The sequence below is a fragment of the Alkalihalobacillus pseudalcaliphilus genome, assembly GCF_028610675.1.
Lineage (GTDB): Bacteria > Bacillota > Bacilli > Bacillales > Bacillaceae_D > Alkalihalobacillus > Alkalihalobacillus pseudalcaliphilus.
This window is the reverse complement of record NZ_JAQQWS010000001.1, coordinates 327,630-385,300: the sequence shown is the minus strand read 5'-3', so window position 1 is coordinate 385,300 and position 57,671 is coordinate 327,630. Positions and strand designations below refer to the sequence as shown.

Annotated in this window: 58 protein-coding genes (2 of these 58 cut by a window edge); 5 read left to right on the top strand and 53 right to left on the bottom strand. The window is 38.4% G+C overall.

The annotated features are described in order from the left end of the window. Positions 1-211: the 5' portion of a threonine ammonia-lyase IlvA gene (ilvA, locus tag PQ479_RS01890; protein ID WP_047989272.1), read on the bottom strand. 1,037 nt of this gene lie to the left of the window's left edge; the window shows 211 of its 1,248 coding nt (coding positions 1-211); the start codon lies at positions 209-211; its stop codon lies beyond the left edge, outside the window. 303 nt (positions 212-514) lie between these two features. Here ilvA and PQ479_RS01885 point away from each other — a divergent pair, with 303 nt between their 5' ends. Then, complete coding sequence (locus PQ479_RS01885; protein ID WP_047989273.1) at positions 515-721, top strand: hypothetical protein; 207 nt, start codon at positions 515-517, stop codon at positions 719-721. Between the two features lie 44 nt (positions 722-765). Here PQ479_RS01885 and PQ479_RS01880 read toward each other — a convergent pair whose 3' ends face one another. From PQ479_RS01880 to PQ479_RS01870, 3 genes are all read right to left on the bottom strand, one after another. Then, on the bottom strand, positions 766-1,149 hold the full coding sequence (locus PQ479_RS01880) for a YppE family protein (RefSeq protein ID WP_047989274.1): 384 nt from the start codon (positions 1,147-1,149) through the stop codon (positions 766-768). Between the two features lie 59 nt (positions 1,150-1,208). After that, positions 1,209-1,742 (bottom strand): chromosome-anchoring protein RacA, encoded by a 534-nt coding sequence (gene racA / locus PQ479_RS01875; protein ID WP_047989275.1) that lies wholly within the window; start codon positions 1,740-1,742, stop codon positions 1,209-1,211. Positions 1,743-2,560: 818 nt separating this feature from the next. After that, a complete protein-coding gene (locus PQ479_RS01870) occupies positions 2,561-3,529 on the bottom strand; it encodes a DUF2515 family protein (RefSeq protein ID WP_047989276.1) in 969 nt (322 codons plus the stop codon). Between the two features lie 156 nt (positions 3,530-3,685). Here PQ479_RS01870 and recU point away from each other — a divergent pair, with 156 nt between their 5' ends. Continuing rightward, complete coding sequence (recU, locus tag PQ479_RS01865; protein ID WP_047989277.1) at positions 3,686-4,309, top strand: Holliday junction resolvase RecU; 624 nt, start codon at positions 3,686-3,688, stop codon at positions 4,307-4,309. 31 nt (positions 4,310-4,340) lie between these two features. Further along, a complete protein-coding gene (locus PQ479_RS01860) occupies positions 4,341-6,977 on the top strand; it encodes a penicillin-binding protein 1A (RefSeq protein ID WP_047989278.1) in 2,637 nt (878 codons plus the stop codon). 105 nt (positions 6,978-7,082) lie between these two features. Here PQ479_RS01860 and PQ479_RS01855 read toward each other — a convergent pair whose 3' ends face one another. The 7 genes from PQ479_RS01855 to PQ479_RS01825 all read right to left on the bottom strand — a co-directional run bounded on the left by PQ479_RS01855 (position 7,083) and on the right by PQ479_RS01825 (position 15,043). Then, positions 7,083-10,679 carry a dynamin family protein gene (locus PQ479_RS01855; protein WP_047989279.1) on the bottom strand — a complete coding sequence of 1,199 codons (3,597 nt, stop codon included), beginning with the start codon at positions 10,677-10,679 and terminating at the stop codon, positions 7,083-7,085. A gap of 17 nt (positions 10,680-10,696) precedes the next feature. Next, on the bottom strand, positions 10,697-11,197 hold the full coding sequence (locus PQ479_RS01850; RefSeq protein WP_047989280.1) for a YpoC family protein: 501 nt from the start codon (positions 11,195-11,197) through the stop codon (positions 10,697-10,699). Continuing rightward, entirely contained in the window at positions 11,194-11,850 is a 657-nt protein-coding gene (gene nth / locus PQ479_RS01845; RefSeq protein ID WP_047989281.1) for an endonuclease III, read from the bottom strand. Before nth ends, PQ479_RS01850 begins: the two co-directional genes overlap by 4 nt. Positions 11,851-11,868: 18 nt before the next feature. Next, positions 11,869-12,573 (bottom strand): DnaD domain-containing protein, encoded by a 705-nt coding sequence (locus PQ479_RS01840; RefSeq protein WP_047989613.1) that lies wholly within the window; start codon positions 12,571-12,573, stop codon positions 11,869-11,871. A 416-nt stretch (positions 12,574-12,989) separates the two neighbouring features. After that, entirely contained in the window at positions 12,990-14,282 is a 1,293-nt protein-coding gene (asnS, locus tag PQ479_RS01835) for an asparagine--tRNA ligase (protein ID WP_083991272.1), read from the bottom strand. A gap of 94 nt (positions 14,283-14,376) precedes the next feature. After that, positions 14,377-14,859 (bottom strand): cell wall elongation regulator TseB-like domain-containing protein, encoded by a 483-nt coding sequence (locus PQ479_RS01830; protein ID WP_047989283.1) that lies wholly within the window; start codon positions 14,857-14,859, stop codon positions 14,377-14,379. 13 nt (positions 14,860-14,872) lie between these two features. Further along, positions 14,873-15,043: a YpmA family protein gene (locus PQ479_RS01825; RefSeq protein ID WP_069187723.1), complete on the bottom strand. Its 171-nt coding sequence runs from the start codon at positions 15,041-15,043 to the stop codon at positions 14,873-14,875. Between the two features lie 157 nt (positions 15,044-15,200). Here PQ479_RS01825 and PQ479_RS01820 point away from each other — a divergent pair, with 157 nt between their 5' ends. Then, positions 15,201-15,359 (top strand): hypothetical protein, encoded by a 159-nt coding sequence (locus tag PQ479_RS01820; protein WP_273716724.1) that lies wholly within the window; start codon positions 15,201-15,203, stop codon positions 15,357-15,359. Between the two features lie 49 nt (positions 15,360-15,408). Here PQ479_RS01820 and PQ479_RS01815 read toward each other — a convergent pair whose 3' ends face one another. From PQ479_RS01815 to PQ479_RS01755, 13 genes are all read right to left on the bottom strand, one after another. Further along, positions 15,409-16,713, bottom strand: coding sequence for an amidohydrolase (locus tag PQ479_RS01815; protein ID WP_047989284.1), 1,305 nt, complete (start codon positions 16,711-16,713; stop codon positions 15,409-15,411). Positions 16,714-16,715: 2 nt separating this feature from the next. Further along, on the bottom strand, positions 16,716-19,538 hold the full coding sequence (gene dinG, locus PQ479_RS01810; RefSeq protein ID WP_047989285.1) for an ATP-dependent DNA helicase DinG: 2,823 nt from the start codon (positions 19,536-19,538) through the stop codon (positions 16,716-16,718). A gap of 41 nt (positions 19,539-19,579) precedes the next feature. Continuing rightward, positions 19,580-20,542, bottom strand: a complete 963-nt coding sequence (locus PQ479_RS01805) for a tetratricopeptide repeat protein (RefSeq protein WP_047989286.1) — start codon at positions 20,540-20,542, stop codon at positions 19,580-19,582. Between the two features lie 67 nt (positions 20,543-20,609). Continuing rightward, the gene (gene panD / locus PQ479_RS01800) at positions 20,610-20,993 is read right to left on the bottom strand and encodes an aspartate 1-decarboxylase (RefSeq protein ID WP_047989287.1); all 384 of its coding nucleotides are present in this window, start codon (positions 20,991-20,993) and stop codon (positions 20,610-20,612) included. Further along, positions 20,959-21,861 (bottom strand): pantoate--beta-alanine ligase, encoded by a 903-nt coding sequence (gene panC / locus PQ479_RS01795; RefSeq protein WP_047989288.1) that lies wholly within the window; start codon positions 21,859-21,861, stop codon positions 20,959-20,961. The genes panD and panC overlap by 35 nt, the downstream gene beginning before the upstream one ends. A gap of 6 nt (positions 21,862-21,867) precedes the next feature. Continuing rightward, positions 21,868-22,698, bottom strand: a complete 831-nt coding sequence (gene panB / locus PQ479_RS01790) for a 3-methyl-2-oxobutanoate hydroxymethyltransferase (RefSeq protein WP_047989289.1) — start codon at positions 22,696-22,698, stop codon at positions 21,868-21,870. A gap of 247 nt (positions 22,699-22,945) precedes the next feature. After that, positions 22,946-23,929 (bottom strand): biotin--[acetyl-CoA-carboxylase] ligase, encoded by a 984-nt coding sequence (locus PQ479_RS01785; RefSeq protein ID WP_047989290.1) that lies wholly within the window; start codon positions 23,927-23,929, stop codon positions 22,946-22,948. After that, a complete protein-coding gene (locus PQ479_RS01780) occupies positions 23,926-25,062 on the bottom strand; it encodes a CCA tRNA nucleotidyltransferase (RefSeq protein ID WP_047989291.1) in 1,137 nt (378 codons plus the stop codon). The genes PQ479_RS01785 and PQ479_RS01780 overlap by 4 nt, the downstream gene beginning before the upstream one ends. 13 nt (positions 25,063-25,075) lie before the next feature. Beyond that, positions 25,076-26,206 (bottom strand): N-acetyl-alpha-D-glucosaminyl L-malate synthase BshA, encoded by a 1,131-nt coding sequence (gene bshA / locus PQ479_RS01775; RefSeq protein ID WP_047989292.1) that lies wholly within the window; start codon positions 26,204-26,206, stop codon positions 25,076-25,078. A 13-nt stretch (positions 26,207-26,219) separates the two neighbouring features. Next, positions 26,220-26,918 carry a bacillithiol biosynthesis deacetylase BshB1 gene (gene bshB1, locus PQ479_RS01770; protein ID WP_047989293.1) on the bottom strand — a complete coding sequence of 233 codons (699 nt, stop codon included), beginning with the start codon at positions 26,916-26,918 and terminating at the stop codon, positions 26,220-26,222. Further along, entirely contained in the window at positions 26,911-27,327 is a 417-nt protein-coding gene (gene mgsA / locus PQ479_RS01765) for a methylglyoxal synthase (protein WP_047989294.1), read from the bottom strand. Before mgsA ends, bshB1 begins: the two co-directional genes overlap by 8 nt. A 23-nt stretch (positions 27,328-27,350) precedes the next feature. Continuing rightward, the gene (gene dapB / locus PQ479_RS01760; protein ID WP_047989295.1) at positions 27,351-28,148 is read right to left on the bottom strand and encodes a 4-hydroxy-tetrahydrodipicolinate reductase; all 798 of its coding nucleotides are present in this window, start codon (positions 28,146-28,148) and stop codon (positions 27,351-27,353) included. After that, a complete protein-coding gene (locus tag PQ479_RS01755; protein ID WP_083991301.1) occupies positions 28,138-28,473 on the bottom strand; it encodes a nucleotide pyrophosphohydrolase in 336 nt (111 codons plus the stop codon). The genes dapB and PQ479_RS01755 overlap by 11 nt, the downstream gene beginning before the upstream one ends. Before the next feature lie 241 nt (positions 28,474-28,714). Here PQ479_RS01755 and PQ479_RS01750 point away from each other — a divergent pair, with 241 nt between their 5' ends. Continuing rightward, the gene (locus PQ479_RS01750) at positions 28,715-29,557 is read left to right on the top strand and encodes a YitT family protein (protein ID WP_047989614.1); all 843 of its coding nucleotides are present in this window, start codon (positions 28,715-28,717) and stop codon (positions 29,555-29,557) included. 328 nt (positions 29,558-29,885) lie between these two features. Here the strand turns inward: PQ479_RS01750 and PQ479_RS01745 are convergent, their stop codons facing one another. From PQ479_RS01745 to menG, 29 genes are all read right to left on the bottom strand, one after another. Further along, positions 29,886-30,563, bottom strand: coding sequence for a zinc metallopeptidase (locus PQ479_RS01745; protein WP_047989615.1), 678 nt, complete (start codon positions 30,561-30,563; stop codon positions 29,886-29,888). 129 nt (positions 30,564-30,692) lie between these two features. Continuing rightward, positions 30,693-31,487 (bottom strand): sporulation protein YpjB, encoded by a 795-nt coding sequence (locus PQ479_RS01740; protein ID WP_047989297.1) that lies wholly within the window; start codon positions 31,485-31,487, stop codon positions 30,693-30,695. Positions 31,488-31,559: 72 nt separating this feature from the next. Continuing rightward, positions 31,560-32,162 carry a DUF1405 domain-containing protein gene (locus PQ479_RS01735; protein ID WP_047989298.1) on the bottom strand — a complete coding sequence of 201 codons (603 nt, stop codon included), beginning with the start codon at positions 32,160-32,162 and terminating at the stop codon, positions 31,560-31,562. Positions 32,163-32,237: 75 nt separating this feature from the next. After that, complete coding sequence (locus tag PQ479_RS01730; RefSeq protein ID WP_047989299.1) at positions 32,238-33,011, bottom strand: menaquinol-cytochrome c reductase cytochrome b/c subunit; 774 nt, start codon at positions 33,009-33,011, stop codon at positions 32,238-32,240. Positions 33,012-33,053: 42 nt separating this feature from the next. Beyond that, complete coding sequence (qcrB, locus tag PQ479_RS01725; RefSeq protein WP_047989300.1) at positions 33,054-33,725, bottom strand: menaquinol-cytochrome c reductase cytochrome b subunit; 672 nt, start codon at positions 33,723-33,725, stop codon at positions 33,054-33,056. A gap of 3 nt (positions 33,726-33,728) precedes the next feature. Beyond that, positions 33,729-34,238, bottom strand: a complete 510-nt coding sequence (locus tag PQ479_RS01720) for a QcrA and Rieske domain-containing protein (protein ID WP_047989301.1) — start codon at positions 34,236-34,238, stop codon at positions 33,729-33,731. Positions 34,239-34,379: 141 nt separating this feature from the next. Beyond that, complete coding sequence (locus PQ479_RS01715; RefSeq protein ID WP_047989302.1) at positions 34,380-34,844, bottom strand: YpiF family protein; 465 nt, start codon at positions 34,842-34,844, stop codon at positions 34,380-34,382. A 237-nt stretch (positions 34,845-35,081) separates the two neighbouring features. Next, entirely contained in the window at positions 35,082-35,624 is a 543-nt protein-coding gene (locus PQ479_RS01710) for a ReoY family proteolytic degradation factor (protein ID WP_047989303.1), read from the bottom strand. Between the two features lie 123 nt (positions 35,625-35,747). Continuing rightward, the gene (locus PQ479_RS01705) at positions 35,748-37,019 is read right to left on the bottom strand and encodes a tetratricopeptide repeat protein (protein ID WP_047989304.1); all 1,272 of its coding nucleotides are present in this window, start codon (positions 37,017-37,019) and stop codon (positions 35,748-35,750) included. 25 nt (positions 37,020-37,044) lie between these two features. Beyond that, entirely contained in the window at positions 37,045-37,935 is an 891-nt protein-coding gene (locus PQ479_RS01700) for a hypothetical protein (protein ID WP_047989305.1), read from the bottom strand. Between the two features lie 430 nt (positions 37,936-38,365). Further along, positions 38,366-39,658, bottom strand: coding sequence for a 3-phosphoshikimate 1-carboxyvinyltransferase (aroA, locus tag PQ479_RS01695; protein WP_047989306.1), 1,293 nt, complete (start codon positions 39,656-39,658; stop codon positions 38,366-38,368). A gap of 18 nt (positions 39,659-39,676) precedes the next feature. After that, positions 39,677-40,774, bottom strand: a complete 1,098-nt coding sequence (locus PQ479_RS01690) for a prephenate dehydrogenase (protein ID WP_047989307.1) — start codon at positions 40,772-40,774, stop codon at positions 39,677-39,679. Between the two features lie 123 nt (positions 40,775-40,897). Then, on the bottom strand, positions 40,898-42,007 hold the full coding sequence (hisC, locus tag PQ479_RS01685) for a histidinol-phosphate transaminase (RefSeq protein ID WP_047989308.1): 1,110 nt from the start codon (positions 42,005-42,007) through the stop codon (positions 40,898-40,900). 44 nt (positions 42,008-42,051) lie between these two features. Next, on the bottom strand, positions 42,052-42,864 hold the full coding sequence (gene trpA, locus PQ479_RS01680; RefSeq protein WP_047989309.1) for a tryptophan synthase subunit alpha: 813 nt from the start codon (positions 42,862-42,864) through the stop codon (positions 42,052-42,054). A 1-nt stretch (position 42,865) separates the two neighbouring features. Then, positions 42,866-44,056, bottom strand: a complete 1,191-nt coding sequence (gene trpB / locus PQ479_RS01675; protein ID WP_047989310.1) for a tryptophan synthase subunit beta — start codon at positions 44,054-44,056, stop codon at positions 42,866-42,868. Then, entirely contained in the window at positions 44,016-44,696 is a 681-nt protein-coding gene (locus PQ479_RS01670; protein ID WP_047989311.1) for a phosphoribosylanthranilate isomerase, read from the bottom strand. Before PQ479_RS01670 ends, trpB begins: the two co-directional genes overlap by 41 nt. Further along, positions 44,680-45,453 carry an indole-3-glycerol phosphate synthase TrpC gene (gene trpC / locus PQ479_RS01665; protein WP_047989312.1) on the bottom strand — a complete coding sequence of 258 codons (774 nt, stop codon included), beginning with the start codon at positions 45,451-45,453 and terminating at the stop codon, positions 44,680-44,682. The genes PQ479_RS01670 and trpC overlap by 17 nt, the downstream gene beginning before the upstream one ends. Further along, positions 45,446-46,471, bottom strand: coding sequence for an anthranilate phosphoribosyltransferase (gene trpD, locus PQ479_RS01660; RefSeq protein ID WP_047989313.1), 1,026 nt, complete (start codon positions 46,469-46,471; stop codon positions 45,446-45,448). Before trpD ends, trpC begins: the two co-directional genes overlap by 8 nt. Before the next feature lies 1 nt (position 46,472). Then, positions 46,473-47,975: an anthranilate synthase component I gene (gene trpE / locus PQ479_RS01655; protein WP_047989314.1), complete on the bottom strand. Its 1,503-nt coding sequence runs from the start codon at positions 47,973-47,975 to the stop codon at positions 46,473-46,475. 249 nt (positions 47,976-48,224) lie between these two features. Further along, positions 48,225-48,608, bottom strand: coding sequence for a chorismate mutase (aroH, locus tag PQ479_RS01650; RefSeq protein WP_047989315.1), 384 nt, complete (start codon positions 48,606-48,608; stop codon positions 48,225-48,227). Between the two features lie 5 nt (positions 48,609-48,613). Beyond that, positions 48,614-49,696: a 3-dehydroquinate synthase gene (gene aroB, locus PQ479_RS01645; protein ID WP_047989316.1), complete on the bottom strand. Its 1,083-nt coding sequence runs from the start codon at positions 49,694-49,696 to the stop codon at positions 48,614-48,616. After that, positions 49,696-50,868 (bottom strand): chorismate synthase, encoded by a 1,173-nt coding sequence (gene aroC / locus PQ479_RS01640; RefSeq protein WP_047989317.1) that lies wholly within the window; start codon positions 50,866-50,868, stop codon positions 49,696-49,698. The genes aroB and aroC overlap by 1 nt, the downstream gene beginning before the upstream one ends. A gap of 172 nt (positions 50,869-51,040) precedes the next feature. Beyond that, positions 51,041-51,814 (bottom strand): CheR family methyltransferase, encoded by a 774-nt coding sequence (locus PQ479_RS01635; RefSeq protein WP_047989318.1) that lies wholly within the window; start codon positions 51,812-51,814, stop codon positions 51,041-51,043. Positions 51,815-52,526: 712 nt separating this feature from the next. Beyond that, on the bottom strand, positions 52,527-52,970 hold the full coding sequence (gene ndk / locus PQ479_RS01630; protein WP_047989319.1) for a nucleoside-diphosphate kinase: 444 nt from the start codon (positions 52,968-52,970) through the stop codon (positions 52,527-52,529). Between the two features lie 843 nt (positions 52,971-53,813). Next, positions 53,814-54,785 carry a heptaprenyl diphosphate synthase component II gene (hepT, locus tag PQ479_RS01625; protein WP_047989321.1) on the bottom strand — a complete coding sequence of 324 codons (972 nt, stop codon included), beginning with the start codon at positions 54,783-54,785 and terminating at the stop codon, positions 53,814-53,816. A 10-nt stretch (positions 54,786-54,795) separates the two neighbouring features. After that, positions 54,796-55,653 carry a menaquinone biosynthesis protein gene (locus PQ479_RS01620; RefSeq protein ID WP_047989322.1) on the bottom strand — a complete coding sequence of 286 codons (858 nt, stop codon included), beginning with the start codon at positions 55,651-55,653 and terminating at the stop codon, positions 54,796-54,798. Continuing rightward, positions 55,650-56,255 (bottom strand): UbiX family flavin prenyltransferase, encoded by a 606-nt coding sequence (locus PQ479_RS01615; RefSeq protein ID WP_047989323.1) that lies wholly within the window; start codon positions 56,253-56,255, stop codon positions 55,650-55,652. Before PQ479_RS01615 ends, PQ479_RS01620 begins: the two co-directional genes overlap by 4 nt. Continuing rightward, positions 56,252-57,118 carry a UbiA-like polyprenyltransferase gene (locus PQ479_RS01610; RefSeq protein WP_083991273.1) on the bottom strand — a complete coding sequence of 289 codons (867 nt, stop codon included), beginning with the start codon at positions 57,116-57,118 and terminating at the stop codon, positions 56,252-56,254. The genes PQ479_RS01615 and PQ479_RS01610 overlap by 4 nt, the downstream gene beginning before the upstream one ends. 21 nt (positions 57,119-57,139) lie before the next feature. Continuing rightward, positions 57,140-57,671 carry the 3' portion of a demethylmenaquinone methyltransferase gene (menG, locus tag PQ479_RS01605; RefSeq protein ID WP_047989324.1) on the bottom strand. Its footprint extends 179 nt past the window's final position, so the window shows 532 of its 711 coding nt (coding positions 180-711); its start codon lies beyond the right edge, outside the window — the gene reads right to left on this strand; it ends in the stop codon at positions 57,140-57,142.

Here is a 57,671-nt window from a genome sequence, read left to right as displayed (position 1 = left end):
GCTCCCTCTCCTCTTCATTTAAACAACTAATTTGATAATAGGCCCCACGTATTTTAAAAGAACGTACGACTTGCAAGTCTTCTCGCTTCAAATAAACACGACATTGATAACGTTCTGATAAAACTTGATCATATTGTAGCGGTGTATGGGTTACAATATCTTTTAAGCGTTGATTGGCGATAATGACATCTTCTAATTGTACAAATTCCATATCAGCTATCCTTTCAATATCCCTTTATTTTGTATATTCAGAATTTAAGAATAGTATCATCTTACCATAATGATCTGGATTTGATAAGGTATTACCACTAATTCATTGTTTCGCTTTAACGTTTAAAAGGGTTAATTGAAGACTGTTCTTCCTATTTACACCCAGAATGACATCATAACTATTATACGAAGGGCTCAGAGTCTTTTCTGTTTCGTGAATATGTCTGATATTTGTTGATTATTTATGTATTCGACACTATAATAGGATCGATACATATAGGAGGATTTTAAAGGAGGGTTGATCATGACTAAAAAAGTATTAGCAGCTATAACAGCTATTTTTGGCATGTTATTTATTCCATTTCATACAGTACTAGCCGCGGGTGGAGATTCTGGAGCAGGCGATGCTGCTGCTTCAGGAGATTGGGGAATGACGACAATTCTACTGTTAATCTTATCAGTAGCAACACTCGTTACGATGGCCTACTTACTTATTACTGATAACGGATAACAAGTTAAAATGCAAAACGTGTGGCAACATTTGCCACACGTTTTTTAGTTCCCTTTTGTTTTTAGGGCATCTGATAATTGATTAAGTACGTAAGCAACGGATTTATACGTTTCTAGCTGAATTTTTAGGCTCGTTTTAGGATAAAACGTTTTGATCGCTACATTCTCAAAGTTGTCCACTGTTTGGTCAATTTGATTGGGGAAAATTTGATTCGGTTTATATTCATGTATGAAAGTAAGGGCCAATCCCTTCCATATTGAAGTCAAAGAAGTAATTTCATCTGTAAATGGTTTCACTGTTTCGTAAAAATTAGGCTCATAGCTTTCATCTTTCTTAACAGTCTCCACAAAAAACTGATGGGCATATTGATTCTTTTTCATTAATTGCTCATTAATGGTCATAAGTTGTTCGAGCTTTTTTTCTTGCATACGACACCTCCAAGTCTGATCTTATCAAACTTGGCAACTGCTGAAAAGGTTAGAAGTGTTTATCCTGGTATAAACATTTGCACAAATGACTTCCACCGCTTTTTCGGTTCCGCACCTGCCGCTACTGCTAGATGTTGCTCAGAGCTAGCACGAACCTTATCTTCCATACTATCCAATCGAGATTCAAGACGTTTTAACATACTAACCATATCTTCGATCTCGGCTCGATGTTTTAACAATTGATAGCTAACAACCTCATCCGCCTTTTGAGACAGTCTATGTTCTAAATCCATCACTCTTTCTAGGACATCCTCCAGCTTTTGTTCATACTCACTTTTACTAACCATCTGTTTCTGTGGTTTCATTTGAATCATCTTGCCATTGGATTGTATCTTCACTTCACGCAGTATTTTCCCTTGATTTAGTTGGTCCTTAATCGACTTTAGCACCATAAACTGTTCTTCTGTGAAAAAGTAATGACCATGCTCATTCGTTTCACAGCCAATCGCAAAATATTTAACCCACCTTTGCACAGTTGTTGGGTTGACAGAAAGTCTTTCAGATACTTCTCTCGTTTTTAATAATTCGTTCATCATACATCCCTCCGTTTATTTTATTGTTCTACTTCATTTCAACCGCCATAAAAAAAAACCTTCATACGTGACAAAACTAGAATTGTTTCGGCAAAGAAAGTTGAAATCTAACAGATTCCTTCAATGGAGTTGCAAAAGCTGACGATTTGAATCATGTGTTTAGTTTTTTGTATGAAAGTTACTTATTGGCGATAGTTTGTGCAGTGAAGTTAGCTCGTCATCCATCTTGCGATCAATGACCTTAGTAGGACAGTGCTCCCTGTTTGTTCAGGCCGACTCCTGATGGTGATCGAGTTGTAAACGTGCCAATAGTTTGAACAGTCGCCACTACTTTCATCTTTGTTGGTGGCGGAGTGAATGGGGCTCCGCCATGCGGGTTTTGTATGAAAGTTACCCTAAAGGCAATGTGCTCTTCTTCAAAAATCGCTCCAGGAATGGGAGCACGCTTTCCGCAGGTGGGCGCTGATCTAACTTGCTAACGCAAGTGAATCTCAGCCTGTCCTCTTCTCCTGCAGGAGTCTGCTCCCATTCCCTCCGCTAAAGGTTAAGCTTACTCATTGATTAGAGCATTTCTCATACATAAAATAATATGAAAAGTAATGAAGAACTAATAAAGAAAGAAGCAAAACCAAATTGAGAATATCGTTCCAGTAATTCGGAAGACAAAACATCAAATTGCCTGAAGAGCTGAGTAATTAAGGGCTAATAGCTAATCATCACTTTCATTTTTGTTGGTGGAGAAGTGAATCGGACTTCGCCATGGGTGTTTTGTATATAAGTTATCCTAAAGGCGATGTGCTCTTCTTTGAAGTGTGTAATCATCGTCTATTTTTGGCTTTGAGTGCTATTTGAATAGGAGCCCATTCTTTTTGTTTCCACTTTAACCATGTTGTTCGTTCTTTTGGTACTTGATCATGATGAGGCTTCGTGTACTTTTTGATTTGTTTTCTAGTTAAATCCCAACTTACATAAGATTGTTGCTCATGTGTAAAGCTCGGTAAAGCAAGCCTTAACAAAGGGGTCTGCTGTTCGCTTTTCCATTTTTCACACAAGCGTTCATAATCATTTCTCGAACCGGTATGAGTTGTTTTCCTTAAAAAGGCGTAAATATCTCCGTAACAAAGTGGATGAAATAAAATATGAGCTAATTCCTGGCCTATTTTTATTCGTTGTTCAACCTTTTTGAAGTCACTCACTGTCACTCCATATATCCGTTTTTTTAATGTCGGCAATAAGACATAACTTAGATGAGCGTGATCTTCTAATATAAAAGGGGCCGAATTTAATATGTACGCTTGTGCAAAATTAGTTTGAATGAGCTGATGTTCAAGATGGGTTTGTTCATTGATAATCTGAGCAACCATCAAGCGCCCTTCATCTTTTTTTTCCCAAAAGTGAAACCATTCTTGCCTGATATAGCTTGAAACCTGAAAATTGGTCAATAATGAAAACAAAGGAGCATCATATTTTTTCGATAATTGATATAGTAATAACTGAGGATATGCATCTTCAAATATTAACCAATTAGCTCTTTCAAAAAATAAAGTGAAATTAACGCGTATCTGTGTTGAAAGCAGTGATTGAAACATTGTACTTTGCAGCAGCGTTATATGGTAGCCAGCATTCCTTGAAACGGCAGAAGCTAATAAAGCCCATTTAATCTCTGGGTTCTGTTGATAAAATTTCAAATAGGCTTCCGTTCGACTTATATTATCATGATTATGTTTTTTTGTTTGCTGTCGTAACCATGTGACCATTTTATTTATTTGGCTATCATTTAATGCCATAGGGCTTTACACCTTCTTTCACAAAACTTTATAATCTTAAGATGTTTCTTCCGTTAATTTATTTGGTATTTATGGTAATATAGTTTGATGGGGAAAATATATGGTATGTATAGATTCCCTTAAATCTTACATTTTATGAAGGGTGGTTACGCAGTAATGACAATCCGCTACCCAAACGGCAAACGATATGAGCAAAAACCATTACAAAAAAAAACGGCTACTCAACGAAAATTAAGCTTTAGTAATCGCGGTATGTCATTAGAAGATGATATTAATGAGACAAATGAATATTATCGAATTTCTCAAATAGCTGTTATTCATAAAAAACCGACCCCCGTACAAATTGTCCAGGTCGATTATCCAAAAAGAAGTGCAGCAGTGATTAAAGAAGCTTATTTTAAACAAGCTTCAACGACAGATTATAATGGGGTTTATAAAGGTCGTTATATTGACTTTGAAGCGAAGGAAACGAGAAATAAAACCTCCTTCCCCCTTCAGAATTTTCATGAACATCAAATTGAGCATATGAAAGCGATCCTTCAACAAAATGGAATTGCCTTTATACTTATTCGTTTTGCATTAACAGATGAGGTGTTTTACTTAGATGCCCACTACTTAATAAGTTGTTATGAAGCACAAGAGTCAGGTCGAAAATCAATACCAAAAACGGAGATCGAAAAGTATGGTCATTTAATTCAACTAGGCTACCAACCACGCATTGACTATTTAAAAATGGTTGAGCACTTATATTTCTCTACACCGACTGAAACACCTAACTGAATGATGATTTTTACTTGAAAGGAAGAATGGAATGTCAGATCAAAATCATACAAATCCACCTAATTCAAAATCTAGAGTGGAGAAAAGAAAACAACAAAATAATAATGAGAAGAAATCAAAGAGTAAAAAAGGTTTATGGAAAAAGATATTTTTAACCTTAGTCGCCCTATTTATGCTAGCAGTTGTTGTGGGTGGTATTACAGTATTTACGATTGTTCAACAATCACCAGATTTAGACCCTGATCGCCTCGTCTTAACACAAGGTAGTGAAATCTTTGACCAAAATGATGCTCAAGTTTCCATGTTAAATTCTAGCGAGGCTCGAATAAATGTCAATTATTCTGATGTTCCTCAAGTTTTAGAGGATGCCTTCTTATCCGTTGAAGATGTCCGTTTTAGAGAACATTGGGGTATGGATATGCGCCGCTTCTTTGGAGCTGTTTGGGCAAACATTACAGAAGGCTTTGGAGCCGAAGGTGCTAGTACGATTACCCAGCAACTTGTAAAGAACTTATTCTTATCAGAAGAGAAGCGAATCTCAAGAAAAATTCAAGAAGCGTATTTAGCGATTCAATTAGAACAGCAATATTCAAAAGACCAAATATTAACGATGTATTTAAACCAAATCTATTTAGGTAGTGGCGTCTATGGAGTTGAAATGGCTTCCCAACGCTATTTTGGTAAATCAATCGCTGATTTAAATGTCGAGGATGCTGCATTACTGGCAGCAATTCCAAGAAGGCCGAGTTATTATGACCCGCTACACAATCCAGAGAACGCGGAAAGTCGTCGAAATGTCGTGCTTTCTTTAATGGAACAGCACGGTAAACTTTCAAGTGAAGAGGCAACAGCGGCCAAAGAAGTACCGATTGAAGATCAATTAAATCCAACTGTACAAGAGAGTTACCCACACGAGTCTTTTTATAACTACGTGATGAAAGAAATTGAACAAATTGATGGTATAACCATTAATGACGTCTATAATTCAGGATTAAAAATTTATACTACCTTAGATGTTGATGCTCAGGAGCACTTAGAAGAAGTGCTTGCGTCCGATGAATATATTACTAACTTTCCTGATAATGAAGATTTTCAAGCCGGTGTAACGGTTTTAGATACTCAAACGGGAGCAATCAAAGCATTAGGAAGTGGTCGTGAAGCGACTGGTCACCAACGTGGCCTCAACTATGCAACAGATGTTCAAAGACAGCCAGGTTCAACGATTAAACCGATCTTAGATTATGGACCTGCAATTGAACATTTACAATGGTCAACGGCACGGATTATGAATGATAAACCGACTACCTATGAATTTGAAGATATACCTGTCAATAATTTTGACCGAAGGCATTTAGGAGAAATGTCGATGCGCGAGGCACTTGCCCGCTCACGTAATACAACAGCGATTCAAGCCTTACAAGAGGTTGGCGTGGAAAAAGCAGCTGAATTTGCTAATAATATTGGTGTCGATACCGAAAATGGCGATGACCCCATGCATGAATCATTTGGTTTAGGTGGGTTCACAAATGGTGTGACCACATTAGAACTAGCTGGTGCTTATGCTGCGTTTGGTAATGGTGGTACGTATACAAAACCATATGCGATTCGTAAAATTGTTTTTCCAGATGGCCGTGAATTACATCTTGAGCCTGAATCACATAAAGGCATGGAAGATTATACAGCATATATGATTACAGATATGTTAAAATCCGCTGTTTCATCTAGTTATGGTACCGGTAGTACGGCCAATGTTTCAGGTGTACCAGTTGCAGGTAAAACTGGTACGACAAACTTCCCAGAAAATATAAGAGATGATTACCCAAGAGATGCAGTCCCTGATTCTTGGTTTGCTGGATATTCAACAAGGTACACAATTACTGCATGGATTGGTTTTGCTGAACGTGGTGAAAACAATTATATAGGTAATACCGAAGAAAGACGAATCCCACAGCATATCTTTAGAGAAATGATGACGTATCTATCGGCCAATATTGAAACACCAGATTTTACGATGCCAGATTCTGTTGTTCGAGTTCCTGTAGAGCGTTCAACTGGTTTACGACCAAGTCCATTTACACCGAGTAGTGAAATTCGTGAGGAGTTATTCGTGAAAGGAACAGAAACAAATCAGGTATCTGACCGTTACGTCGATATAGACGCACCAACTGGTTTATCTGCTTCTTATCAAGAAGACCAAGATCAAATTATTGTGACGTGGAATTATCCAGAAAATTTACGTGATGATGTCAGCTTTGAAGTAAGCGTGTCCGTTGATGGTGGTAGTAGTGAAACCGTTCAAGACTCTAGTGACATGCAATTCATCCTTAATGCACCTGAACGTGGTTCAACCTATTCGTTCTCTGTTGTAGCTGAATATGATGGTGAGACAAGTGACCCTGCTACTACTTCAGTGGCTGTCCCTGAAGCTACGGAAGAAGAGGAAGAGCCAGATGAGGAAGAAACCCCACCAGATGAAGAACAGCCAGGTAATGGTGATGATGATCAAAATGGTGACAATACTAATGGTGGTAATGATGACGAAAATGGCGATGGCAATAATGATTCTAACCCTGATGACGGAGAAGAAGATAACCCTGATGAAGACGAGAATCAAGGCCAATCTCCCCCAGATGAACAAGATGATGATGAACAACCTGACGAAGAGTAATCAAGTAGTTTTATCAGGTCAGTCTTTTTTATAACCATAAGATCAATAAAGAAACCTTTCATTCTCATGAAAGGTTTCTTTTATGCATGGAGTAACGAAAAAACCTTATAAACGTAACGATTGTAAACTAATAGCTTGAAGCTGTTTTAATTCCTTCACTAATTGCCCTTGCTCTACCTCCGAAAACAGCAGATCAAAATTGTCTCGTTCAGCAGCAATCTGTTTTAGTATATGCTCACTCGCTCGTTTGTCTAACACTTGAACTACGTCCTGCAATTGAGCAGCTATGACCATTTCTGTTTGCTTTAAGGCATCTTTACCTTTACTACTTGCGATTTGAACAAGCTTTTCTTTTAAGGCTTTTGTTCCACCTTCTTCAAAGAAATGTTTTGGTGATTTAAAATCGTCCAAAAAATCACTAGGGTTCATGTCAATAAAGCTTTCATTAAAATCAAACTTAAAGTCAAACTGAAAATCATCTTTTTCTATCATGAAATGCGGGAACGATTCTTTTATCTTTTCTGCGATTCGATTTTGCCAGTTATCATAAGCTCTGCTAACGGTTAGTTCGATTCTAACAAAGGTTGCCTCAAGCTCCTTTTGTAAAAATAATTCCGCTTCTCCCTTCCACTCTCTAATTCCTTCCATTAAACTCGCCTGCTGTTGTCTCTTCGTTTTACCTGTCAAAGTGGTGACATTGATAGCACTAATATAACCATCGGATAAAACGTAAGATAATCGCTCACGCAAATAGACCAATAATTGTTCTAATTCATGTTGGACTTGAGCCGATTCAATCGATAATGCATTCTTTTTCATAAAATCTTGAAGCTGAGCGACTTGATTTTTCATTTCTTCAAGCTTCCGCTGTCTAAAGCCTTCATCACTTTGGATGTAAGCTAGATTTGCCTCCACCTTCTTTTGATAAGTGGCAACATCTTCAATTAACAATCTGATATTAAGCTTCTTTAAATCCTCTATCGTATGCTGGTAAAACTGTTGCTCAAACTGGACAAATTCCATCCCCGCTTGTGATGGCTGTCCTTTTTTATAAAGCAATCCTTGTTTACTTGAAAGATGATATAATCTAGGTTCTTGTAACCCATTTCGTGTTAACTCATCATATACATGCTTTTTTACACCATTAAGTTCACGTTCATTACCCGCTAAGTCTGCCGCATTCAACACAAAGTATAATTTATCTTCGTGAAAACCTTCATTCACTTTGGCTACCTGCTGTAAAAACCACTCATCAGCTTTAGAAAAAGCATGGTTATAATAGGTTAAATAAAACACGGCATCTGAATGTTTAATTTGCGTAAATGCCACATTTGTATGACGACCAAAAATCGAATTTACTCCTGGTGTATCAACAAGCTCAATTCCATTTAGTGTCAGATGACAATCATAATAGACATCAACCGCGTAGATCAGACAGGCTTTGCTTTCTTCTGCAATAAATGCTTGGGCACCTTCAACCGTGACAACTTCTTTTGTATTTAATTTCGAACGGTCTTGATTCAGACTTTTCTTTAACGTTAATAAATACTCAGCAAGCGTTTTTTGTGAACTTTTTGTATAACTAGAAAGCTGTGGTCGCCATGACAAGAGCTGATCGAGATTGAGTTCCTCCCCCAATTGCTTACCGACATAACGAATTTCTTGCTCCAGATTCTCCGTTGATTTGAAAAATAAAACTGCTTGATTATGAGCATATTCCGCGGTTGAACGCTTAATTGTATTGATCGTTGCTGTCGTTGGATGAGGGGATACTGGCAATACTTGTGCTCCTAATAAGGCATTAGCAAAGCTTGACTTTCCTGCACTAAATGCACCAAATAACGAGATTCTAAACGTTTGATTCTGTTCACGTCTAAGTCGTTCTTGTAAATGTTTTCTTTCTTTTTCGAGCGATCGAGATCCGTGGTTAGATTGAATCCAAGATTTTAATTGCTCCATTTTTTCCGTTGAAAGTTCAAAAGGTACTTCTTCCTCACTAGATGTGAGATCTTGTTGCCAATTGGTTTCAATGACACTTTCACTTGGTAAGCTTAGATCGATAAATGGCGTCAGGTCTAGATTTTCTGGAAAGCTTTTATTGGATATAAGATCAATCGTTTTAAGAAAATCTTGATCTTCATATTGTTCCGCTTCCAACGCGATCCGCTTATGAAACAATGCAAACATTTCTTTCGCTTCCTCTATTTCACCAAAAATAGCACGAACAGACTGGAATTTCGCTTGCTTTTCTGTAAGCTCAGCGATTTCCTCTTCGCGAACTGGCTGTAATTGCTCCATTGCAAAGCGCAAAACACCTCTTGCTTTTTCAACTAATATTTTTTTGATTTTTGCTTCTCTATCCTTTGTAAAAACAAACACATAATCCCGATTAATATGTTTTGGAATATCAACCTCCTCAAAAAAGTCTTTCGTTAATTGTATATCGATCTGAGCTATCTCTTGTTCTAATTGCTCTTTTTCAACAATTTGGTCACGCTCAATCATTTCAAAGGTTTTCTTTAAATGAAAAACGAGTTGACTTTTGATCTTGTCGTCTAATTCTTTGATGAGTGCTTCCAACCTAGAATTTCTTTCTAACTCAGTTTTCTTTTTCGAAGCAAATAAACCCACTTTAAAAGATTGGTCTTTACTTTCTAACCATTTCCTAGTTAAATCCGTTGTTGCAAAAGGAAAAATGGTAACTTGTTCAAATAAATGACGCCATTCTTGCTCGAATTGCTGCTCCCATACATCTACCTGTAACGTTAATTGCTCGAGCCTCTCTTCCATCACTTCTTTATCTGTGATTGCATCTTCACCAAAACCTTTCTCTGCTAGATGCTCACGAGCTTGCTCGATCAGTTCATCTAAATCAAACTCCAGACGGGATTTTGCACTTAATAATAAGCTTTGCTTCATGCGATCATTAGATAAATATGTTAATTGTTCCCCATGATATAAAATCGCCTTCATCTTTCGCTCAAACTCAAAGTACTCATTGTTGATATCCTGGGGTTTCTTCATACTCGTATAAAAGAGCTGTAAATATTGGATATTCCAGGCACGGAATCCTTCGATTACGCGACGATTGAACTGTTCAAACGAAATTTCCTTTTCATCATGTTTATCTACTTGATTAACAATGAGAATCAAAGGTTTGCGCTCTTCTGAAAGCTTTCTTAAAAAATGTAAATTCGTTTCTGATTGAACATGATTATACTCCATCACATAAACAATTAAATCCGTTGTATAAAGTGCTTCTACCGTCATTTTCTGATGACTAGGGTCCGTGGAGTCAATACCAGGTGTATCGTAAATAATACTTGTTCCTAAGAAAGGGAGAGGTGCATACATGCTCATTTCTGAGATTTTTTCACCGTCCATCCCCCACTCGCGTATTTTCTCCCAAGGAATATCCCCTGTCCAAGATTGCGTCTCTCCATCACTACCACCTACCGTAACACCAAGCTCACCTTGTTCGATCGAGACTAAGTTTGCACTAGTTGGAATTGGACTCGTCGGTAAAATCTCAGCTCCTAATAATGTGTTCATGATTGTCGATTTACCAGCAGAAAAGTGTCCACAAAACGCCACTTCAAAAAAAGGTTTTTCTTTTTTTTCATCAATAATATGTAATCGCTTTAATTCTTGCTCATTTAATAAACCTGTTATAGGTTGATTGTGTAACTCTTCTGATAACATTCTAACCCGCTCCTTGGTCATTCTTTCTTTTTCTCTTTTTTCTCGAGTAGTGATACACGTATAAGTAATTTCTTCAATTCAGAAAATAACATCTCTAGTTGTTTAAATGATTGAAAGTGATCGAGATGTTCAAGTATATAAGGGATTCTTTCTTCGGCATTGACCGGACGATTCGGTAGCTTATTTATTTGAGACCCTAAATCCTTCAAACTTGTGACGCGTTGTCGATTCAGCCAAAAAACACCTTGAATGATTAAAGCACTCATCGAAAGCATTAACTGCTTGGCTTGTTCATTTTCCCTTTTATTAAAATATTCTTTCATTAAATAATGGTTCTTCTCCCAATAAGAAAAAATCTTCTCTAATGATTGAGTAGGGTTTTGCCATGGCTTTTGTTGCTCTTGTAAATCCCAATAAAAATAAACGTCCAGCCATTGCTGCTCTTCATGAGTCGGTTCAAAAATTGAGCTCTTTTCATAGTAAAAAGGACGAACTTGAAAAGAAAGTGGAAGCTTCATGAAATAAGCTTCCCCTTCATTCGTTTCTTTCCTTCTCGACACTTGTCTAATAATGGGCACTCTAAACATTTTGGTGACTGGGCCCTGCAATGATAACGTCCAAAAAAGATCAGCTGATGATGGGTATCTGACCAGCGCTCTTCTGGAATTTTTCTCATCAACGTTTCCTCTACTTCACGAACATTGTCTTTCCAACGACAAATCCCTAGACGTTTACTCACACGCTCAACATGAGTATCAACGGCAATGGCAGGTCTTCCAAAAGCCACAGAGGTCACAACGTTGGCCGTTTTCCGTCCAACTCCAGCTAATTGCACAAGTTGTTCCCTTTCTTTTGGTACTTCTCCACCAAAATCGTCGATTAAAGAACGAGCTAGCTTTTGAATATTTTTCGCTTTACTTCGAAATAAACCAATGCGACGAATATCTTCCTCTAATTCCTCTTGTGGGACCATCAAATAATCTGTTGGCGTTTGGTATTTCTTAAATAGATCAGGTGTCACTTTATTAACAAGTGCATCTGTACATTGAGCAGATAGTACAACCGCAATGAGCAACTCAAATGGATTAGAATGAGTCAGTTCACATTCTGCTTCTGGAAAAAGTTTGGCTATTTCATCTATCGCTTCCATGGTCTGTTTTTTACTTAACACCGTATTAAATCCCCTTTTCTAGCTTTCTAACCAATTAAAACTCGGATATGCATTCGATTTTAATCGTTCTTGATCTGTTGATTTTGTTTTCGTTTGATGCTTACGGAATTTCTCCCCGTACGCTTTAGCTTGTTGTAGCGTTTGTACGCCATTCCGTTTCCATTCAAATAAAATCCGGTCAATATATCTAAAGTTGAGCTTACCAGACACAACGGCTTCTCGTAATGCTGCTATGATTAACTCTGTCTTATGACCATCCTCATCCAACCACATCGATAACGTTTCCGCTTCGATTGGAGACAACGGTCTTGAGAATTCCGCTTCAAATCGTTGATATAATTGGCCATCATCTGTTTCTTTTTGCTGCTCATCTTGTTGTTGTTCTTCATATTTAATCAGTTGATATAGTTTGAGCCAAAGCGGTTCCATGGAATAAAACTCGTACATTATTCCGTGTTCATCCCAATGATTCTCTAATGATAGAAACCCACGTTGACATAGGTTTCCTAACAAGCTTGAGCACTCCTCTACTAGTGCGGTCATACGCGTTGCCAGTAACTCAGGAGTTGGAAACCTTTCCCCTTGCTCTATAAAAGACTGTACATGTAAAAGAACGATTAACTCTTTTTCGTTTAGCCCTATTTTTGTATATTTTTCTAAAAGGATTTTTGGCACAGAAACGGTTCCATGCTGCATCCACTTTACCCAAATGTTTTGTTCCACCATCTTCAAACACCTCTAACTAACAGTATAACACGATTTAGCTATAAAACGATTCCGTTCGACCAAGGTTCCATAATCTTTCTTAACATACACTTGACGTATTATTGTATGAAAGTTAGTGCGAACATGGAGCGTTACTCATCGCTACCGAAAATTATGCTGCGCTAGGTAGTGCTAATTCTCAAGTTAAAATCATTCTTACAAAAATGATTAAAATGAATAAGAAGAAAAAAAGAGAGAGTAGTTACTCATCAGGACTTGTATCCAACATCCAAGTGTTTTTGGTTCGTTAGTCAAGCACAAGTTATCTCGAGAAATGAGCACCATCCATCCATTTAACTTTCATACAAAACCATTTCTTCAAATGAAAAAACGAATGAATTCAAGATTCATTCGCTTCCCCTCTTGTCCACCTATTACGGATATAAACGATTTAATAAACGCGGGAATGGAATCGACTCACGCACATGCTCAACGCCAGAAATCCATGCCACAGTTCTTTCTAATCCTAATCCAAAGCCAGAATGCGGGATGGAACCATATTTCCTTAGTTCTAAATACCACTGGTACGCAGATAAATCAAGATTATGTTCATCAAGACGTTGCTTTAACAACTCCATATCATGAATTCGCTCTGAACCACCAATAATTTCGCCATAACCTTCAGGAGCAATCAAATCCGCACATAAAACAACATCATCACGTTCTGGATGTGGTTGCATATAAAATGGCTTTAATGACGTTGGATAATTAATAATAAACACCGGTGTGTCATAATGATTAGCAATAGCCGTCTCATGTGGAGCACCAAAATCATCGCCCCATTTAATATCATCAAACCCTTCCTTATGAAGGAATTTGACTGCATCATCATACGTAATACGAGGGAATGGTGCTTTAATTTTTTCCAAATTCTCTAAGTTTCTTCCTAATGTTTTTAATTCCAACGGACAATTCTTTAATACAGATTGAACGATGTAGGCTACATATTGTTCTTGGATTTCAAGACTTTCATCATGTTCAACAAAAGCCATTTCCGGTTCGATCATCCAAAACTCAATTAAATGACGACGCGTTTTTGACTTTTCTGCACGGAATGTTGGTCCGAATGAAAAAACTCGACCGAGTGCCATCGCTGCCGCTTCCATATAAAGCTGTCCACTTTGTGAAAGATAAGCATCTTCATCAAAATATTTAGTAGCAAATAGCTCACTCGTACCTTCTGGAGCACTACCAGTTAAAATCGGTGGGTCAATTTTAACAAAATCATTTTGATTAAAAAATTCATATGTAGAACGAATAATTTCATTACGGATTTTCATCACGGCATGTTGACGCTTTGAACGTAACCACAAATGACGGTGATCCATTAAAAATTCTGTCCCATGTTCTTTTGGTGTAATCGGATAATCAACCGCTTCATGTATGACGTCTATATCTGTAACCGTTAATTCATAACCAGATGGTGAACGCTCATCCTCACGAACAGTACCCGTTACATAAAGTGAAGACTCTTGAGTAATTGATTTCGCTTTTGCGAATATATCTTCTCCAACTTCCGCCTTCACGACAACACCTTGGATAAAACCTGTTCCATCTCGTAATTGTAAAAATGCAATCTTACCGCTTGACCGTTTGTTCGCAATCCATGCACCAATTTTTACTGATCGATCCACAAATTGACCAACTTTTGCTATTGTAGTTTTCAACAAAATACCCTCCATTACTTCGACAATTCCTTTAATCGCTTTTCATTATACCTTTGTACAAAACATCAAGCAATTAAAACCTTCACTTCTAACGTTAATCTCGATTTAAATGATACCTTTTCATAAATGTACCATCATCAAACGTCACATAATAATAGCTTTGACGATCTTCATCATCAATAAACAGTACTTCATAAGCTGGCACATTTCTTTCAAAACCTAATCGTGCCTCAATTATTTCCTTGGTCCCGTAATCAGCCTCAACAATCGATAGCGCAGCATCAACAGAAATACCATCTTCTCTTTTTTCAACGTGATAGCTCTCATAATCATCCTTAATCCAAGCATAAGCCGGATCGCCATCCTCATCCAAACCCGTTAACACAAAATAAGTATCCGTGCCGTGATAATAATCAATATCTTCCACTTCTGTTATCAATTGTTCTTCATGAGCAAATGCCAATGCCTGTTCATAACCACTAACTAAAGGTTTCCTTATTTCATTATAAAAATAAATAAAACATACAGCACTCAAAATCAATACAGCAGCCATTCCAATTACAAACCATTTTTTCATCTCAAAATGACCTTTATGTACGATAAATGGTGAATACCATTTGCTCTTGATCTTCTTGATCCAATGCTAGACCGAACATAAGATCTTGTTCTTTTAACGTTCGATTTAAGGAGTCCACGATTTTATATAAATCATGAGACTTATCCACACGTACCGTAGATAATACTTCGACCTTACTATTCATAAAAAATCCACCTTTTCTTTCCTATTTTCAAAAAAGCGTGTCCCTCAGTTCGTTCTGATTACTGTTTAAATATATCCTGTTTCAGAAACTATTGCTAGTCATAGTTCGTTAATGAAAAACCATACTAATATTATAACTCAATAAGGGAGGCGAAACCATGTTAAACAATAAACAAAAGAGCTTGGAACTGTTGTTCCAATTAGAAAAACAACATATTTCGCTTCTAAGCCGCCACGGATACGACCAAAATAGTGTCTTTCCTTTATCAATAAGGCAAACCCGATTTCCTTGGCGCTTTGAGCAAAATACAAAATAAATACCTAAACCACACCTCAATGATTCCTGCAATTTTTGCAGGAATTTATTCATTTAGCTGCAATTCGTTTAAATTCTTGACTTGCATCAGCTATAATTTTATCTTCGTCTAACGTTGATAATTCACGATTTTTCATAAGTTGTTTCCCTTTAACGAATATATCACGTATGTCTTGACTATTTAAGGCATAAACCAAATGCGATAAAATTTGCTGATTTGGTTGCAAGTGAGCTTGATGAGCATCAATTAATAGAAAATCAGCATCAAAACCAGGCTTTAATCCTTGAACCGTCTTAAATTGCAAGGCGTCACTTCCTGATAATGTCGCCATCTTTAATGCATCGATACCTGTTACGACCGTTGGGTCATGTTGGTAACCCTTATGAATGAGGGCGGCCATTCTCATTTCCTCAACCATATCTAATGTATTATTAGAAGCGACACTATCAGTCCCTAAACAAACCTTAAGGTCATATTTTTGCCACTTCGTTACTTGAGCAATTCCTGACCCTAGTTTCAAATTACTTATGGGGTTATGACTTATAGCTACATTTTTTCCTTGGCTTAATAACTCAAGCTGTTCCTCCTCTAGAAATACCCCATGTGCGAACAACCAGTCAACAGACTCTAGAAAGCCTAAATCATAAAAATGGTTAGCAGGATGAACACCATATTTTTCGATATGATCATTCACTTCTTTGGCCGTTTCAGCTAAATGCGTATGAACAGGTAACTGAAGCTTTATGGCTTCCTCAATAATTCGCTCAATAAAAGCTGGCGGGCATGTATAGGGAGCATGGGGTGCAAGCATGGTTTGAATTCGGCCATCTGCTTGTTGATGCCAACGTTTAGCAAAATGAACCGCTTCCTGTAGCTTAGCCTCTTGTTCTTCTTTTGAGCATAATCCGATCATCGAACGCATTAAGCTAGCTCGCATGCCTGATGATTCAACATCTGTCGCTAAATCATCCATAAATAAGTGATACATCTCTAAAAATGTCGTAGTACCTGACTTCAACATCTCAACTAAAGCAAGTCTTCTAGCCGCTTTCACTGCTTGTCGATCTAGTTTTGCCTCAAATGGCCACATTTTTTCCTGTAACCATTTTTGTAAAGGTAATTCATCCGAATAACCTCGCAATAAATTCATACCGATATGAGTATGCGTATTAACAAAACCAGGTATCGCCCATTTACCTTTTCCATCGATGACGTCATTTTCTTTAACTAGTTCGATTCGTGGGTTTCCCTGTTTGATTTCTTTAAATTGACCTTGTTCTATATAAAGATAACCATCAAAGGTGTTTTCTGTTTCAAACGAAATGATTTTCACATTTTTAACTACTAAGCCCATCTTCATCCTCCTCCATTCTGAAAGGTTTGTACGTCTTTTAATAAAGCTTCCAATTTCCCTTTCGCGATCGGCATTTCCGGTAATGAATGAACAAACGCTTTTCCATATTGAGTCGTAGAAATTCTCCGATCAAAAATGTAAATACACCCTCGATCTTGGTTCGTTCTAATTAATCGGCCAAATCCTTGTTTAAAACGAATAATGGCTTGCGGTAAAGAAATCGTCGTAAAAGGATTTAAACCACGTTCTTTTGCGAGTTCAAATTGTGCTTGTAGTTGTGGATCGTCTGGTGGAGAAAAAGGTAAACGAACAATTATAAGTTGTTCTAGCTCCGCACCTGGCATATCAATCCCTTCCCAAAAACTACTCGTCCCAAATAACACAGCTTTTTCACTTTGTTTAAAGAGCTTTAACAATTTGGAGCGACTCCCACTTGTAACCCCTTGACCGATTAACACCGTGTTATCATCATTACTTTTAAGATCCTTCACAAATTGATAGACCGAACGTAACATTTCAAAAGAAGTAAAGAGAATCAGCATTTTCCCGTCTGTTTCCTGAATGATTCGGATCACTTTAATGGACACTTCCATAGCAAAATCTTTCTCACTTACTTCTTTAATTGCGGGTAAATCAGTCGGTAATAATAATAAAGCCTGCTTCTCGTAATTAAACGGTGTTGCGATTGATAAAGCTTTTACTCCAAAGTCGGCTAGCCCTAAACGGTCTATCTGGTATTGAAAGGAATTTTGCACCGTTAATGTCGCTGAAGTTAACACAGCACTTTTTTTCTTTGTGAAAAACGAATCGGCAAGCAATTCTGCTACATCAATTGGTTTCCTGAAAAGGTATGCCGCATTTTTTGCTCCTCTTGCCTCAATTTCAATCCAATATACATAATCAGGATCACATTCAAGCAACATTTCATAAAGGACAGCCACATGCTCTCTCAGCTGTTCAAATAATGAATGGATATCGACAAGTTGTGCTTTTTCAAAGTTCTGCAACTCGACCGATTCATCATTCAAATACGTATAAAACCGATCATATCCATCAAATAAACGTTTACTTTGCATATAAAAACGCATCGCACTTTCTAAAATCGAATCCCAAAGCACGCCCTTTTCTTCATAACTCAAGAAACGATAACGTAATCTACCTGTATCACTTTTTCCTGCTGCACGATTTTTTTCAACATAACGAAAAATCATGCGGAATAACTCATCCACTTCATCATTCATGAGACTTAGTTGCTGCTGCACGTTCAGAAAACGTTCAACTTCTAACAATTGATATCTTTCCAACAATCCTTTTAATTGCTCCAGCAAACCTTCTTCCTTCTGCTTATGTAACCTTTGAAAAACATACATAAAAGAAAGATAATCGGTTGCTGCACCAAGATGATTCGAGGCCGCTTCCTCAAAATGATGGGCTTCATCGATAATAACGCGCTCATATTTGGGGATTAAAGATTGCACAGACATTAAATCCGTAAATAACAGAGCATGGTTAGTGACGATAATATGAGCATTTTGGGCCTTCTTCCGCGCTCGATAATAAAAACAACGATTCGCCCAAGAATTATGGCTCCCTAACTCTGCTTTTGCCTCACTACGTACATCAAACCAAAACTGACGCCCACCTGTTGTTAAAGACAGTTCCTCCACGTCACCTGTTTTCGTTTCCGTAATCCATACTAGTAACTGAGCCTTTGTTAATTGAATATCATATGTATCTTCCGCCGTATGATTTAAGCTTTGCTCAAACCTACGTAAACATAAATAATGATTTCTACCCTTTAAAAGTGCTGCACGAACCGGCTGTGCAAGCAACGTCGATAAAATCGGTAAATCCTTGACAAAGATTTGTTCTTGTAAAGGGATGGTCTGAGTACTGACAACGATGGGCTCTTCTTTTTCCATACTATAAAGAGCTGACGGAAGTAAATAGGCAATTGATTTACCTGTTCCAGTACCTGCTTCTAGTAACATATGTTCATTATTTGCAAAGGCATTAGCAACTGCCTCCATCATTTTAATTTGTCCGTCTCTTTTTTCATATTGTTTAAATGCCTTCGTTGTCTCCGTATGTACATCCGCTTTTAATGACTGAATAACCTCTTGAAAAGAGTGGTTTGGCTTAACGGGAAGCGGCTCCTCTTCTTCAATTAGAGCTAGTGACAACGAACGAAAATGGTCATATTGACGATCGATTTCAAAACGATCCGTTAATAAAAGCTTGTCAATATAGGCAGGCAAGTCACTTCTAAATGATGTTGTAATGACCTGTAAATGTTTTAAAGTAGAAGTCGGTAAATGATGTAATTTATTCATTAAAAATAGAAATAGCTGTCCCGTAACTTCAGCATCACTATCTGCCTGATGTGGCCTGTCATGATCAAAACCTAGTCGTTCTGCTAAATGACCCAATTTATAACTTTCTTCACTCGGTAATAAAATTCTTGCAAGCTCGACTGTATCAAATTGATTACTCGGTGAAAAAGCATAACCATGCTCTTGTAAAGCCTCTTTTAAAAAGGAGTAATCAAATAACACATTGTGAGCAACAAGATCCGCACTTTCAAACATCGGAATAATGAGCGGGATAAGTTCGTTAAAAGTAGGGGCTTGCTGAACTAATTCATCTGTAATCCCTGTTAATTCTGTAATAAACGGAGGAATTTCTTTTCCAGGCTGAACATAAGAGGCAAATCGCTCAACGATTTGCCCTCCTTCAATAACAACGGCCCCTATTTGGATAATCTTATCTCCTTGTCGTGGCGAATGACCTGTTGTTTCAAGGTCAAGCACAACATAACGTTCCATGCATAACACCTCTCATTTACTTCCCAACTAAACATGTGGCTCTACTTACAAACCCATGCTTCCTGTAACCATTGAAATGATTGTGTAGCAAGTGAATGAGTCGGGTTAAGTTCAAATAATTGATTAAAATACTGTCTTGAAAGTTCTTGTTTATTTAACATTCCATAATTCCAAGCTAAGCCATGTAAACACTTTTCGATTTCACGCTTATCTCCATACAATTTGCGATAACAGTCAATAGCCTGCCTAAACAGACCATTCCATTCTAACATATATGCTAATGCCAGAAGCGTATCACTACTATTTAATAATGGCATCGCTTGTCCCCATGCACGGAAGCCAGCCTGACGTTTTCCAATTTCGATTAAACAAATGCCAAGATAGTAATAGGCTTCTCCATCATCTCCATTTAACTCAATGGCCTCGTAAAAATAAAGAATAGCTTGTTCATACGATTGATTTAAAAAATGACACACACCTAGATTATACACGACATCGTCATTATCTGTTAACCATTTACGAGCTTTTTCAAAGTAGTCAATCGCTTGCTCAAAGTTCTCCTGTTTACAGGAAATACACGCTAAACCAATGTATACGTCGTGAAGGATGGCCGTATCCTTTGTAAATGACATCATATAAAGAAATTGATCTTTTGCTTTTACCCATTCATTCACATATAAATAAGCATACCCTAAATATAAATGACGTAATTCATCATCAATCCCTGTAAGCTCTTCTTTTAAGAAATAAGAAATTGCTTCGTTAAACATATCTAATTTAAAATAAACCGTTCCTTTGGATTGATATAATGTGGCGGTTTCTTCTTTTTTCAATTGCTTTTTCAAAACCGCAATTTCTTCCTCTAGAACACCCCAATAATCTAAAATAGACTGGGCGTAGGTCTCTAATTGGTCGATTGCTTCTTTTTGTTTATCGCCTGACTTAGCATTCCAGCTTTCTTTTAGCTTTTCAACCCAATCGATTTGTTGTAACCATGTTTCCAAAAAAATCCCCCCTTTAAGCCTTTAACACTTAGTTAAAGTTTTTACCTCAAAGGGGGAAGTATTCATCTTACATAACGGTAGAAGCTGGTTCTGTTCCTAACATCTCAACAATTTTGTTATTGTCACCTAAAACAGCTACTTTTGGTTCAAAATCCATTAACTCTTTTTCATCAACTAGTCCATAAGCAATGATAATCACGAGATCACCTGGTTGAACTAACCTCGCAGCTGCCCCATTTAAACAACATACCTTACTTCCTCGTTCACCTTTAATTACATAAGTTTCAAAACGGGCTCCATTGTTATTATTAACAATTTGCACCTTTTCATTTTCGATAATGCCGACTGCATCCATTAAATCCTCATCTATCGTAATACTTCCAACATAATTTAAATTCGCTTCCGTTACGGTTGCTCTATGAAGTTTTGCTCTCATCATTGTGCGTAACATGTTCGTTTTCTCTCCTCTCCATACTAACAATTACATTATCAATTAAACGGGCTTTGGCAAATTTATACGCTAAAGCAATTAAAATTTTACCCGATAATTGTTCGTTTATCTCTAATGATGGATACGGTAATGCTTCCACATAATCAATATCCCCAAGTGGTAGTTCTTCTAATTTATTTTTAACAACTTTTACGATTTCATCTCGACTATAGCTCTCAGGCTCTTGCTCGACTTTTTTCTTCACGGCAGAGAGCGCTTCATATAGCTTGGGAGCAAGCACTCGTTCCTGCTTCGTTAAGTACACATTGCGTGAGCTTTTAGCTAAACCATCCTTTTCACGGACTGTATCAACACCCATGACTTCTACAGGCACTTCAAAGGTAGTGACCATATTTTCAATGACCGCCACCTGCTGTGCGTCCTTCAAACCAAAAAATGCCTTATCTGGTTGGATTATTTGAAATAACTTCATGACAACCATAGCAACGCCATTAAAATGTCCCGGACGACTTGCCCCACAAAGCACGTCGGTACCTTGTGTAATATGAATTGCCATCGTTGGCTTCTCTTTATACATTTCATCTACTGTTGGCAGAAATAAATAGTCCACTCCAGCCTCTTCAGCTAATTGTCTGTCACGCTTGATATCACGAGGATAACGATCAAAATCCTCACTCGGACCAAATTGTAATGGATTTACAAAAATACTCATGACAACGAGGTCACATTGCCTTTTCGCTTCCTGAACGAGCGTTAAATGCCCTTCATGTAAATAACCCATCGTCGCTACAAATCCAATCGTTTTTCCTTCTTCTTTGTGCTTACGAATTTGTATACGAATGTCATTTTTTAATTGATATATATTCATGAATCTCTATTTTCCTCCATAGAGCTGTACTTGTTTTACATCCGCATGAAAACTATGTTCTTTTTGCGGGAACTTTTGTGCTTTCACTTCTTCAACATAAGACGTAACAGCTGTACCAATTGTATCAGCAACATTGGCATATTTCTTAACAAACTTCGGCACATGTCCACTTCCATAACCAATCACATCATGATAGACAAGAACTTGACCGTCCGTTTGAACGCCTGCCCCAATTCCGATAACCGGTATATTCACTTGTTCCGTTATCCAACCAGCCACAGATTCAGGAACACACTCTAATACAACCGCAAAAGCTCCTGCAGCCTCAACTGCCTTCGTATCTTCTAACAGCCTAGCTGCACTTTCCTCATCTTTCCCTTGTACTTTATAACCGCCCAAGACACCGACCGATTGTGGCATTAAACCAAGATGGGCCATAACAGGAACTCCTGCGTTTGTCAATTTATCAATTGCGGTAACAACCTCACCAGCACCTTCTAATTTAACCGCATCCGCTTGAGCATCCTGCATTAAGCTCTTCGCAGATTGAAACGTTTCTTCTAAAGATGCATGATAACTTAAAAATGGCATATCCGTCACAACAAAGGTATTTTTAGCACCGCGTTTTACAGCCTTCGTATGCATGACCATGTCACAGAGCGTTACAGGAACCGTTGAATCATAACCAAGGACAACCATTCCTAATGAATCCCCAACTAAAATTAAGTCCATTCCCGCTTCCTCAACAAGCTTTGCTGATGGTGCATCATAAGCCGTCATCATCGCAATTTTTTCTTGATTCCTTTTCATTTTCATAAAGCTAGCTGTTGTTTTCATACCCCTACTCCCTTCGTAATGAAGAGGCGATTCAAACCAACAAAAAAGCATCTCTACTCATACATGGAGGTAGAAGGATGCTTACGAAAGAAAACAAGGAAATAAGCCTTGCTTCTTGAGCTTGTTCTGAATCCCTCTGTCCTAGTCCTTATTGGATCAAGGCAGATCCGATTTGATTGTAACTCGTTATTCAAATAAAAATCGGTGCTGTTCGAATGATACAGCCCAATTACTCCTAGTATAACAATTAATTCAATTCTATGGAAGGGATTTCGATATCGGCTGAATAGATGTGCCTTATTTGACCATTCGCTTCAACTAATTCAAGGACTCCGTCATCTGTTATTCCTTTGGCATAGCCTGTATAACTTCCTTGTGCAGTATGAGCAATGATTTGTTTGCCAATACTTTCAGCGTTATCCTCCCACAAAGCTTTAATTGGGGCAAAACCTTCCGATAAATATTGGTCATATAAGCGTTCAAATTCATTTAATACGGCAGCAACGATTTCTGAGCGTTTAAACGATTGATCCGATGCAATCAATAACGATGTTGCCTTTTCTTGTAATTCACGATGAAAATCTTCATAGCTCTGATTCACATTAATACCAATACCAACGATGACCGTGGAAACTCGTTCTGGCTCCGCTTGCATTTCCGTTAATATCCCGACTAACTTCTTGCCGTTTATTAATAAATCATTCGGCCATTTAATAGTAACAGGAAGCTTGGTAGCTTGCTGTAAGGCTCTTGAAACCGCAACGGCCGCGAGTAACGTGAGCTGCGGCACTTTCGTTGGATGAATCTTAGGTTTTAATATTAAGCTCATCGTGATCGCTTTTTGCTGTTCGGTTTCCCAAACCCGTCCTAATCTTCCTTTACCCTCTGTCTGGTGATTACTGATGACCAGCTCTCCATCGCCCGCTCCTTCTTGAGCCAGCTTCATGGCAGCCTTTTGTGTCGTTGTAATTTGTTCATAATAATGTATGGTTTGTCCGATATTGTCGGTATGTAGATGAATCTTAATATCATGAGCTTTAATTTGATCAGGTTGAGAGATAAAACGATAGCCTTTACGAGGAGCAGACTCTAGTTCATACCCATCTTGACGTAATGATTCAATATGTTTCCAAACTGCTGTACGAGAACAGTTTAGTTGTTCACTTATTTTTTCCCCCGATAAAAACTGTCCATTTGCTTCCACAAGAAGTCTTACTAATTTTTCCTTCAACCACACTCTCTCCTTTTTAGTGCCGCAAGTATTAATTCCGCGTCATTTTCTACTTCTTCATGCAATACAAGTGTCTCAGCAATCCTTAAACATGTTTCAATCCAGACCCCAGGGTTTTTCTCAGGGTAGGCAGCCATTAGAGAACGTCCATCTATACGAAGGTCTTTCCTTGATCTAATCGCCATCGCATTGACCATCTCGTGTAATTGTTGAGCGGAAATAGTGGAGAAACCAAAGCTTTTTCGCAAATCCTCAACATCTAATGCGACCTCAATACCAAACTGATACAGGGAATCAACATTCCAACGTTGCTCATAACGTTCTTGATAGGCAAGCAAGCGCTTGTGTACACCTTTAATAAGATTCTTAGATAAAGGCAACTTTGGAGCAGTCAACTTTGACCAACCTTTTAAGAGAAATATAGAGCTCCATATAAAAAGTTCGTTTTCGATGATCGGGTTGTCCCACATGTGAAGCCTGCTCATTTCCTCATCATTAAATGCACATAATGGGAGATTTTTTAAGATTGTTGCTGCAGCCTCCGTCTGAGTCGCTTCTTTAAAGTGGGATCCTCTCCAAATCTTTTCTATTTCTTTCACGATTCGTTCCATCGCCACGTTTTGCAGGTCGGCAACATAGACTGCAATCGCCTCTTCCACATGTACATCTAATTCAAATCCAAGCTCTGCTGTAAAACGAATCGCTCGGAGCATTCTTAAAGGATCACTCGCCATACTTTTCATCGGTTCCGTTGATCGGATCTGCCTAAGCTCTAAATCTTTTTGACCATGATACGGATCGATCAGTTCTCGTTCATTTGAAAGAGCCATACTATTTATCGTAAAGTCCCTGCTCTTCAAGTCCTCTTCCAAACTAACTCCATTTTGAGTCGTAACTTCAAACCAAACGTTATTCGCTTTTATTAATACGGTGTCATGTTGATTATTTAATTGAAAACTTTTTGGAAAATGCGTTAATAATTCACTCGGAGCTGCTGTAGTGACGAGATCGACATCGGCTATTGGACGTTTTAATAAATAGTCTCGCACTGCCCCTCCAACGATATAGGCTTGAAACCCTAACACATTGATTTCATTCATTAACCTTTGGCTAGCCTTCCAAATCTCTTCCACCGCAAGCACCCCCTTAATTTTGAATAACTTGTCGATATATATTCTCGTATTGCTTTACGATCGTTTCGGCATGGAATAATGTATTGGCTCTTTTTACGCCCGCTTCTTGCATTCTTTCGTATAATTCTTGGTCGGAAACAAGTTCCAGCGCTTTTTCGACAATTCGATCAATCTGACCAACTTCACATAAAAACCCAGTCTCTCCGTCTATAACCACTTCAGGAATACCACCAATATTTGTACCGATTACTGGAACGCCACAAGACATCGCTTCTAAAGCAACTAATCCAAAGCTTTCTTTTTCACTAAGTAAAAAGAAAACATCACTCATTGATAATAATTCTGCTATATGTTTTTGGTTTCCAAGTAAAAGAACGCGCTCTGATAATCCATTTTGTTCAACCCAGTCTCTAACCGCCGCTAAATCCGGGCCATTCCCAATAAGTAATAGTTTTGCCTCTACTCTTTTTGAAACCTTATGAAAGGCTTTGACAACATCTAATACTCTTTTAACAGGTCGAAAATTAGAAATATGAATAAATACTTTTTCCTGTTCTTCAATTTGATATTGCTTCCGTAAATCCATTACATCTTTTCTTCGGTACGTACGTTCATCAATAAAATTATAAACGGGTATAATTTCCTTTTCGGTCTTGACTAGCTCTTTCGTTTGAGCAATCAAGTTTTTCGATACCGCTGTTACTATATCTGACTTCTCTATCCCTAACCGAATTAGCTCGACTAAGGAAGGATCATAACCAAGAACGGTAATATCTGTTCCATGTAGAGTTGTGACGATTTTTAGATGGTCTCCTACCATTTGTTTCGCTAAAATCGCACATATCGCATGTGGAAGGGCATAATGTACGTGTAAAATATCCAGCTTTTCTCTTTTAGCTACCTCAGCCATGCGACTCGCTAATGTTAAGTCATACGGCGGATATTGAAAAACAGCATACTGGTTAACCTCTACTTCATGATAGTAAATGTTTGGATAGACGCGATCGAGGCGAAAAGGAACACTTGATGTGATAAAATGAACCTCATGACCTCTTTCAGCTAGTAATTTCCCAAGTTCTGTCGCTACGACACCCGATCCGCCAACGGTTGGATAGCAGCTTATCCCTATTTTTAACTTTTTCATTATTTATCCTCTTTTATAAAGTGTCTATTTTAAGTGGTTTGAGCGCTTTAAACCCTTCAGCATAAGGCACGCCGACTTCATGTCCAAATAACGTGTCACGTGCCTCCACTGCTTTTACATAACCATTCGTTAACGGCGTATCCACTGCCTCATCAGTCGTTTTCTGAAATTGACTTTGATAAGCATGTAAAGCCCTCATCTTCTTCTCATAAAAAGCACTTACATCTAACACAAAATCAGGTCGATGTGTGCCATTAATAAAATATGTATAAAATTGTTCCACACGATGATTCTCAAAGTGATTCGTCGTTTGATAGTGACGAATCCCAGCATTAAAAATGGCCTCTTTAACAATCTCAAAACAATCACTATGATCAGGGTGACGGTCAACCCAATATGGGGCAAAAACGAGACGCGGTTGATAACAACGAATTAAATCCACGACTTGATCGAATTGCTCTTTATTATATTTCTTCAAGCCTCGATCTGAAAAATCTAACTGGAGTAATGAATTGACACCTAAAATCCGGGCTGCTTGTTTGGCTTCTTCTTGACGTAACTCCACTGTCCCGTTAGAAGATAACTCTGCATATGTTAACGAGCATACCCCCACCTTTTTTCCTTCCTCTACCCACTTCGCAATCGTGGCACCCATCCCAATTTCTATATCATCAGGATGAGCCCCTATTGCCAACACATCTAACTTACTCATAATTCTGCTCCTGCTCATGAATAATTTGACGCCATTTTAAATCACCACGTTCTAATCCTTTAATAAGTACTTCAGCCGTACCGATATTAGTCGCAAGTGGCACTTCATGAACATCACATAAACGAATTAACGCGGAAACATCAGGTTCATGCGGCTGTGAAGTTAATGGATCCCTTAAGAATATAATCAAGTCAAATTGATTTTCCGCTACTAACGCACCAATTTGTTGATCACCTCCAAGAGGACCTGATTTAAAACGGTGTACATGTAAATTGGTTGCTTCCATAATCCTTGTACCTGTTGTTCCAGTTCCATATAATTCATGATTGGCAAGAATTTGCTCGTAAGCAATTGTAAATTGGACCATTCTATCTTTCTTTTTATCGTGAGCAATTAAAGCGATTTTCATGAAGTTCCTCTCCCTTTTTCAACTTAATCGATGATATTTTCTAAACCATATACGAGTGTATCTAAGTTCATAACCGTTTCAACTGCTAATTTTACGCCAGGCATAAAGGATTCACGGTTGATGGAATCATGGCGAATCGTTAAGGTTTGCCCAACGCTGCCAAAAATCACTTCCTGATGAGCAACAAGCCCAGGCAAGCGAACACTATGAATTTTCATTCCTTCAAAATCAGCACCTCTTGCACCAGGTAAATCTTCTTTTTCTTCAGGGTGCCCTTGTACCTTGGCCTCACGCACCTCCGAAATTAATTGAGCTGTTTTTATCGCCGTTCCTGATGGTGCGTCTAATTTTCGGTCGTGATGACGCTCAATAATCTCAACATCCTCCATATACTTGGCAGCTGATTGAGCAAACTTCATCATTAAAATAGCACCAATCGCAAAATTCGGAGCGATAATCGCACCTAAGCCTTTTTCTTGAGCTGTATGACGTAATGCTTCAATATCTTCTTCCGTAAAACCTGTCGTGCCTACAACAGGACGAACCCCGTGTGCAAACGCACTTTCCATATGTTTCTTTCCATAAGCCGGTGTCGTTAAATCAATGAGAACATCTGGAGATCTCTCTCCAAAACAAAGGTCGATATCCTCATAAATCGGAATATCTAACGGTTCAGCCCCTTGAACCTCATGCATTTTTTTACCGGCGTGTTTAGAATCAACAACAGCAACCAGTTCAAATTGCTCTTGGTTAGAAACCATTTGTACCGCTGACTTCCCCATGTTACCTCGATGCCCTGCAATTACTACTTTAATTGTCATCTTGTTCTGACTCCTTTTCAATTCTCGTCCATCGATCTTTATCTCTTGTCTCAAATTTGTTCATTACTAAATCAAATGCTTCATCTAAATCAATATGTAAAGAATTCGCTAAGCAGATAAGGACAAATAATAAATCGCCCATCTCCTGCTCCATCGACTTTTCTTCTTCATCACTTTTTTTCGGCTTTTCCCCGTAATAATGATTCACTTCACGAGCAAGCTCCCCTAACTCCTCCGTTAAACGGGCAAGCATCGCAAGTGGGCTAAAATAACCTTCTTTAAATTGTCCTATATATTCATCTACACGTTTTTGCATATCTTGCATCGATTGTTCTTTCACGGTATGAACTCCCTCCTACTCCCATGTTAGCGAATCCTGTTCGTTTTGACAAATACTAAAAACCTATTTGCCGAAAAATCTTACTTTGACTATAATAGAATGGCATCCTAGCTTGTTTATCAAGACTGTTTATCATGTGAAAATTAATACGTACATACTGAACAATTACTCATGAAATAAGGAGGATTATTCTTTGAAACGACAAATTAAATGGATTGATATTTTAATGATTTTACTTGGCTCTGCGATTCTCTCTTTTGGTTTAGTCTATTTTAATATGGAGAATTCATTAGCTGATGGTGGATTCACAGGCATAACATTAATCTTATATTTTCTTTTTTCCTTCAATCCTGCCATCTCCAATTTAGTTCTTAATATTCCCATCCTTATAATCGGATGGAAAATATTAGGTAGAACAACATTTATTTATACGGTTATTGGTACATTAAGCGTTTCTGTATTTTTAGAGTTGTTTCAGCGCTTTCCTGTTATTTACTTACCACTTCAAGATGATATGACCCTTGCTGCGTTATTTGCAGGTGTATTTATAGGGGTAGGACTTGGAATTGTCTTTCGATTTGGAGGGACGACAGGTGGCGTAGATATTATCGCTAAGCTCGGCTTTAAGTATTTAGGGTGGAGCATGGGGAAAACGATGTTTGCTTTTGATGCCATCGTCATTACAAGTTCGCTTATCTATTTAAATTACCGAGAGGCGATGTACACACTTGTTGCTGTTTTTATTGCCGCTCGTGTCATTGATTTTATTCAACAAGGTGCCTATTCAGCAAAAGCAGCCTTTATTATTTCAGAAAAGAATACGGAAATTGCTCAAAAGATTTTAACAGAGATGGATCGTGGGGCTACCATTTTAAAAGGTAAAGGGAGCTTTAGTGGGAGTGATAAAGAAATCTTATACTGTGTCGTTGGCCGAAATGAGCTTATTCGCTTAAAAACATTAGTAGAGCAAATTGATCCACACGCTTTCGCAACAGTTAATGATGTGCAAGATGTTATTGGTGAAGGCTTTACCTTAGACGAATACAAACGCCCTTTAAAAAGTGATTAAACCGAATGATGATGTATGAATGTTGCTTAGAGGCGATGGGTTGTGCCTTGAAGTTAGTTGGTCATCCATCTTGCGATAAATGACTTAACAGCACACTGCTCCCTTTTTGTGCGTGCAACTACTGATGGTGATGGAGTTATAAAAGTGCCATGTTAAAATAGTCGGCACTAATTCCATTTTTGTTGGTGGCGAGGTGCATGGTGCTTCGTCATGTTTGTTTTGGTGCCAAAGTTGCTTCAAAGTAGATTTTGTTATATACACCATAACATTTTCTTTAATTTAAAATTTTTCATAAAAAAACCGCCATATAGCGGTTTTTTTACTACTATTAATCATCATTCATCCCAATATACATCAAGATGAATCTGACGAGTTCAAGTACGGCAACAACAGCAGCAGCAACATAAGTTAGCGCTGCAGCGTTTAATACTTTCTTAGTCTCGCGTTCTTCATCATTTCGAATAATCCCCGTCGAAACCATTTGTGCCATCGCTCGATTAGAAGCATCAAATTCTACCGGTAAAGTCACAACTTGGAATAATACAGCTGCTGCCATAAATACAATACCGAGAAGTAGCATACCCGACGCACTCATAAGTACACCAGCTAAAATAAAGAAAAACGATACATTCGAACCAAAATTAGCGACAGGAACTAACGCAGAACGAAAACGCATAAACGCATACTCTTCCTCATCTTGAATAGCATGTCCAACCTCATGTGCCGCCACGGCAGCACCTGCAACAGATGTACCATGAAAATTATCAGAAGATAATCGAACGACCTTTGAACGAGGGTCATAGTGGTCCGTTAACACACCACGAGTCTCCTCTACACGAACATCAAATAATCCATTATCATTTAAAATCTTACGTGCGACTTCAGCCCCTGTCATCCCTGAAGAGTTGGCGACTTGTGAATATTTTCGATAAGCCGATTTAACACGACTTTGAGCCCATAACGGAATGATTAATAGCAATGCAAAATAGATCATAAACATTGTCATATTCATCAATCAAACACTTCCTTTTATCTAAGATGTAACCATTATTTTACCTACTATAGTCAAAGATAGTCAAAGAAAAAGCCTCTATAAAAGAGGTCTTTTGTACAGTTTGTTCACATTTCATTCACATTATTCCCCACCTCTCGCTTTACGAGGAAACGGTTTTTCCGCTTGAAACTTTCGGAATCCTACGTAAATTAACGAGAAAAAAATCATTCCTCCAATGGTTAGAACCACCCAGATAAAAGACGGATCTGAATTTTCCTCCTTGACTCGCTCATAAAGCAAATCCCACTCGTTAGAAATAAGCTCTACATGTGCTGTGACCACATCGTTATCTGCCTCTTCATTCATCAACGTTTCTAAATACCTAATTTGTGAATCGACTCGCATGAGTTGTTCTTGCTCTAAATCAATATATAAGGCCGGACGTAACATCTCATATTGCCGGATAAAATCACCCACGCCATATTGAAATTGTTGTATTTCCTCTTGCTGTAATGAAGTTAGCATATAATCAAGTGAGCCTTTAACTGTAGGTTCCGTATACAACCAAAGCGGTTCATATTCACTCGATAAGGCATCGACAGTCAATCGTAAACTCGTTGCATAAAGGACACGTTCAGAAAAATCAAGTTGTAAGGCAGCTAATGCTTCTTCTGTTTTTTCAAGTGTATTTGCCACTGTGCGTAAATCATTCATCGATAACGATTCATCTTGAAAATTAAGCTGCAAAAACTGATTGGAAAAAAAAGCTAATTCTATTTTGGCCTGCTCAAAATTCTCAGCCTTCACATATAATAAAACTTGATCTGTCGTTTTATTTAACTGTTCCCAAGTATCGGTTGTTTCACTAGAAACACGTATAGGAAAAACCAATAAGAGTAACAGACCACAAAGAAATGCCCTGAAAAGACGATCCATAAGTTTGTCCCTCCTTCTTCTACTCCCATCCTATGAAGAAATGGACAAGGTTAGACCAAAGAAGGACAAGTTTTATGCATCAATTGATAGCTTTAGTGATTTTTTTCTAACCGATAAGAAATAGACAGAGACTATCGAAAAAATACTTAAGCTAACAGTAAAAATCATGACCGAATCAATATGTGGCATGATATAACTTGATAAATAAGGATGCATCCCATAGAAATAATCAATAAAGTCATTATGTAAAGTCCATATAGCAGCAACCACTAAATGCCATGCTTTGATTCGGAAATAAGGGCTGTAAATGACCGCTTGTAAAGCCATACCAGCATGTGAAGCAATTAACATATAATGCTGCCAATTAAGAGAACCACCCAAAAAGCCTGTAGCCATATTCATTACCACGGCCCAAATTCCATACTTTATCAAAGTAACAGCAGCCAAGGCTTCAATGATTGGCCAGTTCTTTTTCCATAGAAAAGCAATTAAAACAAACACAAAAAACAAACTAGCTGTCGGACTATCTGGTACAAAAATCAAAAACTGAGGCGGTGTATGTTGTAACTGCCCCCAATACCAATAAAAACCATAAATCGTCCCCGGTATATTAATAACTAATAAAAGAATGAGCATCGAACGATGACCAAACATCGTTAGAATTTGTTTTAACATATTGTTCCCCCTTTCATTTCTATTAGAAAAGACCCGATGAAAAGAAAATCTTTTCACCGAGTCATAAAAAAGACATTATTCTTCTTCCTCAGGCTGACCATGTGCAGCAACATATTCTGCTAGAATTTGTAATTCTTCTTCAGAACCTGTGAATGTTTCAGCTGGCATGTTATTATAGCCTTCTTGAACAATCTCAACAATTTCTTCTGCTGTTTTTTCAGTTTCTAGAAGTGAAGGTCCCATACCTGTTCCCGCCATTGTATCACCGTGACAGCCGATACATGACTGAGAATAATATTCATACCCTTCAGCATCAACGTTAATGTCGCCTTCTTCTTGGATAGCCCCTTGATCAGGAGCTGCTTCATTTTGGTCAATAGATTCCCAAGTTAAGAAAATAACGGCAATGACACCTAACATCATAAGTCCAGAAGCAATCGGACGCTTTAATGGACGACGTTCTTTACCTGTATCTAAAAATGGAGCAAGTAATAATGCACCAAATGCAAGTCCTGGAATTACAACCGTACCAATTACGTTATAAGCACCAGATGCAAATGGGTATTTTAATAATTGATACAAAAATAAGAAATACCAATCCGGTAATGGAATATATCCAGCAGCTGTTGGATCAGCTGGAGCCTCAAGCGGAGCTGGATGTGCAATTGTTAAACAAAGGAATCCCATTAAAAATACCGCACCAACCATCCACTCTTTTAATAAGTAGTTCGGCCAGAAAGCTTCTGTTTTACCAGGGTATTCCGAATAATCTTTAGGAATATTTTTCATACGTCCGTCAACTTTTACACGCGAATCGCCGACGAACTTCATCCCTTTACCACGCTTCATCTTATTCCCTCCTTATCTGCGAAAATGATAACGTTGTTTATCTTATAGAGGACCAGAAATACCTTGACGGCGAATCATAATAAAGTGAGCCGCAAGAAGTCCAAGTAGCGCAGCCGGTAAGAAGAATACGTGGATAGCAAAGAAACGCGTTAACGTAACGGCACCTACAATATCTCCCCCTGCAAGTAACGCTTTTGCAAAACCACCTATAAATGGTACACTCTCAGCAATTGTTAATGTTACAACTGTTGCAAAGTAAGCTTTCATATCCCACGGTAATAAGTAACCTGTTAAACCTAATGCAAGCATAACGAAGAAAATTAAAACTCCGACTACCCAGTTAAGTTCACGTGGTTTCTTATAAGAACCCGTGAAGAATACACGTAATGTATGTAGAAACATCATAACAATAACTAAACTTGCACCCCAGTGATGCATTCCACGTACAATGACACCAAATGCTACCTCTGATTGTAAATAAGCAACCGAGTTATAAGCATTAATAATATCTGGTGCATAATACATCGTTAAAAACATACCTGACAAAATTTGGATAACCGTTACAAAGAATGTTAGGCCACCAAAACAATAGACAAACGCAGAGAAGTGGTGAGCTGGGTTAACATGCTCAGGAACTTCGTGATCGGCAATGTCACGCCACATTGGCGTAATATCGAGACGCTCATCCACATAATCATAAATTTTTTGGAGCATCGATTACGCCCCTCCTTGTCGTTGATAAATTGAACCTAATTTAACTTTACCATCTTCAACTACTACTTCATAGGCATCTAATGGACGAGTTGGCGGTGTTCCTTGAATGTTATTCCCTTGCTTGTCAAATCGTCCGAAGTGACATGGGCAGTAAAACTGCTCAGGGTGATCTTCATTCGTACCAAAAGCAACTTGACAACCAAGATGGGTACATGTTGGCGATAAAGCCAATACATCATCTCCATTAAGCATCAAAAAAACATTCTCTGAAACCTCAGACGTATACCAAGCATCATCTTGAGTATATGTCATTGGAAACAATTGTGGTTCTTCTGTTAATTCAGAAAGATCTGCAACTGTTATCAAGTCAGAATCAGCACCTGCTTTTAACGCTGGATCAAGGGCAAAACGTGCCATAGGCATTAACATACCTGCAGCCATAAAGCCACCAACGCCTGTAAGCGTGTACGTTAAAAATTGACGTCTTGATACTTTGTGTTCTTTCTCACTCACTTGTTTTCCCCCCCTACACAATAAGGTGTTCCTTTAAAAAGGACATAATTAAACACAGATTATACTAGGACATAACCCATAATAGCTTAACGGACAAATAGTGTCAATTATTTCACCAAATAGAAATAAGTATTTTACTTATTATTCTCGGTTTTGCCACGTATTCGTCAATAATGGAACAAGTTGTTTTATTTGTTCCGCAATTACTTGTTGTTTATTCGTAAAATCCATATGTTCTAACGGAATCGTAGGAAGCCAAATTAAATCTGCATGTAATGAAGACTCCACCGTTTTCCAGTCTGCATCAGAGCTCAGTAAGAATATATGTTCAAAGCCTCCTTGTTTAAGCTCAGCAATCCATGATAAAAGTCGCTCTTTTTTTTCTTCCGGTGATTCAGATTTTAAATAAGTGAATGCAGGAAATAGCAAACCTCTTCCTTGGAACTGACGTTCTAGTTCCCTTGATATAATCGTCATAAAGTCACCCATCGCTACAATCGATTTAAGGTGATTTTGACTCGTTACGGGTATAAGAGGTAGAAAAGCGGTATCTACATATTCTTTGGCTTGTAAAAACTTATCAATATCATTCACTTGCCACTTCATCAAAACATCATCCTTTCCTCTTTATCCTAGCAAATAAACAGAAAAAAAAATAGTTTGAACACCAATCATCTCAAACGAAAAATGACAAATTTGTGACGCAAAAATTGGTTGTATTCATACTTATAACGTTTCCCGCTTTATACCCTTGCAAAATTACACATTTCAAAGCACAAACATGCATTCTTTTCATCAAAGAAAAATAACGATAACCTTATAGTCATCGTTATTTTCTTCCTTTTATTCTTCTAGTTCTTTTAGTTGTTTAGTTAGAGCAGTGAATGCTTCCTCGTTTCGTTCGTCTAATGCTTGGTCAATCTTTGCAAGTAGTTGCTGTTTTTTAAAGCTCGCTAAAGAAATCGATAAGATTTTTTCCGCTTGATCGGCCACTTGCTGAAGCCTTTCTTGACTTTCAGGTAAATAAGGGTTGTCCTCTAATACGGCTAAATACGGCGGGAAAGTTCTTGACCCTAAAAAATGTAGCTCAATATAGATCTCTTCGGTTTGATTTAATCGAATATCATGAAAAGCTTTTTCAGCATCAGTCGTAATATGATTGTACTTATGGAAAGAAAAAGGTGGCTTCTCGACACCATTAGCCGAAATGATTAATGATTTTGGTGCATTGTCAGCAACTTCCACAAAATGAACCTTTTCCATTAAATCATCATCACTCATTAAGTAATTTAATAACCAAGCACACTCTCTTCTTTTTAAATCATACTGCTTTAAGAAGTTTCGTAAAAAATCCTTTTTTTCTACGACAGGAACAATGCTACTCATGCTTTCTCCCTCCTTTTACAACAAACGGATAGTGGATAATCCGTCCATCTACCGTCGAGATGCTTATATTATTTTAATTCTACCTTTAACAGCATACTCCCTGCTTTTTTTACCAATTTCTTTTTAAAAATTTTCATTCTCCACATCCATGAGTAATTCACGCAAATCCTCTCTACTCGGCACTAATTCAAGTAGCTTGTGCAAATAAGGAGTCGCCTTTTTTCGTTCACCATTTTCAAATAAAAATTGAATAAAATCCTCAAGGAAATCAGGATCTTCCTGAAAATGACTAATCACTTCTTGATAGTTCTGGTTGGCAAGCTCAAATTGTTCCTCTTGATGAAAAGCATTGGCTTTATACCAAGTTAATAAAGGGTCACCACCTTCACCCAAATCATCAATATGATCTAGTAATTCTAATAGTTCCTCATATTGTTGCTCACTCTTTAAGTAAGCCGCTAACGTTTGGGTAGCTTCTAAATTACTTGGATTTATAGCGATTGCTTGTCGTAAGTAATCAATACCTTGCTGTGGGTCTTGTTGCTTAAAGCTTAATTTACCTGCTAATAAATATAACTGGTCGTTATAATCATCAACGGTCATCCCTGCACGTAAGGCGTCCATCGCTTCATCTAAGCGATTCTCCGCTTCAAACGCTTTCGCTAAATATGGATAAAGCGACGTAAAATCTGGATCTAGGGCTTTTAATGCTTCTAATTGCTCGATCGCTAAAACCATATCTCCAACTTGATAAGCGGTAAATCCATAACCGAACAAAGCATGAGGTTCAAAATAATCTTTTAAACCTTCTTTATAATAATGTAAGGCTTCTTCAAACTGACCTCCAGCACTATAGGCCTCGGCTAGCTTAAGCTCAATTCGAACCTCTTCCGGTAATTCACTTTTTTGATGAAGAGCCTTCTTTAAATAAGGGATACTTTTTTGATAATCACCACGCCCTAAATAAAAATCACCTAAACCAAAAGAGACAATAACTTCTTCAGGTGCTTGTTTAGCAGCCATTAATAGCTTTTGCTCTGCAACCTCATCTAAGGCCTGCATTTGGTAAAGATCGGCTAGTAATAATTGTGCTTGTAAAAAGATTGGATCGTGATCTTTAATTTCTAATAAGAGTTCTATCGCTTCATCTTCTTCATCTAAATCAATGAGAATTTCAGCAAGTTGGATCAAAACAGCTCCTTCATCAGGATACAGCACCATTAGTTCCTCAAGAATTTCTTTCGCTTCCTTTAAATGACCTAATTCATAATAGATCTCAGCTATTGAGTATAATTGGTCATGTGTAGCTTTTTCTTTGGCTAATTTTAACTTCTGTAAGCCTTCCTCTACCTGACCTTCTTCAATTTTTTGCAAAACCACTTCAATTTCTTTCATCATAACCCCCAACTTGCGGCTAAAGCTAATAGACGATACCCATCGCTAATAAACGTCCTGGCATCTTGATGTCAATCAAACGTCCATATCCTAGCTTGCCACCATCTTGCTCATTGATTTTAATTATTTGTCCCCTAAGTACAACGATACATGGATGTCTATAATCATAATCGAGATTATCATTCGCATCAACTAATTGAGATTGATTCTCTGAAAATAGTAAATAGTCTAGGTCGCTACCAACCATAAGTGTGCCTTTAATCGGATATAATCCTACTTTTTGCAATAGCTCCTTAGGCCACGGTTTTCCTTCTTTAATAAAGGAATGCCATGATATTTTATAATCAGACATTGCTTGTTTCCATGCAGTTCTCTGCTCTTGTATTTCACTTTCATTACCAGAAGAGAAATAGGGCAATAGCACTGTTCGATACTCTCTTTGAACTTGTGCTATATACATCCACGCCATGTCCGCAGGCTTGTCCCCTTGTTTAATCTCGATTTTGAGAGCAGGTATTTTATATTTTTTGCATGCTAATAAAACAGATGGTCGCAACAATCTTAATGGTATTTCTAAGCCAATGACATAATCGACCCTACTCGAATACATCTTCTTTTTGGTTGTATCGTATACGTCTTGAATCTTTGATTCGTATGCGACTTGAGGAAATAAAACGGCAGTTGTACATCCTTTTTTAATCAAATGGCTTTGGTCATTGTGAGTGTTTTCGTCTAGGGTGTGATGTTCACTCATTACTCGGCCTACCTCTAGCGTAAATCCGCTCATATCCATTCGACGCTTATTCCAATGGGCAAATTGATTTTGGACAAATGTCACTTTGCCTTCATTTACTAAGTAGACTCTCTGGATGAAGTGTCCTTCTCTCATTTCATTTACGCGGTCAATTAAGTACATGATACGATGCCTCCTAGCGAATCTTTTATAGACAAGCTATGCAATCGCTATGAAAAAAAGAACGAAGATGAGGGTTGGACGTATACGGAGCATGATTTTCGGTAGCGTTGATTAACGATCGGAACATGAGCTTTAACCAACTTTCATACAAAACATCGGTACTTTTCCCCTTTTTCTACAACTCACAAAAAAGTGTGAATTTTTTTATCTTTTTATTGACACTTCCAATGTAAGCGCTATAATAAAGTTAAGCGTATGGTTTCTCTCCACTCCTATCCATACAATATATCTGTTTAGCTTAATGCTAAAGCCTAATTTGAAAACGCTTACGAAAGGCGTTTTGACAAATTAGGTTCTTTTTTTGCTTATTTTTTTGACCGGTCATTCAAGAAAAAGCTAAGTTCAGTAGAACTTAGCTTTCACCTATTGATTACACGTTTATTAATGTTTCAATATGTTCAAAGAAAGTTGGGTAGGAAACCGCAATCGCTTTACTATCTTGGATCACGACTTCTTGCTCCGCAATTAATCCAGCTACCGCCATGGCCATCCCGATTCGATGGTCACCAAAACTATCAACGGTTCCACCTTTTAGAGTCGACTTTCCCGTTATAATCATTCCATCTTCTGTTGCTTCAATCGTTGCTCCGAGTTTTGAAAGTTCACTCACAACCGTATCTATACGATTCGTTTCTTTGACCTTTAATTCTTCAGCGTCTTTAATGATCGTTTGTCCTTCTGCTTGTGTAGCCAATACAGCAATGACTGGAATCTCATCGATTAAACGAGGAATGAGGTCCCCTTCAATAACGGTACCTTTTAATTGTGATGTTTCAATCGTGATATCTGCAACAGGTTCAGAACCAACCATCCGCTGATTAGCAATCGATACGCGAGCACCCATAGCTTCTAATACTTCCATAATCCCTGCACGAGTTGGGTTTAGGCCCACCTGAAGTAATGTACATGTACTTTCGGGAACAATCGCTCCTGCAACAAGGAAAAAGGCAGCAGAGGATATGTCACCTGGCACTTCAATATGTTGCCCCGTTAAAGTCTGTCCACCTTCGATAGATATGGATTTACCTTCACGTTGAATGCTAACACCGAACGTTTCTAGCATTCTTTCTGTATGATCTCTCGTTAAACGTGGCTCCGTAACAGTCGTAACCCCTTCACTTTGCAATCCCGCAAGTAACAAAGCCGATTTCACTTGGGCACTCGCAACAGGTAAAGTATAGGTAATGGCCTTTGTCGCACCACCACGAATGGACAAAGGTGTATAATTCCCATTCCCACGTCCGTCAATTTGTGCTCCAAAACTTTTTAACGGCTCTGTAACTCGGGCCATCGGTCGTTTAGCGATTGAATCATCACCGATTATCACAGAGTGAAAAGGCCTGGCCGCTAATATACCTAACATCAATCGAGTCGTTGTCCCTGAATTTCCGACGTCTAAAATATCAATAGGTTCTTTGAGACCATCCAAACCAACACCTTGGATTTCCACATTCTCGCCATCTTGCTTAATTTCGACGCCTAGTTTTCGGAAACAACGAATGGTACTCAAGCAATCCTCACCTGGTAAAAAGCCACTTACAGTCGTTTTTCCTTTGGCTATAGCACCAAACATGACCGCTCGATGTGAAATTGATTTATCTCCTGGTATTTTAATCTGTCCACTGAGTCCAGTTTTGACTTTTGTAATCGTTGCAATGGTCACATCCTAGCTCCCCTTTCTCTATAAGATCGAAGTCTCATATAATGAACGCTCTAAATAACTTCTTGCTAACTCTCGATCATCCTCCGAACGGAAACTCAATCGTAAAACACCCATAATATCTTCTCGTGTTTCAAGAATCCTTATATTCGTTATACTAATTTGATGATCGGCTAAAATACTCGTGACATCCGATATCACACCCGGATGGTCAGGAACATCAACAAATAGATCGTAAAAAGCTGGAATGGCTCCTTTTTCTCGGACTGGCATATCGTCACGAAATCTTTTAGCGTCATCAAAATAGTGAAAGATCGCTTGGGCATCCTTATCCTCTAACAATTTTTTTACATGTTGCATCTCTTCCATCCACTCAGACAACTGCTGTAATAAAATAACTTTATTATGCAACAGGATATCCCGCCACATAACCGGCGATGCCGATGCGATCCGCGTGATATCTCGGAACCCACCAGCAGCAAGCCGTGATAACATCGGCTCTGCTTCATTTTTCTTCGCCATTTCTCGAACAAGACTTGTTGCAATAATATGAGGTAGATGACTAACAGCCCCTGCTACACGATCATGTTCCTCAGGTAACATCGTTATGAATTTGGCTTTTGTTCCTTTTAGCCAATTTTGTAATTGAATCATTGTTCGTTGTTGGATATGTGCCGATGGTGTCAAAATATAAAAAGCATTTTCAAAAAGGTGAGCCTTTGCTGCTTGTACCCCTGATTTATGAGAGCCTGCCATCGGATGACCACCAATAAAGTGAATCCCTTTTTTGACTAATTTGGCTGCTTCTTTAATAATACTACTCTTTGTACTTCCTACATCGGTGATAATGACACCTTCTTTAAAGGTATAAGACTGCATCTCTTCAAATATGGCTATCGTATTTGAGACTGGTGTTGCCAACACAATTAAATCTGCTTTACGCACACCCTCCTCAATGGTCGCTACACTTTCATCAATCACTTTAAGCGCTCTAGCTACTTTCACCTGTTCAGTAGCAATATCATAACCAATCACTTGACAGTCGTGTTCTTTCTTAATAGCTAGAGCAATTGAACCACCAATTAACCCTAAACCAATAATAAAAACTTGATTTTTCATGCTTCTCCCTCCACTAACAGTAAAACCTCTCTCTATGAACAAAAGAGAAAACGACTTCATCTCAAAACAGGATGAAAGACGTTTTCATCAAGATAAACATGGCTCCTACTTACTGTCTATTCTCTAGTCCGTTAACACAGGAACTGACATCGATTGCAGCATCTTTTCTAACGCTTGTATGAGAAGGATATTTTCCTCTTCTGTTCCAATCGTAATACGAGCATAGGTTGGATACCCTAACGCTTCACCTGAGCGCACAATAATGCCTTCTTTTAACAAATAATGAAAAACATCATTTCCTTTTCGTTGAAAATCTATCAATAAAAAGTTCGTTTCAGATGGAAAATACGTTAATTGATGTTTTTGACAGAATGACTCCATTTTCTTCATTTCTACTTGATTTTTTTGGACACAATTAGTAATAAACGCTTGATCATCTAATGCGTTAAGTGCCGCAATATGAGCCAATGACGTATTATTAAATGGGGGCCTTACCGGATCGATCGAACGGATAAAGTTTGCATTCCCCACTCCATAACCAATTCGTAATGAAGCAAGCCCATATGCTTTTGAAAATGTTCTTAGAACGACAAGATTAGGATAATCCACAAGAAGTGGAATCGTTTCGGGATAATCATTCGCATCGACATATTCATAATAAGCCTCATCTGAAACGACGAGTACATGCTCTGGCACCTGGGCTAGGAAACGCGTAAAAGCCGTTTCATTCACATAAGTACCTGTTGGATTATTCGGATTACACACCCAAACTATTTTTGTTTTTTCATCGATAGCAGCAAGCATGGCCTCTAAATCATGAACGCCGTTAACAAGAGCTACTTCCTTAACTTTAGCCCCTTCAATGGTCGCATTTAATTTATATTGTGAAAATGTCGGATCTGCCGTAACCATATTATCTTCTGACGTTAGCAATGCACGACATAAAAATTGAATAACTTCATCTGAACCATTGCCAAAAATAAGCTGCTCCTCTTGCACATTCAAAAAGTTGGCTACTTTTTCACGAAGTAGAGCGGCATACCCATCAGGATAAATAGAAAGTGCTGTCAATGATTGTTGCAAAGCGGCTGTAACATGCGTGGAAGCTCCGTATGGATTCTCATTCGATGCTAATTTAATAACGCGTTCTAAGCCTAATTCTTTTTTTACTTCCTCCATCGGTTTTCCTGGTTGATAAGGAGGAAGGCTTAACAGTTGTGATTTAATATCCATTTTGTCTTTAGCACCTCACCTTGCGAAAGTATCTGTTTACTATGTTACGATGAAATGAGCGTTCTGACAAATGTTTTTATTGAATTCAATGAATCTTTTCTCAACTGTTCATTCAGAAGCTTATCTTTTTCTTGTTCAATTACAGCCACTAATGCACTTCCAACAACGACTCCGTCCACATATTGATTCATTTGTTTCACTTGATTATGATTTGATATTCCAAAACCGACAGCTACTGGTACTGGACTTAATTGCTTCACTGTTTGCAAAAAATCATCCAGCCTTGGATCTAACTCTTCTCGAACTCCCGTTACTCCTAATGAAGATACACAATATAAAAAGCCTTGTGCTTGTTGGGCAATTTTTTCAATCCGGGCTTTTGAAGTCGGTGCAACTAAAGAAATTAAGGAGAGTCCATTCTTTTGACACATCGTTGATAGTTCTTGACTTTCTTCAATCGGCAAATCTGGTACAAGCAAACCATCTATTTCTAACTGCTTGGCTTTTTGAACAAATTGCTCTAATCCAAACTGTAGGACTGGATTATAATAAGTAAAGATGATGACCGGAATCGTTAAACCCTTTTTTCGCATAGCGGGGACTAAATACATGGCTTTATCTAATGTCATACCAGCCTCTAGTGCCCGTTTGGAAGCCTCTTGAATCGTCGGCCCATCTGCTAATGGGTCAGAATAAGGAATACCAAGTTCAAGTAAACTAGCTCCCTCTTCTTGTAAAGCTAAAGCGATATCAATCGTTGCCTCGGCACAAGGGTCACCTGCTGTAATAAATGGGATAAATAACTTGTTCTTTGCTTCTAATTGCGCAATTAGTCGACTTTCTACGGTTAATGGCATCTTATTCACCTCGCTCATATTTCTGTAATGTATGAACATCTTTATCTCCACGACCTGATAAGCAAACTAAAATCAAATCGTCTTTATTTAATTTCTTCGCACGCTCAAATGCTTTCGCTAAAGCATGAGCACTTTCAATCGCTGGAATGATCCCTTCTTTTTCTGATAAAAACTTTAGTGCTTCTAAAGCTTGCTCATCCGTAACAGCCTCGTATTGAACCCGGCCGCTTGTTGCTAAGTAAGCATGCTCTGGTCCTACACCAGGGTAATCTAAACCAGCTGAAATAGAATATGGCTCTTGAATTTGACCATGCTGATCTTGTAATAAAAGGGTTAAGGAGCCATGAATCACACCTGCTTTTCCTTTTGAAATCGTCGCTGCATGATGCTCGGTATTTACTCCAAGTCCTGCTGCCTCTACTCCGATCAGACTTACCTCATCCTCTAAAAATGGGAAAAACGTTCCAATAGCATTACTACCGCCACCTACACAGGCAATGACCTCGTTAGGTAGCCTACCTTCTCTTTTTTGTATTTGTTTTTTGGCTTCATCACCAATAATTCGTTGAAAATCACGGACCATTTTCGGGTAAGGATGTGGTCCAACGACAGAACCAATCAAATAAAATGTATCCTCGGCATTCGCGACCCAGTAACGAATCGCTTCATTTGTAGCATCCTTTAAAGTCTGACTTCCAGAGGTCGCGGGTATAACCTCTGCACCGAGCAATTCCATTCGATACACATTGAGGGCTTGTCTTTCCATATCCTCGGCCCCCATAAACACCTTACATTCTAATCCAAACCTAGCAGCAATCGTAGCAGATGCCACACCATGTTGTCCTGCACCTGTTTCGGCAACGATTTTCGTCTTTCCCATTCGTTTAGCTAACAATGCCTGTCCGATTGCATTATTAAGTTTATGGGCACCTGTATGAAGTAAATCTTCTCTTTTTAAATAAACCTTGGCACCACCTAGCGCTTCTGATACATTTTTTGCGTAAGTGAGGGCTGTCGGCCTTCCTGCAAACTCATACAAATGATCCAAATATTCATCTGAAAAGAGAGAATCGTTTTGTGCCTGCTCTAAGGCAACCTCTAATTCCTCAATGACACTCATAAGCGTTTCAGGTACATATTTACCACCAAAATCACCGAAGCGCCCCTTTTGATCTGGATATGTGCTTTTCATTTTCTCTCATCCTCTCCACTAGTTCAGCTATCAATTGTTCTGACTTGAAGCCATCTTGTTCAATTCCACTTGAAACATCAATACCATCAACATGAAATGTTAATAACTGATTGATATTCGTATTGTTAATCCCGCCAGCGATAAAAAGTGGCACTTGTTGCTTGTTGGCCTCCTGTTGATAAAGGGGAATTTCTCCCCAATCAAATCGTTGACCCGTACCTCCCCAAGCACCTTCGTGGCGATAATCAATGATAAATGCATCAACAAGCCCAGCAAAGCTTCCCATATAGGTGAGAGCCTGCTCATTGCTATGAATCACTTTCCAGATTGGTTGTTTCACCTTTTTACGTAATGCTTCTACATATTGGGGAGACTCTGACCCATGACACTGTACGATGTCAAAAGGTACCTCTTCCATTGTTTGTTTAATAACATCGATTTCTTCATTGACAAATAACGCGACTAATTGTTGCTTAATTGGTTCGTCAGTATATTTTTGCAGCCACTTTGTTACTTGCTCACTCGTAACTTTTCGTTTACTTTCAGCAAAGACAAAACCAAGATAATCCGCCTCACTCTTCATCGTATTTTCGAGATCTTGACTTGAATGATTTCCACAGAGCTTAAGTTTTGGTAACATCTAGCTCACCACCAAGCAACTCATAAATCCCTTGCTCAGGACTACTTGCCCGCATGAATGTTTCACCAATTAAGATTGCTTTTGCACCTGCTAATGCAACAAAATCAATATCAGCCGCTGTGGCAATGCCACTTTCACTAACAACTAACGTATCACGTGAAATAAGTGGAATCATTTCTTTCGTTTGAGCTAGATCTGTTTTGAATGTTTTCAAGTTTCTGTTATTAATACCTAGAATCGCTGGTGTAAAACAAGCTAGTAAGATGTGTAAGTCCTCCTCAGAGTGGACCTCCACTAGGCATTCCAACCCAAGTGAATAGCTATAGTCATAAAGCTCCTTCAATTCTTCAATTGGCAAAGTTCCAACAATTAATAAAAGGGCATCTGCTCCAATGTTTTTCGTTTCGTCTATTTGAGCAAAACTAATTATAAAATCTTTTCTCATAACAGGAATTTGGACATGCTGTTTAATTTGACTTAAATAATCTACGGACCCTTGGAAATATGTCTGATCTGTTAAAACAGAAATCGCATCGGCACCGGCCCGCTCATACCCTAATGCAATTTGAAGTGGGTTAAAATCTTCTTTAATAATACCTTTTGAAGGGGAGGCTTTCTTTACCTCAGCAATTAACCCTATATGGCGACGACATTTATTCAAAGCTTCATATAATGAATAATGCTTCACCTCCAACGGTTTTGGTTGAACCAGTTCAGCAATCTCTTTCTTTTTTGTAGCTAAAATTTGATTAAGCATGCTGTGACTCCTTTCTTACTTCTTGCAACTGTTGGAGGTGAGCGTAAACGCACCCTGTCTCAATTTGGTCACGAATAAAGGTTACCCCTTCTTTAATGGAAGCGACTTGGTCTGCTGCATATAAAGCAACACCTGCATTTAAATACACGATTTCTTGGGCCGATTGATTCGCTTTACCTTGAAAGACTTCTAACATCAGATCGGCACTTTCCTTTGGATTTTGTACTTGAATCTCTTCTAATTTACCCCTTCGCAAACCAAAATCCTCTGGACGTATCTGATACCGGCTTAACTGACCGTCTTTAATTTCGACTACATCTGTGTGTGTGGTAATGGAGCATTCGTCAAGCCCTTCTCCTCCAGAGACAACTAAGGAATGCTTCGTACCTAAACGCTTGAGGGCAGTAGCAACTTTTTCGATCATCGTTCCATCATAAACACCTAAGAGTTGATGCTTGGCTCCTGCAGGATTTGTTAAAGGGCCTAACATATTAAAAATCGTCCGGAATCCTAATTCTTTTCGAGGCGTTACCGCGTGCTTCATCGATTCGTGATACAGTGGTGCAAACAAAAAACATAAAGAGTGTGTTTGTAATGCTTGAGCCGCTTGTTCTGGTGTATGTTGAATATTAATAGATAAATATTCTAAAACATCAGCACTACCACTTTTAGAAGAAACCGCACGATTTCCATGCTTAGCGACCTTCACCCCGAGTGCCGCTAAACAAATGCCAACCGTTGTAGAGATATTAAATGTTCTTAAAGAGTCTCCACCTGTTCCACATGTATCTAATAATGCCTCATTTTCATAAGGTATTTTCATGGAGTGCTGGCGCATGGCTTTAGCAAATCCAGTAATTTCATCAACCGTTTCACCACGAAACCTCATAATGGTGACAAAACTTGCAATTTGTGAAGGGGTTGCTAAGCCATTCATAATATCATGCATAACCGACTCAGCTTGTTCCTCGGTTAAAGTAACCCCTTGTAGGCACAACTCTAAATGATCTTTTAACATATTATTTAACCTCCTCGAGTCCAAACATTTCCTCCGCCATTTGAACCGCCCTAATTAAGGCCTTCGCTTTATTTTGTGTTTCTTCATATTCTTTTTCAGGGTTAGAATCTGCCACGATGCCTGCTCCAGCTTGAATGGAGGCCTTTCCTTCTTGTAATACAAGTGTACGAATCGCAATACATGAGTCAATATTGCCATCAAAACCTAAATATCCGATCGCACCTGCATAAATTCCCCTTCTAGTTGGTTCGAGCTCTTTTAATATTTGCATCGCTCTAATTTTCGGTGCCCCTGATACGGTTCCAGCTGGAAAAGAGGCCATTAAAGCTTCTAAAGGTTTAACGTCTTCACGTAGCTGACCACATACTTTAGAAATTATATGCATCACATGGGAAAAACGAGCTATTTCTAACAAAGTAGGAATTTGTACGGAACCATACTTAGCAATACGACCTATATCATTCCTAGCTAAGTCCACTAACATATAGTGCTCTGCTCGTTCCTTTTCATCGGTTAATAAATCATCTGATAACTTTTGATCTTCTTCAAGGCTGTTCCCTCTTTTGCGTGTTCCGGCGATCGGGTGTATCTCCACATGTTGATCCTGCACTTGTACAAGTCTTTCTGGCGAACTACCTATGATCTCTAATCCATCAAGCTTTAGGTAGAATAAATAGGGAGATGGATTTACCTTTCGTAAAACACGATAAATCTCAATACCCGAACTTTTCACGTCCATCGAAAAACGTTGTGATAAGACCGCTTGAAAAATATCTCCGGCTCGAATGTACTCTTTTATTTTCAAAATATCCGCGATAAATTGATCTTTTTGATAATTAGAATCGACCTGTTCAAAACTCACTTCACGCTCAAAGGTTGGCGTTGGCTTTAAGGTTAACGGGCGAGCAGGTTCTTCTATTTTTTTTATCACTCGATTGACTTGTTCCACACTCTGAAAATATTGTTCTTGTAGCTTTTTGTTGTCATCAATTCGCTGATGAAAAATAATTGTTAACTCATTCTCTTGGTGATTAAAAGCGATAAGCGTTTCACAAATCAGAAACTGATAATAATTGGTATGACGGTGATAACAGGTTTCTAGACTCGGTTCGATTGTTTCAATCGCGTCATAACTCATATAACCAACAGCTCCACCTTTAAAAGGTAGGTCAAGCTCTGACGGGGCTACATGAAGATAGGCCATCGTTTTTTCATAAAGCTCAATAAAACTAGCCGCTTCTAAAAGCGTCTCCTCACATTTATTTCTAGTCACAAATGAGCCTGATATTTCTTTCATTTCATATAGAGGATTTAAACCAATAAACGAATAATTTGACCATAGCGAGGCCTCATCATGGCTCTCTAACAAAAAATGTGCTTCGTCTTGTAATTGATGGAACATTTGAATGGGGGTTAAACTATCCGCGAAAAGCTTAGCCGCTACCGGGATCGTTTGATACGTTTGGGCCAGTGCTGAAAAACTGGCAAAAGAGGTCTTTATCAACTTGATCACTCCTATTCATATAGAGGAGGATCAATTAAGGAGGCTAAAAATATAAAAAACCCTATGACCAAATAGGCATAGGGTGTATATGTGTACAACCTTTGCTCAGCTCTGCTCTCCTTAACTAATCTCATACTCTTCTCTTCTCAACTCAATCAACTAAAAAATCTCTAAATAAAAACTTACTCGCTAAACTTGTTGTTACTTCTCGACTATTTCTCAACTTAAAACTATAACTTATTCATTAGTTTATACTTTCTCACCTTTATCCGTCAAGACTAAATCTGGCCTAAGTTGAATGGCCTCATTCAGATAGACATGATGGATTAGTTCTTGACTGACATCCGTATTTACGGTCATCATTACACGGATACAGCGACTAAGACTGCCGGGAACATCAATCTCTCTTGCACACATGACGGGAACAAAATCATAACCACTAAACCGTCGTAATGCTTTTGCAGGAAATGCTGCTTTTAAATCATCTGTGACCGTTATAAGAACTTGAGCGACATCACAAGCCTTTACTTGATTATTTCGAATCATTTCAGCAAGCATTTCTTCTGTTGCTGCTAGAATTAAATCCTCTTGATCTTTTTCTACTGTTGTTGCACCTCTGATTCCTCTCACCATGCTACTCACTCCCTGAGCATTTTTTCTAGCATTTTGATTATTTTTTCATCCTCGATTTCTTCAACCGTTACTTCCCCTATTCCTTTGAGAAGAACCATTCGAATGATACCATTATCTGTTTTTTTATCTTTACGCATCGTATTCATTAAAGATGGCACATGTAAACCTGCTGGTATTTTCGTTTCATAACCTAAGAGCTGTAACCATTGTATGAAACCTTCTATATCTAGGTTCGTTCGAAATCTCTCTTCACTCATTTTCAGAGCAAAAATAATTCCGATTGCTACAGCTTCACCATGCGTAACCTTACCGTAACCTAACTCTTTTTCTATAGCGTGACCTAATGTATGCCCTAAATTAAGATATGCACGCACACCCGCTTCTTTTTCATCACTTGCAACAATTTTCGCTTTTATAGAAATCGAGCGTTCAAGCATCTCTTCGATAAAAGCGAGTGGAAGCTCAGAGAGATTAGAAACATGCTGCTTCAGCCACTGATAGAAATTCTTATCTACAATTAACCCATGCTTAAAAACTTCAGCAAAGCCTGAACGCCATTCTTTTTCTGGTAATGTTTGTAGGAATTTCGGATCATAGAGAACGGCTTCCGGTTGATGAAAGGCACCGATCATATTTTTCCCGAGCGGATGATTAATCGCAACTTTTCCACCTACAGAGCTATCTTGTGCTAACAATGTTGTAGGAATTTGTATGAAACGGATACCACGCAAATAGGTTGCTGCGACAAACCCGGCAATATCACCAACAACTCCACCGCCTAAAGCAATAATTAAAGCGTGTCGGTCTAACTGATTTTCTAACGCGATGGTTAGCAGTCTCTCGTACTCTTGAAATGATTTGGAGTGTTCTCCCGCTTCAATTACAGCCTCTACTAGCCGATAATGAGTGTTCAAGGACTGTTTAATTTTATTTAAATATAAAGGTGCCACCGTTGAATCCGTAATCACGTAAATCGCTGTCGGCTGCTTAGCGAAGGTTCGTACATAAGATAAAACTTCTTCAGAAATGTCTGCTTGTATATAAACAGAATAATCTTTAGAAAATGTCTTAACTTGTACGGTACTCATTAAAAACGCCTCGCTTCTTCATGATGGCGCTCAATATTTTGACCAATCTTTTCAATTTGGTCACTTCCGAAGTTTTCTAAAAGTGCCTTCGCAATCTCCCAAGCAACGACGGCCTCAGCAACGACAGAAGCCGCTGGAACAGCACAGCTATCGGAACGCTCTATACTTGCTGTAAATGGCTCTTTTGTTTCAATATCAACACTTTGTAGTGGCTTATAAAGAGTGGGTATAGGTTTCATAACACCTCTTACCACAATCGGCATACCATTGGTCATTCCACCTTCAAAGCCGCCTAGGTTATTTGTTTTCCTAGAATAGCCTTTTTCCTCATCCCAAATAATTTCATCATGCACTTCACTACCTGGTCTCCGTGCAGCTTCAAAGCCGATACCAATTTCAACTCCTTTAAATGCATTAATACTCATGACCGCACCCGCTAATTTTGCATCTAATTTACGGTCATATTGTACGTGGCTCCCAAGTCCAATTGGAACACCTTCAATAACAACTTCTACGATCCCACCTATCGAATCTCCCGCTTTTTTCGCTGCATCAATGGCCTCGATCATTTGCTCGGATGCCGCTTCATCCAAGCAACGAACTTGTGAAGCTTCTGAACGTTTTTGGAGGTCTTCCATTGATTGATAATCCGTATGTACAGCTTTTACACCACCAATTTCCAGCACATGTCCTCCAACTTGTATACCAAAAGTAGAGAGAATTTTCTTCGCAACAGCACCAGCAGCAACTCGTACCGTTGTTTCACGGGCAGATGAACGCTCTAATACGTTTCGCATATCTCGGTGTCCATATTTAATTGCACCGTTTAGATCGGCATGACCTGGACGTGGTCTAGAAATTTTTCTTTTTATTTCTTTTTCTTCTTCTTCACTAATTGGTTCTGCCCCCATCACTTTTGTCCAATGAGTCCAATCTTTATTTTCTACAATTAAAGCAATCGGTGCTCCAGTCGTTTTACCGTGCCTGACTCCACTCGTAATTCTGACTTGGTCTTTTTCAATTTGCATACGACGACCACGTCCATATCCACCTTGTCTTCGTGTTAACTCTTTATTAATGTCTTCAGCTAATAATTCAAGCTGTGCCGGTACCCCTTCAATAATCGTTGTTAATTCGGGACCATGCGACTCTCCAGCTGTTAAATATCTCATATGCTCCTCCTTCACCCAACAATACTCTTTATCGCTTTTATGCGTTAAATTATACCATATTCTCATTCGTATGTGTGAGTATTTTCAGACTTTCTTCATTTGATTATTATGACATTCTATCAAAAAAACGATCGTTCGTCTAAAGTATATTCTATTTTTTCTGACAAGCACTTTATAATTTGCGGTAGAAAAAAGTTTCATCCGCCTCTAAACCATATTGTTTGGCTTGGAAAATTTGCTCCGTGCTCCCAACAAAAAGAATGCCACCTGGCCTTAGTGCTTCAGCAAATTTCTGATAAAGTGTATGCTTCGCTTCTTCAGTAAAGTAAATCATAACATTTCTGCAGACGATTAAATCATACTGCTTATCAAAACGATCAGATAGTAAGTTTTGTTTTTCAAATCGAATATACGCTTGTAGCTTCGGGTCTACTTGATATCCCCATTCTGTTTGTTTGAAATACCTTTTTTGTTTTTCTATAGGCACTTCTTTAATAGCTCGTTCTAGATAAATACCTGTTTTGGCTCTTACTAAGATTTGTTCATCTAAATCTGTAGCAAGGATTGCTTGTGGTTGAAGTGGCATTAAATCAGATAAAATCATCGCCAAGGTATAAGCTTCTTCTCCTGATGAACATGCGGCACTCCAAACTTTTAATGGGCGATTCTTTTCAATTAGTTGTGGTAATATTTTTGTTTCTAAGACATGCCAGCGTCCTTGGTTCCGATAAAACTCGGAGACATTAATCGTCATTCTTTCTAAAAATTCAGTTAGTAAGGTAGGTGTTGTCTTTAAATGTTGAAAGTAGAGGTGAAAATTAGTAAAGCCGTGTTTGTTACGTAATGTTGTGAGTCTGCGTTTCATTTGTGTTTCTTTATATAATCCGAGGTTAATACCTGTTAGCTTATGTATGTGGCTGATAAACTCTTGATAATCTTTATCCATTTCTTTCTCCCCTTTTGTTATCTTTATAATCATAATGGAAGATGAGCAAATTGACTACAAAGAATCGGAGGTTATTTTGTTTTTTATATGAAAGTGGACTTGGGGGCGATAGGTTGTGCCTTGACGTTAGCTAGTCATCCATCTTGCGATAGACGACCTTAACAGGTCACTGCTCCCATTTTGTTCGTGCGACTTCTCATGATGATGGAGTTGTAACGAGCCAACTGTTTAAGAAGTCGCTACTACTTTTATCTTTGTTGGTGGCGAAGTGACACCGCTTCGCCATGAGCGTTTTGTTATGAAAGTTAGTGCGAACACGGAGCGTTACTCGTCACTTCCGAAAATCATGCCCCGAGACAATCACGTGGTGCTGGGCTACGCAGTTGGATTTCAACTCTGCCACTTCGTCTCACAGGAGTCTCCGCATGACTCGAAAGCTAGGTACTGCTCATTCTCAAGTATAAATTGCATGCATAAAAGAAATAACAACAAAAACATATTGGATGAAGAGCCACCAGTAAAGAGCTATACCACACTTTCAATCGGGGAGTGCTTGTGGCCGTCTCATATATAGTTGCTAACTGTTTGTATGCTTGGTTTTCTTCTAGATATTCGTCATTCAGTTTGCCTTATTAGTGATTTAGTAAAGTATATAAAAAACGTGATGGCATCTTTTTTGGGAGATGTCCATCACGTTTATGTATCATTGAAATTATACCCAAGTATTTACGGCTTTTTCATATTCGCATAATTCTTCTTGAGTGAAGAAGATGCCAATTTCACGTTCAGCACTTTCAGGTGAATCTGAACCATGAATTACATTCATTGATAGTTGAGCAGCGAAATCACCACGAATTGTTCCTGGTTCAGAATCCGCAGGGTTTGTTGCTCCCATCATTTTACGAGCTGTTTTGATTACATTTTCACCTTGCCATACCATAGCAAAAACTGGACCTGAAGTGATGAAATCTACTAATTCACCAAAGAAAGGACGCTCACTATGTTCAGCATAGTGTTTTTTTGCTGTTTCTTCTGTAATGTGCATTAATTTTGCTCCAACTAATTGGAAGCCTTTCTTTTCAAATCTTGAGACAATTTCGCCTACAAGATTACGTTGAACACCATCTGGTTTTACCATTAAATATGTACGTTCCATCATTTTGACCTCGCTTTCAAATATAACAAATCACAACAAACTTAGTATATCAAAAAAATAAAACGCTCTCAATCTATTTTTTACCATTTGTCCGATTGTTTTGATTGCTCTTATTTTGTATGAAAGTTGCTTAAAGCTCATGTGTTCTTCTTCGAAGGTCGCTACGGGAATGGGGGCACGCTTTCCGCACGGGTGCTGAGCTAACTGGCTTTGCCAGTGGATCTCAGCCTGCCCTTTCATCCTGCAGGAGTCGGCTTCCCCATTCCCTCCGCTTTAGGTTCGTGCAGGCTTCTTGATTCGTACACTTCTCTTACAAAATGAATGAAAAATAATAAAAGCTAACAAATAAAGAAACATAGGCATATGAACAAAATGCCACTAGTTGAAGGCTAACGCCCCTTTCATCTTTGTTGGTGGCGAACTAAACCGAGCTTCGCTATGGGCGTTTTGTATGAAAGTGTAGTAAAGATAATATGTGCATCTTCATGACAACTGGTTAGTAGGCTTCTCATACAAAGTTTCTATAATGATTCAGATGCTACTCATCACTAACAAGCATAAAAGTGCGAATTTGCCTCTTGATTGGTCGCTCTTCTTTCACTTAGGTTTTTATAATTATTCGAACTTTACAACCAGTGGTAACCCAGTGGAGGAAAATATGCAGATACTCCCGTGGGACGTAGTGGCGGGCTGAGATCCATCGGTGGAGCCGATTAGCTCAGTGCCACCCCGCAGGACGCGGAGCATAAATTTCGGTAGCGGCGAGCAACGCAGCAAGTTCGCACCAACTTTCATAATTCAGAAAAACGAGAAGCTGCTAGTAGCCTCTCGTTAGAGTATTTATTAAAATTTCCTTCTTCCGATATAGGTCGCAATTTCGTGTAGGTGGTCTTTTGCTTCAATATTAGGTAATCTTTCTAAGCGCTCAAAAGCTTTTTTCAAATATTGATCACTAATCTTAGTCGCATATTCAATTCCACCGGATTGTTTAATTCTTTCTACAAATTGTTGAAATTGTGCTTTAGAGTGTGAAGGTTGTTTAAAGAAATTCTCTAAATCATCCTTTAACTGAGTATCCTTTTGTAGAGCATATAAAGCAGGTAAGGTTACGTTTCCTTGCCATAAATCTCCACCAGCTGGCTTTCCTAGCTGCTTCTCTGTGCCAACAAAATCTAAGATGTCATCCGTAATTTGATAAGACATTCCTACAAAATAAGCAAACCAGTACAGTTCATTAGCTAATCGGTCATCTGCCTTAGCTGCAAGAGCTCCTAATTGACAACTAATCGCGATCAGAAGGGCTGTCTTTCGTTTAATTCGTCGCAAATAAACTTGAAAGCTTTGCAGCCAATTAAATTGATCACGTATTTGTTCAATTTCCCCTAAACAAATTTCAACCATTGCATGAGATACGATTTGATGAATTCGTGGGTTCTCGAAATAAGCAGCAGTTTCAACTGCTCGTCCAAAAATAAAATCGCCTGTATACATGGCTACTCGATTATCCCATTGAGACTTGACCGTTTTAGTGCCTCGTCGTAACTCCGCATCGTCAATGACATCATCATGAACTAATGAACCCATATGAATTAATTCAAGCGGTACCGCAATATGTTTTAATTGTTCAATATCATAATGACCAAATTTCGCAGAAAGAAGGACAAAAACAGGTCGTATACGTTTTCCACCAGCCTTTAATAAGTGATTAGATGCTTTCTCTAATGTCTTATTATTCGTACCAACTTGTCTTTCTAGTTCCCGCTCTACTGACTTAATATCTTCCTTATAGTTCATATAAATATCCGCTAGGTTCATTGATTTCACCTTACTTCGTCATTTTATCTTTTTTAGGTTGGAAAATGCGTAGGTCATCAACAGGTTTATCGAGAAAACCTAACTGATAGCATAACTGATAATAGTATAACAATCCCTGTTGTTCTTTTTCCGTAAATTCATACGTTAAGCCTTGAAAATATTTTCGCCAAAAGTCTATGCTTCCATCATGCGCTTGTAAAATCGCTTCAATCATCGGCTCAAACTGTGTTTGTTGTGCATATTCTTTACTATAACAAAATTGACGATATAAAAGCTCAATATCTTCAAATTGCTTTTCAATGACTTCATTTCGGACAGCCATAACAGCAAACGTCATAGGTAAACCTGTTTTTTCATACCAAAGTTCCCCTAAATCATATTGGTAAATGCCAGGCTCATTACGCCAAGCTGCTTTTATCGCGTCATCCCCAATTAATAAGCATGCCTCGTATTCGCTCAGCATTGTCTCATAATTAGGCTCACACATATCATATTTCATATCAAATTCATAAAAATGAGCAAGGATTACTTTTAATAAATGGATCGTTGTTGCAGAGCTATTCGTCAGAGCTATTTTTGAATGATTTAATTGTTCAATCGGCTTTTTCGAAAAAAGAAACAGAGAACCTACCTCACCCAAACTCGACACCGATAATTGTGGTAATAACGTATAGTCCTCTTGGTTTTGTCCATAAGCAAAACTAGAAATTCCACCAACATCAATTTCTTTACTTTTCATGGCTCGATTTAATTCGGCTGGAACTTGAGGGATAAAAGTAAACCCTTTCTCCATCAACATTTTCCGATCGGTAAAATAGAAAATAGGTAAAATATTCGTATACGAAATTTCGCCAATGCGCACCGTCATTGTTCTCCCCACCTTTTAAACAATTGATGTGGAACTTCTAAACGATCTAACGCTTTACCTACTACAAAACGGACGAGATCATCTAATGATTCAGGTAAATGGTAAAAACCAGGCATCGCAGGTAAAATAGTCGCTCCCATCTTTGTTAACTTTAACATATTTTCCAAATGAATTTGGTGTAAGGGTGTTTCACGAGGGACAATGACAAGCTTTCGTCCTTCTTTTAACATCACATCGGCTGCTCGCTCTAATAAGTTACCTGATGCACCGTGAGCAATTCCAGAAAGTGTTCCCATTGAGCATGGGATAATAATCATACCTTCTGTACGGAAAGAACCACTTGCAATCGATGCCCCAACATCCCATAAATCATGAACTGTCAGATGTTCATATCCTTCATTAAACATATCCTCTAACAAAGCTTCACGATGTTCAGTATTTAATTGTAACTCTTCTTTAAATACCCGCCAACCAGCTTCTGTAATAACTAAGTGGACGGAAAAGGACTGTCTTAATAACTCCTTCACTAACGTCACTCCATATTGTGCACCACTAGCTCCCGTAATCCCGACAGTAAAAATCCTCTTTTGATTCTGAATCATAATAGTAAGACATCCCCAATCGCAAAAACGAACATTTGAATACTTAACACACCGTTCATTGTAAAAAATGCGACATTTAGACGTGACATATCATTCGCAGAGATAATGGAGTGCTCATAAATCATAATAAGACCCGCAATAATGACACCCACTAAATATAACCAACCGAGTGGTGAAAAGAAATATAAAGATAAAAAGGCTAAGAAGCTTAACACATGAAATGCTTTAGCTATCTTTAATGAACGGGCTAAGCCAAATCGGCTTGGTATCGAGAACACTTTATGTTCTTTATCATAATCTAAATCTTGAGTCGCATAAATCACATCAAATCCTGCTGTCCACATCGCTACAGCAACAAACAGTAATAAGGCTTCGACTGTTAATGTACCTGTAGCACCAACCCAGCCACCTAATGGAGCAATCGCAATCGTAACCCCCAATATAACGTGGCATAACCATGTAAATCGTTTCGTGTAAGAATAAATAACTAAGAAAAAGACCGCAACAGGTAGTAAATACACCGCTAACATATTTAATTGAAAAGCTGATACAAACAACAATGCAAATGACGCTATAATAAATACGATTACTTCTAGTTTAGAAATAAGTCCAGCCGGTATCGCTCGTTCTTCTGTTCTAGGATTCATTTTATCGATTTGAGCATCAATCACACGATTTAAAGACATCGCTGCACTTCTCGCTCCAACCATCGCGAGCGTAATCCAAACCCATTGTGATAAAGTAGGTAAGCTACCATTGATAATAGCTCCGCCTAATACAGCACCAAAATAAGCAAATGGCAAAGCAAATAAAGTATGCTCAAACTTTATCATTTCTAAGATGATTTTTATTTTTCTAATCACACTAATTCCCCAATTCTAGTTTTACTTCGTTGGTTTAACTCCTAAATGCATGGCCGCAACTCCACCTGTGAAAGCTTTCACATCAACGGAACCAAATCCAACCTCTTGGAACAAATTCTTAAGTTCTTCCCTACCAGGAAAATGTTGTGTAGACTCATTTAACCAAGAATATTCCTGATAACTTTTCGCAAATAATTTACCAAATAACGGCATGATCTTTCCAAAATAGAAAAAGTAAAGTTGTTTAAACCCTGGAATGGTCGGTTGTGATGTTTCCAAACAAACTACCTGCCCACCTGGCTTTACAACTCGATACATTTCACTAAGAACCTGCTTATAATCAGGAACATTACGTAGGCCAAATCCTATCGTTACATAATCAAATGAATCATCTTCGTAAGGGAGCTCCATGGCATTTCCATGTACTAAACGGACCTGGTCCAATTGGTGATGATCCACCTTCTCTTGACCTACCTTTAACATATTCTGACTAAAGTCTAAACCTTCCACACGCCCTTTTGGACCAACTGCTTGTGCAAGGGCAATGGTCCAA

What these genes read in the sequence shown, in the direction of transcription:
- PQ479_RS01715 (WP_047989302.1), bottom strand. Translation starts at nt 34,844, where the DNA reads ATGAAGTGGCAAGTGAATGATATTGATAAGTTTTTACAAGCCAAAGAA.
- trpB (WP_047989310.1), bottom strand. Translation starts at nt 44,056, where the DNA reads ATGAAAAGCACATATCCAGATCAAAAGGGGCGCTTCGGTGATTTTGGT.
- hisC (WP_047989308.1), bottom strand. Translation starts at nt 42,007, where the DNA reads ATGGATATTAAATCACAACTGTTAAGCCTTCCTCCTTATCAACCAGGA.
- PQ479_RS01750 (WP_047989614.1), top strand. Translation starts at nt 28,715, where the DNA reads ATGATTTTACTTGGCTCTGCGATTCTCTCTTTTGGTTTAGTCTATTTT.
- bshB1 (WP_047989293.1), bottom strand. Translation starts at nt 26,918, where the DNA reads ATGAGTAAGTTAGATGTGTTGGCAATAGGGGCTCATCCTGATGATATA.
- ndk (WP_047989319.1), bottom strand. Translation starts at nt 52,970, where the DNA reads ATGGAACGTACATATTTAATGGTAAAACCAGATGGTGTTCAACGTAAT.
- bshA (WP_047989292.1), bottom strand. Translation starts at nt 26,206, where the DNA reads ATGAAAAAGTTAAAAATAGGGATAAGCTGCTATCCAACCGTTGGCGGA.
- trpD (WP_047989313.1), bottom strand. Translation starts at nt 46,471, where the DNA reads ATGTTAAAAGATCATTTAGAGTTGTGCCTACAAGGGGTTACTTTAACC.
- PQ479_RS01690 (WP_047989307.1), bottom strand. Translation starts at nt 40,774, where the DNA reads ATGAAAAATCAAGTTTTTATTATTGGTTTAGGGTTAATTGGTGGTTCA.
- dapB (WP_047989295.1), bottom strand. Translation starts at nt 28,148, where the DNA reads ATGACAATTAAAGTAGTAATTGCAGGGCATCGAGGTAACATGGGGAAG.
- PQ479_RS01730 (WP_047989299.1), bottom strand. Translation starts at nt 33,011, where the DNA reads ATGAAGCGTGGTAAAGGGATGAAGTTCGTCGGCGATTCGCGTGTAAAA.
- qcrB (WP_047989300.1), bottom strand. Translation starts at nt 33,725, where the DNA reads ATGCTCCAAAAAATTTATGATTATGTGGATGAGCGTCTCGATATTACG.
- trpA (WP_047989309.1), bottom strand. Translation starts at nt 42,864, where the DNA reads ATGCCATTAACCGTAGAAAGTCGACTAATTGCGCAATTAGAAGCAAAG.
- PQ479_RS01825 (WP_069187723.1), bottom strand. Translation starts at nt 15,043, where the DNA reads ATGAATAGTAAGGTCGAAGTATTATCTACGGTACGTGTGGATAAGTCT.
- PQ479_RS01615 (WP_047989323.1), bottom strand. Translation starts at nt 56,255, where the DNA reads ATGATTCAGAATCAAAAGAGGATTTTTACTGTCGGGATTACGGGAGCT.
- PQ479_RS01620 (WP_047989322.1), bottom strand. Translation starts at nt 55,653, where the DNA reads ATGACGGTGCGCATTGGCGAAATTTCGTATACGAATATTTTACCTATT.
- PQ479_RS01815 (WP_047989284.1), bottom strand. Translation starts at nt 16,713, where the DNA reads ATGGGCTTAGTAGTTAAAAATGTGAAAATCATTTCGTTTGAAACAGAA.
- PQ479_RS01880 (WP_047989274.1), bottom strand. Translation starts at nt 1,149, where the DNA reads ATGCAAGAAAAAAAGCTCGAACAACTTATGACCATTAATGAGCAATTA.
- panC (WP_047989288.1), bottom strand. Translation starts at nt 21,861, where the DNA reads ATGAATATATATCAATTAAAAAATGACATTCGTATACAAATTCGTAAG.
- PQ479_RS01885 (WP_047989273.1), top strand. Translation starts at nt 515, where the DNA reads ATGACTAAAAAAGTATTAGCAGCTATAACAGCTATTTTTGGCATGTTA.
- PQ479_RS01830 (WP_047989283.1), bottom strand. Translation starts at nt 14,859, where the DNA reads ATGAAAAAATGGTTTGTAATTGGAATGGCTGCTGTATTGATTTTGAGT.
- hepT (WP_047989321.1), bottom strand. Translation starts at nt 54,785, where the DNA reads ATGAACCTAGCGGATATTTATATGAACTATAAGGAAGATATTAAGTCA.
- PQ479_RS01705 (WP_047989304.1), bottom strand. Translation starts at nt 37,019, where the DNA reads ATGAAAGAAATTGAAGTGGTTTTGCAAAAAATTGAAGAAGGTCAGGTA.
- PQ479_RS01735 (WP_047989298.1), bottom strand. Translation starts at nt 32,162, where the DNA reads ATGTTAAAACAAATTCTAACGATGTTTGGTCATCGTTCGATGCTCATT.
- racA (WP_047989275.1), bottom strand. Translation starts at nt 1,742, where the DNA reads ATGAACGAATTATTAAAAACGAGAGAAGTATCTGAAAGACTTTCTGTC.
- recU (WP_047989277.1), top strand. Translation starts at nt 3,686, where the DNA reads ATGACAATCCGCTACCCAAACGGCAAACGATATGAGCAAAAACCATTA.
- PQ479_RS01635 (WP_047989318.1), bottom strand. Translation starts at nt 51,814, where the DNA reads ATGGATAAAGATTATCAAGAGTTTATCAGCCACATACATAAGCTAACA.
- panD (WP_047989287.1), bottom strand. Translation starts at nt 20,993, where the DNA reads ATGTTACGCACAATGATGAGAGCAAAACTTCATAGAGCAACCGTAACG.
- panB (WP_047989289.1), bottom strand. Translation starts at nt 22,698, where the DNA reads ATGAAAACAACAGCTAGCTTTATGAAAATGAAAAGGAATCAAGAAAAA.
- PQ479_RS01820 (WP_273716724.1), top strand. Translation starts at nt 15,201, where the DNA reads ATGTTAAACAATAAACAAAAGAGCTTGGAACTGTTGTTCCAATTAGAA.
- PQ479_RS01860 (WP_047989278.1), top strand. Translation starts at nt 4,341, where the DNA reads ATGTCAGATCAAAATCATACAAATCCACCTAATTCAAAATCTAGAGTG.
- PQ479_RS01870 (WP_047989276.1), bottom strand. Translation starts at nt 3,529, where the DNA reads ATGGCATTAAATGATAGCCAAATAAATAAAATGGTCACATGGTTACGA.
- dinG (WP_047989285.1), bottom strand. Translation starts at nt 19,538, where the DNA reads ATGGAACGTTATGTTGTGCTTGACCTTGAAACAACAGGTCATTCGCCA.
- PQ479_RS01740 (WP_047989297.1), bottom strand. Translation starts at nt 31,487, where the DNA reads ATGGATCGTCTTTTCAGGGCATTTCTTTGTGGTCTGTTACTCTTATTG.
- mgsA (WP_047989294.1), bottom strand. Translation starts at nt 27,327, where the DNA reads ATGAAAATCGCTTTAATTGCTCACGATAAAAAGAAAGATAGAATGGTC.
- aroC (WP_047989317.1), bottom strand. Translation starts at nt 50,868, where the DNA reads ATGAGATATTTAACAGCTGGAGAGTCGCATGGTCCCGAATTAACAACG.
- aroH (WP_047989315.1), bottom strand. Translation starts at nt 48,608, where the DNA reads ATGGTGAGAGGAATCAGAGGTGCAACAACAGTAGAAAAAGATCAAGAG.
- PQ479_RS01745 (WP_047989615.1), bottom strand. Translation starts at nt 30,563, where the DNA reads ATGACAATGTTTATGATCTATTTTGCATTGCTATTAATCATTCCGTTA.
- PQ479_RS01670 (WP_047989311.1), bottom strand. Translation starts at nt 44,696, where the DNA reads ATGTTACCAAAACTTAAGCTCTGTGGAAATCATTCAAGTCAAGATCTC.
- trpC (WP_047989312.1), bottom strand. Translation starts at nt 45,453, where the DNA reads ATGCTTAATCAAATTTTAGCTACAAAAAAGAAAGAGATTGCTGAACTG.
- PQ479_RS01755 (WP_083991301.1), bottom strand. Translation starts at nt 28,473, where the DNA reads ATGCAAGATATGCAAAAACGTGTAGATGAATATATAGGACAATTTAAA.
- PQ479_RS01710 (WP_047989303.1), bottom strand. Translation starts at nt 35,624, where the DNA reads ATGAGTAGCATTGTTCCTGTCGTAGAAAAAAAGGATTTTTTACGAAAC.
- aroB (WP_047989316.1), bottom strand. Translation starts at nt 49,696, where the DNA reads ATGAGTACCGTACAAGTTAAGACATTTTCTAAAGATTATTCTGTTTAT.
- PQ479_RS01700 (WP_047989305.1), bottom strand. Translation starts at nt 37,935, where the DNA reads ATGTACTTAATTGACCGCGTAAATGAAATGAGAGAAGGACACTTCATC.
- PQ479_RS01850 (WP_047989280.1), bottom strand. Translation starts at nt 11,197, where the DNA reads ATGAAGCTTCCACTTTCTTTTCAAGTTCGTCCTTTTTACTATGAAAAG.
- PQ479_RS01855 (WP_047989279.1), bottom strand. Translation starts at nt 10,679, where the DNA reads ATGTTATCAGAAGAGTTACACAATCAACCTATAACAGGTTTATTAAAT.